At 36.3% G+C, this 57,671-nt stretch carries 61 protein-coding genes and 1 tRNA gene (1 of these 62 cut by a window edge); 34 read left to right on the top strand and 28 right to left on the bottom strand.

From position 1 onward, the window contains the following. The first annotated feature begins 25 nt into the window (after positions 1–25). Complete coding sequence (locus ODE14_RS16510) at positions 26–685, top strand: DUF937 domain-containing protein (RefSeq protein ID WP_263602210.1); 660 nt, start codon at positions 26–28, stop codon at positions 683–685. 47 nt (positions 686–732) lie between these two features. Here the strand turns inward: ODE14_RS16510 and ODE14_RS16505 are convergent, their stop codons facing one another. Both ODE14_RS16505 and ODE14_RS16500 read right to left on the bottom strand, forming a co-directional pair. Continuing rightward, the gene (locus tag ODE14_RS16505; protein ID WP_263602209.1) at positions 733–852 is read right to left on the bottom strand and encodes a 30S ribosomal protein THX; all 120 of its coding nucleotides are present in this window, start codon (positions 850–852) and stop codon (positions 733–735) included. 226 nt (positions 853–1,078) lie between these two features. Beyond that, positions 1,079–2,473, bottom strand: coding sequence for an MATE family efflux transporter (locus ODE14_RS16500; RefSeq protein ID WP_263602208.1), 1,395 nt, complete (start codon positions 2,471–2,473; stop codon positions 1,079–1,081). A 247-nt stretch (positions 2,474–2,720) separates the two neighbouring features. On the opposite strand from ODE14_RS16500, the gene aspS reads away from it, so the two are divergent. Together aspS and ODE14_RS16490 are read left to right on the top strand one after the other, a co-directional pair. Then, positions 2,721–4,475 (top strand): aspartate--tRNA ligase, encoded by a 1,755-nt coding sequence (gene aspS, locus ODE14_RS16495; protein WP_263602207.1) that lies wholly within the window; start codon positions 2,721–2,723, stop codon positions 4,473–4,475. A gap of 69 nt (positions 4,476–4,544) precedes the next feature. Next, positions 4,545–6,134, top strand: a complete 1,590-nt coding sequence (locus tag ODE14_RS16490) for a T9SS type A sorting domain-containing protein (protein ID WP_263602206.1) — start codon at positions 4,545–4,547, stop codon at positions 6,132–6,134. Between the two features lie 85 nt (positions 6,135–6,219). Here ODE14_RS16490 and ODE14_RS18750 read toward each other — a convergent pair whose 3' ends face one another. Continuing rightward, positions 6,220–6,372 (bottom strand): T9SS type A sorting domain-containing protein, encoded by a 153-nt coding sequence (locus ODE14_RS18750; RefSeq protein ID WP_412059356.1) that lies wholly within the window; start codon positions 6,370–6,372, stop codon positions 6,220–6,222. Positions 6,373–6,461: 89 nt separating this feature from the next. Here ODE14_RS18750 and ODE14_RS16485 point away from each other — a divergent pair, with 89 nt between their 5' ends. The 4 genes from ODE14_RS16485 to ODE14_RS16470 all read left to right on the top strand — a co-directional run bounded on the left by ODE14_RS16485 (position 6,462) and on the right by ODE14_RS16470 (position 10,343). After that, the gene (locus ODE14_RS16485; RefSeq protein ID WP_263602205.1) at positions 6,462–7,247 is read left to right on the top strand and encodes a Ku protein; all 786 of its coding nucleotides are present in this window, start codon (positions 6,462–6,464) and stop codon (positions 7,245–7,247) included. Beyond that, on the top strand, positions 7,247–7,849 hold the full coding sequence (locus ODE14_RS16480) for a DNA polymerase ligase N-terminal domain-containing protein (protein WP_263602204.1): 603 nt from the start codon (positions 7,247–7,249) through the stop codon (positions 7,847–7,849). The genes ODE14_RS16485 and ODE14_RS16480 overlap by 1 nt, the downstream gene beginning before the upstream one ends. Positions 7,850–7,926: 77 nt before the next feature. Next, entirely contained in the window at positions 7,927–9,807 is a 1,881-nt protein-coding gene (gene ligD / locus ODE14_RS16475) for a DNA ligase D (RefSeq protein ID WP_263602203.1), read from the top strand. A 26-nt stretch (positions 9,808–9,833) separates the two neighbouring features. Continuing rightward, on the top strand, positions 9,834–10,343 hold the full coding sequence (locus ODE14_RS16470; RefSeq protein WP_263602202.1) for a hypothetical protein: 510 nt from the start codon (positions 9,834–9,836) through the stop codon (positions 10,341–10,343). Here the strand turns inward: ODE14_RS16470 and ODE14_RS16465 are convergent, their stop codons facing one another. The 5 genes from ODE14_RS16465 to ODE14_RS16445 all read right to left on the bottom strand — a co-directional run bounded on the left by ODE14_RS16465 (position 10,344) and on the right by ODE14_RS16445 (position 13,214). Beyond that, positions 10,344–11,075, bottom strand: coding sequence for an SDR family NAD(P)-dependent oxidoreductase (locus ODE14_RS16465; protein WP_263602201.1), 732 nt, complete (start codon positions 11,073–11,075; stop codon positions 10,344–10,346). It lies immediately after the preceding gene. A 16-nt stretch (positions 11,076–11,091) separates the two neighbouring features. Then, complete coding sequence (locus ODE14_RS16460; protein WP_263602200.1) at positions 11,092–11,271, bottom strand: hypothetical protein; 180 nt, start codon at positions 11,269–11,271, stop codon at positions 11,092–11,094. A 141-nt stretch (positions 11,272–11,412) separates the two neighbouring features. Next, positions 11,413–11,784, bottom strand: a complete 372-nt coding sequence (gene yajC, locus ODE14_RS16455) for a preprotein translocase subunit YajC (RefSeq protein WP_248388551.1) — start codon at positions 11,782–11,784, stop codon at positions 11,413–11,415. A 4-nt stretch (positions 11,785–11,788) separates the two neighbouring features. Then, positions 11,789–12,298: a DUF1573 domain-containing protein gene (locus tag ODE14_RS16450; protein ID WP_248388553.1), complete on the bottom strand. Its 510-nt coding sequence runs from the start codon at positions 12,296–12,298 to the stop codon at positions 11,789–11,791. Positions 12,299–12,308: 10 nt separating this feature from the next. Continuing rightward, positions 12,309–13,214 (bottom strand): transcription antitermination protein NusB, encoded by a 906-nt coding sequence (locus ODE14_RS16445; protein ID WP_248388555.1) that lies wholly within the window; start codon positions 13,212–13,214, stop codon positions 12,309–12,311. A 90-nt stretch (positions 13,215–13,304) separates the two neighbouring features. Here ODE14_RS16445 and ODE14_RS16440 point away from each other — a divergent pair, with 90 nt between their 5' ends. The 4 genes from ODE14_RS16440 (at position 13,305) to ODE14_RS16425 (ending at position 18,278) form a co-directional block, all read left to right on the top strand. Continuing rightward, positions 13,305–14,966, top strand: coding sequence for an ABC transporter ATP-binding protein (locus ODE14_RS16440; RefSeq protein ID WP_263602199.1), 1,662 nt, complete (start codon positions 13,305–13,307; stop codon positions 14,964–14,966). A 99-nt stretch (positions 14,967–15,065) separates the two neighbouring features. Continuing rightward, on the top strand, positions 15,066–15,401 hold the full coding sequence (locus ODE14_RS16435) for a DUF3276 family protein (RefSeq protein ID WP_029295477.1): 336 nt from the start codon (positions 15,066–15,068) through the stop codon (positions 15,399–15,401). 316 nt (positions 15,402–15,717) lie between these two features. Next, the gene (locus ODE14_RS16430; RefSeq protein WP_263602198.1) at positions 15,718–17,097 is read left to right on the top strand and encodes a T9SS type A sorting domain-containing protein; all 1,380 of its coding nucleotides are present in this window, start codon (positions 15,718–15,720) and stop codon (positions 17,095–17,097) included. Between the two features lie 74 nt (positions 17,098–17,171). Beyond that, positions 17,172–18,278: a hypothetical protein gene (locus ODE14_RS16425; protein WP_263602197.1), complete on the top strand. Its 1,107-nt coding sequence runs from the start codon at positions 17,172–17,174 to the stop codon at positions 18,276–18,278. A gap of 68 nt (positions 18,279–18,346) precedes the next feature. On the opposite strand, the gene ODE14_RS16420 is transcribed toward ODE14_RS16425, so the two are convergent. The 11 genes from ODE14_RS16420 to ODE14_RS16370 all read right to left on the bottom strand — a co-directional run bounded on the left by ODE14_RS16420 (position 18,347) and on the right by ODE14_RS16370 (position 29,017). After that, positions 18,347–18,422 (bottom strand) — tRNA-His (locus tag ODE14_RS16420). A 35-nt stretch (positions 18,423–18,457) separates the two neighbouring features. Continuing rightward, entirely contained in the window at positions 18,458–19,177 is a 720-nt protein-coding gene (gene bshB1 / locus ODE14_RS16415; protein ID WP_263602196.1) for a bacillithiol biosynthesis deacetylase BshB1, read from the bottom strand. A gap of 76 nt (positions 19,178–19,253) precedes the next feature. Beyond that, positions 19,254–20,903, bottom strand: coding sequence for a tetratricopeptide repeat protein (locus ODE14_RS16410; RefSeq protein WP_263602195.1), 1,650 nt, complete (start codon positions 20,901–20,903; stop codon positions 19,254–19,256). A 93-nt stretch (positions 20,904–20,996) separates the two neighbouring features. Then, positions 20,997–21,869, bottom strand: coding sequence for a PstS family phosphate ABC transporter substrate-binding protein (locus tag ODE14_RS16405; protein WP_263602194.1), 873 nt, complete (start codon positions 21,867–21,869; stop codon positions 20,997–20,999). Then, positions 21,859–22,056, bottom strand: a complete 198-nt coding sequence (locus ODE14_RS16400; RefSeq protein ID WP_263602193.1) for a DUF308 domain-containing protein — start codon at positions 22,054–22,056, stop codon at positions 21,859–21,861. Before ODE14_RS16400 ends, ODE14_RS16405 begins: the two co-directional genes overlap by 11 nt. A 72-nt stretch (positions 22,057–22,128) precedes the next feature. Next, entirely contained in the window at positions 22,129–22,968 is an 840-nt protein-coding gene (locus ODE14_RS16395) for an energy transducer TonB (RefSeq protein WP_248388576.1), read from the bottom strand. Between the two features lie 24 nt (positions 22,969–22,992). Next, positions 22,993–23,565 carry an ExbD/TolR family protein gene (locus tag ODE14_RS16390; protein WP_248388579.1) on the bottom strand — a complete coding sequence of 191 codons (573 nt, stop codon included), beginning with the start codon at positions 23,563–23,565 and terminating at the stop codon, positions 22,993–22,995. 12 nt (positions 23,566–23,577) lie between these two features. Further along, entirely contained in the window at positions 23,578–24,186 is a 609-nt protein-coding gene (locus ODE14_RS16385) for an ExbD/TolR family protein (RefSeq protein WP_066440721.1), read from the bottom strand. Between the two features lie 62 nt (positions 24,187–24,248). After that, a complete protein-coding gene (locus ODE14_RS16380) occupies positions 24,249–25,112 on the bottom strand; it encodes a MotA/TolQ/ExbB proton channel family protein (RefSeq protein WP_263602192.1) in 864 nt (287 codons plus the stop codon). Between the two features lie 240 nt (positions 25,113–25,352). Continuing rightward, positions 25,353–28,361 (bottom strand): leucine--tRNA ligase, encoded by a 3,009-nt coding sequence (locus ODE14_RS16375; protein WP_263602191.1) that lies wholly within the window; start codon positions 28,359–28,361, stop codon positions 25,353–25,355. Between the two features lie 182 nt (positions 28,362–28,543). Then, positions 28,544–29,017: a lipocalin family protein gene (locus ODE14_RS16370; protein WP_263602190.1), complete on the bottom strand. Its 474-nt coding sequence runs from the start codon at positions 29,015–29,017 to the stop codon at positions 28,544–28,546. Between the two features lie 155 nt (positions 29,018–29,172). Between ODE14_RS16370 and ODE14_RS16365 the strand changes: the two genes are divergently transcribed. Genes ODE14_RS16365 through ODE14_RS16355 form a run of 3 tightly spaced genes read left to right on the top strand, consistent with a single transcriptional unit; the run spans position 29,173 to position 31,550 of the window. Next, positions 29,173–30,144: an acyltransferase family protein gene (locus ODE14_RS16365; RefSeq protein WP_263602189.1), complete on the top strand. Its 972-nt coding sequence runs from the start codon at positions 29,173–29,175 to the stop codon at positions 30,142–30,144. 12 nt (positions 30,145–30,156) lie between these two features. After that, complete coding sequence (locus ODE14_RS16360) at positions 30,157–30,915, top strand: glycosyltransferase family 2 protein (protein WP_263602188.1); 759 nt, start codon at positions 30,157–30,159, stop codon at positions 30,913–30,915. Positions 30,916–30,923: 8 nt separating this feature from the next. Further along, complete coding sequence (locus ODE14_RS16355; RefSeq protein ID WP_263602187.1) at positions 30,924–31,550, top strand: deoxyuridine 5'-triphosphate nucleotidohydrolase; 627 nt, start codon at positions 30,924–30,926, stop codon at positions 31,548–31,550. Here the strand turns inward: ODE14_RS16355 and ODE14_RS16350 are convergent. The 5 genes from ODE14_RS16350 to ODE14_RS16330 all read right to left on the bottom strand — a co-directional run bounded on the left by ODE14_RS16350 (position 31,542) and on the right by ODE14_RS16330 (position 35,924). Further along, positions 31,542–32,771 (bottom strand): 3-deoxy-D-manno-octulosonic acid transferase, encoded by a 1,230-nt coding sequence (locus ODE14_RS16350; RefSeq protein ID WP_263602186.1) that lies wholly within the window; start codon positions 32,769–32,771, stop codon positions 31,542–31,544. The two genes, ODE14_RS16355 and ODE14_RS16350, sit on opposite strands and share 9 nt — an antisense overlap. Positions 32,772–32,783: 12 nt before the next feature. Further along, a complete protein-coding gene (locus ODE14_RS16345; RefSeq protein WP_263602185.1) occupies positions 32,784–33,248 on the bottom strand; it encodes a DUF1648 domain-containing protein in 465 nt (154 codons plus the stop codon). Positions 33,249–33,263: 15 nt separating this feature from the next. After that, a complete protein-coding gene (locus ODE14_RS16340) occupies positions 33,264–33,980 on the bottom strand; it encodes a C40 family peptidase (protein WP_263602184.1) in 717 nt (238 codons plus the stop codon). Positions 33,981–34,058: 78 nt separating this feature from the next. Next, positions 34,059–34,706 (bottom strand): O-methyltransferase, encoded by a 648-nt coding sequence (locus ODE14_RS16335; protein WP_263602183.1) that lies wholly within the window; start codon positions 34,704–34,706, stop codon positions 34,059–34,061. 384 nt (positions 34,707–35,090) lie between these two features. Then, on the bottom strand, positions 35,091–35,924 hold the full coding sequence (locus ODE14_RS16330) for an OmpA family protein (protein WP_072883444.1): 834 nt from the start codon (positions 35,922–35,924) through the stop codon (positions 35,091–35,093). 49 nt (positions 35,925–35,973) lie between these two features. Here ODE14_RS16330 and tilS point away from each other — a divergent pair, with 49 nt between their 5' ends. From tilS to ODE14_RS16300, 6 genes are all read left to right on the top strand, one after another. Next, positions 35,974–37,335, top strand: a complete 1,362-nt coding sequence (tilS, locus tag ODE14_RS16325; protein ID WP_263602182.1) for a tRNA lysidine(34) synthetase TilS — start codon at positions 35,974–35,976, stop codon at positions 37,333–37,335. Between the two features lies 1 nt (position 37,336). After that, positions 37,337–39,400: a protein-disulfide reductase DsbD family protein gene (locus tag ODE14_RS16320; protein ID WP_263602181.1), complete on the top strand. Its 2,064-nt coding sequence runs from the start codon at positions 37,337–37,339 to the stop codon at positions 39,398–39,400. Positions 39,401–39,614: 214 nt separating this feature from the next. After that, the gene (locus ODE14_RS16315; RefSeq protein WP_263602180.1) at positions 39,615–40,142 is read left to right on the top strand and encodes an ExbD/TolR family protein; all 528 of its coding nucleotides are present in this window, start codon (positions 39,615–39,617) and stop codon (positions 40,140–40,142) included. A 61-nt stretch (positions 40,143–40,203) separates the two neighbouring features. Then, a complete protein-coding gene (locus ODE14_RS16310) occupies positions 40,204–40,713 on the top strand; it encodes a hypothetical protein (protein WP_263602179.1) in 510 nt (169 codons plus the stop codon). 11 nt (positions 40,714–40,724) lie between these two features. Then, entirely contained in the window at positions 40,725–41,507 is a 783-nt protein-coding gene (locus tag ODE14_RS16305) for an alpha/beta fold hydrolase (protein ID WP_263602178.1), read from the top strand. Between the two features lies 1 nt (position 41,508). Continuing rightward, positions 41,509–42,306 (top strand): patatin-like phospholipase family protein, encoded by a 798-nt coding sequence (locus ODE14_RS16300; protein ID WP_263602177.1) that lies wholly within the window; start codon positions 41,509–41,511, stop codon positions 42,304–42,306. A 145-nt stretch (positions 42,307–42,451) separates the two neighbouring features. Here the strand turns inward: ODE14_RS16300 and ODE14_RS16295 are convergent, their stop codons facing one another. Then, positions 42,452–43,459 carry a DHH family phosphoesterase gene (locus ODE14_RS16295; RefSeq protein ID WP_263602176.1) on the bottom strand — a complete coding sequence of 336 codons (1,008 nt, stop codon included), beginning with the start codon at positions 43,457–43,459 and terminating at the stop codon, positions 42,452–42,454. Between the two features lie 236 nt (positions 43,460–43,695). On the opposite strand from ODE14_RS16295, the gene rpmH reads away from it, so the two are divergent. Both rpmH and ODE14_RS16285 read left to right on the top strand, forming a co-directional pair. Then, entirely contained in the window at positions 43,696–43,854 is a 159-nt protein-coding gene (gene rpmH / locus ODE14_RS16290; RefSeq protein ID WP_007843334.1) for a 50S ribosomal protein L34, read from the top strand. A gap of 153 nt (positions 43,855–44,007) precedes the next feature. Then, on the top strand, positions 44,008–44,718 hold the full coding sequence (locus ODE14_RS16285; RefSeq protein ID WP_089998417.1) for a cell division ATP-binding protein FtsE: 711 nt from the start codon (positions 44,008–44,010) through the stop codon (positions 44,716–44,718). Positions 44,719–44,753: 35 nt separating this feature from the next. Here the strand turns inward: ODE14_RS16285 and ODE14_RS16280 are convergent, their stop codons facing one another. From ODE14_RS16280 to ODE14_RS16270, 3 genes are read right to left on the bottom strand one after another with little or no spacing between them, the layout of a single operon-like run. Beyond that, entirely contained in the window at positions 44,754–45,452 is a 699-nt protein-coding gene (locus ODE14_RS16280; RefSeq protein ID WP_263602175.1) for a tRNA1(Val) (adenine(37)-N6)-methyltransferase, read from the bottom strand. Beyond that, a complete protein-coding gene (locus ODE14_RS16275) occupies positions 45,452–46,906 on the bottom strand; it encodes a sensor histidine kinase (protein WP_263602174.1) in 1,455 nt (484 codons plus the stop codon). Before ODE14_RS16275 ends, ODE14_RS16280 begins: the two co-directional genes overlap by 1 nt. Beyond that, positions 46,878–47,492: a riboflavin synthase gene (locus tag ODE14_RS16270; RefSeq protein ID WP_263602173.1), complete on the bottom strand. Its 615-nt coding sequence runs from the start codon at positions 47,490–47,492 to the stop codon at positions 46,878–46,880. Before ODE14_RS16270 ends, ODE14_RS16275 begins: the two co-directional genes overlap by 29 nt. Before the next feature lie 49 nt (positions 47,493–47,541). Here ODE14_RS16270 and pdxA point away from each other — a divergent pair, with 49 nt between their 5' ends. From pdxA to ODE14_RS16210, 12 genes are all read left to right on the top strand, one after another. Next, positions 47,542–48,633 carry a 4-hydroxythreonine-4-phosphate dehydrogenase PdxA gene (gene pdxA / locus ODE14_RS16265; RefSeq protein WP_248388618.1) on the top strand — a complete coding sequence of 364 codons (1,092 nt, stop codon included), beginning with the start codon at positions 47,542–47,544 and terminating at the stop codon, positions 48,631–48,633. Between the two features lie 84 nt (positions 48,634–48,717). After that, positions 48,718–49,239, top strand: coding sequence for a YceD family protein (locus ODE14_RS16260; protein ID WP_248388619.1), 522 nt, complete (start codon positions 48,718–48,720; stop codon positions 49,237–49,239). 59 nt (positions 49,240–49,298) lie between these two features. After that, positions 49,299–49,502, top strand: coding sequence for a 50S ribosomal protein L32 (rpmF, locus tag ODE14_RS16255; protein WP_007843326.1), 204 nt, complete (start codon positions 49,299–49,301; stop codon positions 49,500–49,502). A 127-nt stretch (positions 49,503–49,629) separates the two neighbouring features. Next, complete coding sequence (gene accB / locus ODE14_RS16250; RefSeq protein WP_248388621.1) at positions 49,630–50,115, top strand: acetyl-CoA carboxylase biotin carboxyl carrier protein; 486 nt, start codon at positions 49,630–49,632, stop codon at positions 50,113–50,115. Positions 50,116–50,219: 104 nt separating this feature from the next. After that, on the top strand, positions 50,220–51,575 hold the full coding sequence (gene accC, locus ODE14_RS16245; protein ID WP_066440746.1) for an acetyl-CoA carboxylase biotin carboxylase subunit: 1,356 nt from the start codon (positions 50,220–50,222) through the stop codon (positions 51,573–51,575). Positions 51,576–51,853: 278 nt separating this feature from the next. Further along, positions 51,854–53,101 carry an ornithine--oxo-acid transaminase gene (gene rocD / locus ODE14_RS16240; protein WP_263602172.1) on the top strand — a complete coding sequence of 416 codons (1,248 nt, stop codon included), beginning with the start codon at positions 51,854–51,856 and terminating at the stop codon, positions 53,099–53,101. 2 nt (positions 53,102–53,103) lie between these two features. Continuing rightward, on the top strand, positions 53,104–53,886 hold the full coding sequence (locus ODE14_RS16235) for a glycosyltransferase family 2 protein (RefSeq protein ID WP_263602171.1): 783 nt from the start codon (positions 53,104–53,106) through the stop codon (positions 53,884–53,886). Further along, positions 53,883–54,650 carry a polysaccharide deacetylase family protein gene (locus ODE14_RS16230; protein WP_263602170.1) on the top strand — a complete coding sequence of 256 codons (768 nt, stop codon included), beginning with the start codon at positions 53,883–53,885 and terminating at the stop codon, positions 54,648–54,650. The genes ODE14_RS16235 and ODE14_RS16230 overlap by 4 nt, the downstream gene beginning before the upstream one ends. Before the next feature lie 19 nt (positions 54,651–54,669). After that, a complete protein-coding gene (locus ODE14_RS16225; protein ID WP_263602169.1) occupies positions 54,670–55,440 on the top strand; it encodes a glycosyltransferase family 2 protein in 771 nt (256 codons plus the stop codon). Further along, positions 55,437–56,426, top strand: coding sequence for a hypothetical protein (locus ODE14_RS16220; protein WP_263602168.1), 990 nt, complete (start codon positions 55,437–55,439; stop codon positions 56,424–56,426). The genes ODE14_RS16225 and ODE14_RS16220 overlap by 4 nt, the downstream gene beginning before the upstream one ends. A gap of 2 nt (positions 56,427–56,428) precedes the next feature. Further along, positions 56,429–57,619 carry a glycosyltransferase gene (locus ODE14_RS16215; protein WP_263602167.1) on the top strand — a complete coding sequence of 397 codons (1,191 nt, stop codon included), beginning with the start codon at positions 56,429–56,431 and terminating at the stop codon, positions 57,617–57,619. A 1-nt stretch (position 57,620) separates the two neighbouring features. Next, a protein-coding gene (locus ODE14_RS16210; RefSeq protein ID WP_263602166.1) for a glycosyltransferase family 2 protein crosses the window boundary here: on the top strand, positions 57,621–57,671 show its beginning. 990 nt of this gene lie beyond the right edge of the window; the window shows 51 of its 1,041 coding nt (coding positions 1–51); it begins with the start codon at positions 57,621–57,623; its stop codon lies off the right edge, out of view.

The following is a 57,671-nucleotide window of genomic DNA, read 5'->3' as shown; positions in this document are numbered from 1 at the left end:
ATAGTAACAATAAAAATCATCAACTATGGGCTTAATTGATTTACTCACCGGAAACACCGGCAATCAGGTAGCAGAAAGAGCTGAAAACAAATTCGGAATAAGCAGGAATCAGGTCCTTGCATTGCTTGCGGTAGCTGCCCCGCTTATTATTTCTTATCTCAGCAAAAAATCGCAGTCTCCCAACGAAGCAGAATCCTTAAATACTGCGCTGGATAAAGATCATGACGGAAGTATTCTTAATGATGTCAGCCAGGCCGAAGCAAGACAATCCGAAGGAAACTCTATCCTTAATCATATTTTTGGAGAAGAAAAGCAGACCGTGGAAAGTCAGTTATCTCAGAAAACAGGAATTTCCATCGATAAAATCGGACCTGTGCTATCAATGCTCGCACCGATCATTATGGGATATATCGGAAAAGAGAAACAACAGAACAATGTGGGAGCCGGCGGTTTAGGAGGCTTGCTCGATGGTATTCTAGGCAATGCTTCGGGACAGGCACAAAATGGGCAGTCTAATCCTTTGAATGATATTATAGGAAATGTGTTAGGCGGACAGTCCAACTCTTCATCAAACCCACTTAATGATATTATCGGCAGTGTTTTAGGAAATAATAACAACCAGAAGAACGATGGCGACAGCGGCGGAATCGGAAGTATTCTGGGAAGTATTTTTGGAGGAAAATAATTTTTACACCTCTTCATAAAAAAGACCGGAAGTAGTTTCCGGTCTTTTTAGCTTTTAGATTTTTCTTCGGCAGCGGCCACAGTTTTTGAAGATTTTCTTGGTCTTCTTTTTCCGTAACTTCCGTTGTTAATCTTTCCTCTTTTTGATTTTTTGTCTCCTTTTCCCATAGTAATATAATTTAGTTGTATTACGAAATTAGAGAATACCATTTTAAAATCAAAAAGATCAGCTGTTAAAATTTTTATAATTCTTTAGCAAAAATGAAAGCCCGATGCGCATAATCATGAGATCTTCATCATCACTTACCTTCTCTCTTCTTACTTCTTACTTCTTACTTCTTACTTCTTACTTCTTACATTTTACTTTTCACTTCTCACCTCCCACCTCTTACTCCTAAACTTTAACCGTTTTCCATTTTCCTTTCTTAAATAACATAAAAGCAACTATTGTAATTAAAGCTTCGGCAACAGGAATTGAGATAAATACTCCTTTTGGTCCCAATGCAAAATATTTTGAAAGAAGATAAGCAAATGGAATCTGAAACAGCCAGAAACCGCAAAGATTCACCCAGGTTGGCGTCCAGGTATCACCAGCTCCGTTAAAAGCGTTAATCATTACCATCCCGATTCCGTAAAAAATAAATCCAACAGCCATAATATGCAATGCATTGGTGGCAATATTTCTAATTTCAGTTTCATTGGTGAAAAATCCGGCTAAAAAATCACCCATAAAAAAGAAAATAACACTAACGACTATCATAAAAATCACATTATATTTAACGGTTTTCATAACAGATTGCTCTGCCCGAAGCATTTCGCCGGCTCCCATGTTTTGTCCGACAAGTGTTGATGCGGCATTACTTAATCCCCAGGCAGGAAGCATAAAAAACATCATCAGACGTAAAGCGGTTTGATATCCCGCAGAAGCATTTTCACCACCGGTTGTCGCCACAAGCTGAGCCAGAAAGATCCAGCTGCACGAAGCAATCACAAACTGAAAGATTCCGGGAGTGGCAATTTTTATGACTGATTTAATAATATTAAGATCAGGCTTAAAATATTTCGACTCAATTCTGATTTGTGAATCTGCAATTAAAAGATGATAAAGCTGATAAAGGACACCAATGCTCCTACCGATCGTTGTAGCAAGAGCTGCTCCCGTTAATCCCATTGCCGGGACCGGTCCGAAACCTTTAATTAAAACCGGGCACAAAATAATATTCGCAATATTGGCTATCCAAAGGGATTTCATGGCAATGGCAGCATTTCCCGCTCCTCTGAAAATTCCGTTGATCAGGAATAACAACATGATAATAACACTGCTTCCCATCATAATTCTTGTAAATTCTTTACCGTAAGATGCAGCTTCAGGCTTTGAACCCATCAGAATTAAAATTTCTTCAGCATAAATCACTCCGAACAAACTTAAAATAAAAGTGACCGCAAAGGAAACCAATAAAACCTGAGCTGCACTTCTGGAAGCCTGCTCCGGATTTTTCTCCCCGATCCTCCTTGCAACCATTGCCGTTGCCGCCATACTCATCCCTATGGCAATAGAATACATCACGGAAAGCACGGATTCTGTCAGTCCGACTGTCTGTATAGCAAAACCACTTTCTTTCAGATGTCCTACAAAATACAGATCTACCAATGCAAATACAGATTCCATGGCCATCTCCAGCATCATCGGAATTGCCAGAAGAAGAACAGCGCTCCTTATCGTCGCTTTTGTATAGTCTACTTCTTTACCGCTTAACGCTTTCTTCAGAAATTTGAAATATTTTGACATTGATTTTGATTTTGTATCCGGCAAAAATAGATATTCAGAAATGATTATTTCTTGGCATATGAAAGGTTTTATAAAAATTATTCTTGCAGTACTATTAATTAATTTCTTTTAAAAACCTTTAAAAATCATATCTTTGCACACGGAAAATTCAAACTTCCGCTGTTGGTGTTTTAAGCTTGATCTTCAAAACTTTAAACACTGAACACAGAACCCTGAACTTTAAATCTTGAACTTTAAACAAATAATTATGTTTCGATCGCACAACAACGGAGAATTATCTCTCAAAAATCTTAATGAAGAAGTTACACTTTCAGGATGGGTACAGACCATTCGTGATAAAGGATTTATGATTTGGATAGATCTTCGTGATCGTTACGGAATTACCCAATTGGTTTTTGATCAGGAGCGTTCTACTGCCGAACTGATGGAAAATGCAAAAAAACTGGGCCGTGAGTTTGTGATTCAGGTTACAGGAAAAGTTATTGAAAGAGTAAGTAAAAACCCAAACATCCCGACAGGAGAAATTGAAATTCTTGTTGAAAAATTAACGGTTCTTAATGAATCCCAGCTTCCGCCTTTCACCATTGAAGATGAAACGGACGGTGGTGAAGAATTACGAATGAAGTACCGTTACCTTGATATCAGAAGAAATCCTGTGAAAGACAAGTTGATCTTCCGTCACAAAATGGCTCAGAAAGTAAGAAACTACCTGTCAGACAACGGTTTTATCGAGGTTGAAACGCCGGTTTTAATTAAATCTACTCCGGAAGGCGCAAGGGATTTCGTGGTTCCGAGCAGAATGAATCCGGGACAGTTTTATGCGTTGCCACAATCTCCGCAAACCTTTAAGCAACTGCTTATGGTTGGCGGAATGGATAAATATTTCCAGATTGTAAAATGTTTCCGTGATGAAGATTTAAGAGCCGACAGACAGCCGGAATTTACACAGATCGATTGTGAAATGGCTTTCGTGGAACAGGAAGACGTAATGAATGTTTTTGAAGGAATGACCAAAACTTTACTGAAAGACATCACCGGTCAGGAATTCGGAGACTTCCCGAGAATGACTTTCGCAGATGCGATGCAGAAATACGGAAACGACAAACCGGATATCCGTTTCGGAATGGAATTCGTGGAACTGAATGAGTTGGTAAAAGGAAAAGAGTTTAAGATATTTGATGATGCCGAACTGGTGGTCGGAATTAATGTAGAAGGCTGTGCAGATTATACCAGAAAGCAGATTGATGAGCTTATTGACTGGGTTAAAAGACCTCAGATCGGTGCTTCAGGAATGGTATGGGTGAAATTCCAGAATGATGGTGTGAAGACTTCTTCGGTAAATAAATTCTACAACGAGGAAGATTTAGCAAAAATCATTGAAAAATTCGGAGCAAAAGAAGGTGATTTAATGTTGATTCTTTCCGGAAACGAAAATAAGGTAAGAACACAGCTTTCCGCTTTAAGAATGGAGCTGGGTAACCGTTTAGGATTAAGAAAAGGAAATGAATTCGCACCACTTTGGGTGGTAGATTTCCCATTATTGGAATTTGATGAAGAAAGCGGACGTTACCACGCAATGCATCACCCTTTCACCTCTCCAAAACCGGAAGATATTCATTTGCTGGAAACGGATCCGGGAAAAGCAAGAGCAAACGCTTACGATATGGTGTTGAACGGGAACGAAATCGGCGGAGGTTCTATCAGAATTTTCGATAAAGATCTTCAGTCTAAGATGTTTGATCTGCTTGGTTTCACCAGAGAAGAAGCGGAAGCTCAGTTTGGTTTCTTAATGAATGCCTTTAGATATGGCGCTCCGCCTCACGGTGGGTTGGCTTTCGGTTTTGACCGTTTGGTAGCCATCCTCGATGGAAACGAAGTAATCAGGGATTATATTGCATTCCCGAAAAATAATTCCGGACGTGATGTGATGATTGACGCACCGGCTGCCATTGCAAACGAACAGCTGGATGAACTGGAACTTAAACTAAATTTAAAAGCATAAAGAGAAGCAGAGAAAAATTTCTCTGCTTTTTTGTTTTAGGCTTATCTTTATAGTCATAAAATTAATATCATGAAAAAAATTTCTATCCTTTTATTATTAATTTGCGTATATCATTTTGCACAAACTATTACCCCCACATCTGGTGTGGTGTATGTAAAAAAAGGCTCAGCAGGTAACGGAAGTTCCTGGAGCAATGCTGTTGGAGAATTAGCAGACGCTCTTAAAGCGGCCAAAACAAACCAAAACATACAAGAGATATGGGTATCAAAAGGAACTTACAAGCCGATGTATAGCCCTGAAGATAATAATTTTGGCACTGCATACGATACACGGAATGGGTTTTTAATGGTAAACAATGTCAAGGTTTACGGCGGCTTTCCTGATAGTGGTACTCCCACAATGAATGATCGTAATTTTTTAACTAATGAAACTATTCTTAGCGGAGATTTGGATAATAATGGGATTACTAATATCAATGATGCCCAGCACATCGTTTTATCCGTTGGAAATGTTGGCACGGCCCTGTTGGATGGTTTTACAATAATACATGGCAAGAGTATTAATACCGCTATCAATATAACTATAAATTCAAATAATATTACATCCGGCACAATCTATTCTAGTGGAGGTGGTATTTTTATTTATAATTCCTCTGTTAGTTTAAACAACCTGATCTTGACAAATAATACGGCCCAATCCGGAGGTGCCATATTTACTCAAAACTCATCTTCGGTAATCAATAATACCAAAATTTCAAATAATACAGTTGCGAGCCTCGGAGGAGGAATACTTGCCGTTTACTCATCAAATATTCTTAAAAACGTTTCCATTAGCAATAATATAGCCGATTCCGGTGGAGGCGGGATATTCAATAACAATTCTTATACTGCAGCAATCAATACTGTCATTCAAAATAACTCGGCGCCTTATGGAGGGGGCGTGTATAATCATTCTTCACAGCCTACTTTTGTTAATGTACTTATTGCAAACAATTCTGCAACGTCAAGTGGAGGAGGTGTATATAATAACTTAGGGGGAAATTATTACAATACAACAATAATCAATAACGGTAATAATGGAATTTATGATTCCGGAACTTCAAAATGGTACAATTCTATTATTTGGGATTTTGTCAATGGAAGCAACTATACTACAGCTACAACGATCGTTAGAGATGTTCCTTCAAAAAGCGTTATTAATATTACCCAATTAGGCATTTCAATAAATGACATTTTTAACAATCCCAGTGCAAATGATTTTACTTTAAAGAGCAACAGTTCGGCAATCAATCTGGGAAACAATGAATATTTTGATACAGCCATCTATGGCAATTCAGATCTGGCAGGACATAATCGTATCGTGAATGCAAGAATTGATCTGGGCGCTTATGAATTTCAACAAACATTAGCCACTCATGAAACTAATGTTATAGAAAAAAAACTGCTATATCCAATTCCATTCAATGAAGTTATTAACATAAATTCTCCAGCTACTATACAACGCTTGGAGCTTTATAATATGGCAGGTCAAATGATCTTAATTAAAAAGGATCAACCCTCTAAAACTACTATTTCAACATCAGAACTTCCAACAGGAATGTATATTTTAAAAATTACTACCAGGTTAGGAACAGAATCAATTAAAATCAATAAGTTTTAGCAATAATTAATGCAATAATACTTATGGCAAAATTGAATTTGAATTACAAAATAAAAAAGCAGAGAAATCTCTGCTTTTTTATTTATTATTCTCTGATAAATTTCTGCTTATAATCCCCAATAACAAGGAAATAAACACTTTTGTTCAAGCTTCTAACATCAATTTTTAAATTGTTTTCTTTTGTACTTATGGGTAACGTTAAAACCAATCTTCCAGTTACATCAAAAACATTTCTTATTATTTAATATCTAAAATCTAAATTACCACATTCAGTAAATATTTTCCTCACGGCACAATCATTGTAGATTTTTGTTAAATCAAATTACAATGAAAGCAATCTGGAACGGCGCCATTGGCTTTGGCTTAGTAAATATTCCTGTTAAAATTTATTCGGCAACAGAAACCACCAAACTGGATCTGGATATGCTTGATAAATCCGATTTTTCAAATATCCGTTTTAAAAGGGTCAATGAAACCACAGGAAAGGAAGTAAAATGGGAAAACATTGTAAAAGGTTATCTCATGGAGGATAAATACATCATTCTTGATGAAGAAGACTATGAAGCGGCAAGTCCTGAAAAATCCAAAATATTATCAATAGACCAGTTTGTAAAAGAATCTGAAGTGGATTCCGTATATTTTGAAAATCCATATTACCTGGAGCCTCAGAAGAATGGTGAAAATGCTTACAGACTTCTTTTAAAAGCATTAGCTAAAACAGAAATGGTAGGAATAGGAACCTTTGTGCTTCGTGAAAGTGAAGCGATTGGAATGATCCGGCCCTATAAAGATGATGTTCTTGTCCTAAACCGTCTCAGATTTGCACAGGAAATCAGGGATTACAGCGATCTGAAAATTCCCGCCAAAAAACCGCCGAAACCGGCAGAGCTCAAAATGGCTGTCAGCATTATAGAACAACTTTCACAGGAATTCGATCCTGAAATGTATAAAGACACGTATTCTGAATCGTTAATGAAAATTATCAAGCAGAAAGCAAAAGGGAAAAATATCAAAGCGAAAAAAGCTGAACCCGCAAAAGAAGGTAAAGTTATTGACCTTATGGCTCAGCTCAAAGCCAGTTTACAAAGTCCAAAATCTAAAAATGCATCATAATGGCCTTAAAAGATTACAATGCAAAAAGAAGGTTTAATGAAACCACTGAACCGGAAGGAAAAACAAAAAAAAGTAAAGACAAACTGATTTTTGTGATCCAGCGACATGCCGCCTCGCGGCTTCATTATGATTTCAGGTTGGAAATGGAGGGTGTGTTGAAAAGCTGGGCCGTTCCGAAAGGTCCTTCTTTGGATCCTAAAGATAAACGGCTCGCAATGATGGTGGAGGATCATCCTTATGATTATAAAGATTTTGAGGGAAACATTCCTGAAGGTAACTACGGTGCAGGACAGGTGGAAATATGGGACAGCGGAACGTATGAACCTCTTGACAATAACTCAAAGCTCTCTGATGAAAAGGAATTGCTGAAAGAACTTCACGCCGGCTCTTTAAAATTTATCCTTCACGGTAAAAAGCTTAAAGGCGAATTTGCTTTGGTTAAAATGAAAAATACCGAAGAAAATTCATGGCTGCTCATCAAACATAAAGATGATTTTGCAGAAAGTGATTACGATGCAGAAGAAAACACCTCAAAGAATTCCCAGGTCACTAAATTCTTAGAGGAAAAAAAAAGCCCAAACGTCAGCAAAAAAAAGCCGTAAAGGAAGAAGTAAAACCCCGGTTTCAGCGGTTCAATTCTTTAGTCGATGAAAAAAAACTTGAGAATTTCATTAAGCCCATGCTTGCAAAACCGCATCCTGAAGCCTTTGACGATGAAGACTGGGTTTTCGAAATAAAATGGGACGGCTACCGTGCTATTGCCGATCTAAGTGATGAACCTCTCTTCTATTCCCGAAACGGGATCTCCTTTTTATCAAAATTTGAAAAAGTTGCCAATGATTTCAGTGTACAGAAACATAAGATGATTCTGGACGGTGAAATTGTAGCGTATGATGAGAGCGGAAGACCGAATTTCCAGCTGCTTCAGCAAATAGGTGACAATCCGGATCTTGCGCTGGTGTATCAGGTTTTTGATATTCTTTGGCTCAACGGTCATTCTACGGAAGAGCTTCCGCTGATTCAGCGTAAAGAACTCCTCAAAGAAGCATTGGTTGAGACGGATGTTATCAAATATTGTGATCATATCCAGGAGAAAGGCATTTCCTTTTTTAACCAGATGAAAAAAATGAAGCTGGAAGGAATGATCGCCAAAAAAGCAGACAGCGTTTACACCGAAAACCACCGTACTTCCGACTGGCTTAAGATAAAATTCACCAACACGGAAGAAGCCATTATCTGCGGATTTACGGAACCCCGTGGATCAAGGGAAGGTTTCGGTGCCCTGATCCTGGGAAAATACATTGACGGCCAACTGATTTATTCAGGACATACTGGGACAGGATTCAACCGCGAATCAATTATGGAACTTCATGAAAGATTAAAGAAAATCATCGTGAAAAATTCCCCTTTTGAAACTAAGCCTAAAACCAATATGCCCGTAACCTGGACCCAGCCGGAGCTGGTATGCGAGATTAAATATTCCGAAATCACAAAAGACGGCATTTTCCGGCATCCGGTTTTCGTGGCACTGCGTGAAGACAAAGAACCTGAAGAAGTAAAAAACACAGCCGGAGAAAAAGATGAAGCAACCCAAAATACAAAAGTTATGAAAGCTACAGCCCCTAAAAAAACACGTCCTTCCGAAAACGAAAAGGAAATAACATTAAACAGGCATAAGGTAAAGCTTACCAATCAGGATAAAGTTTATTTCCCTAAAGATGAGGTAACCAAAGGCGATGTCATAGAATATTACCAGTCGGTTGCAGACTATATTTTACCACACCTTAAAAACCGGCCGCTTTCTCTGAACCGTTTCCCAAACGGTATTGAAGAGCAGGGTTTCTATCAGAAAGATGCCAGTGACAATATTCCGGACTGGGTAAAAACAACGCAGGTTTATTCTGAATCCAACGATAAATACATTGATTATATTTACTGTAACGACAAGGCTACTCTTGCTTATCTGAATAATTTAGGGTGCATTGATATGAACCCCTGGAATTCTTCCCTGCCCGACCTGGATCATCCTGACTTTCTTGTGTTAGATCTGGACCCATCCAAAAAGAATACTTTTGACGATGTTATCGAAACAGCCTTACAGGTGAATGAGGTTTTAAATGCCATTAAAATTAAAGGCTACTGTAAAACTTCAGGAAGCACCGGTATTCATGTCTATATTCCGATGGGCGGAAAGTACGATTTTGACCAGGTAAAAGATTTTGCACATATTCTGATGAAACAGGTTCATGAAAAGCTTCCGGAAATCACAACTTTGGAAAGAAGCCTTCAGAAAAGAGATAACAGTAAAATTTACCTTGATTATCTGCAAAACAGAACCGGACAGACTTTAGCCAGTGCTTACAGTATCAGACCTAAAGAAGGGGCTTCCGTTTCCATGCCGCTGGACTGGAGCGAGGTAAAAAAAGGAATGAAACCTACTGACTTTAATATTCATAATGCTCTAGAAAGAATTAAAGAAAAAGGAGATTTGTTTAAACCGGTTCTGGGTAAGGGAATTGATATGATGAAGGCGCTGGAATTGTTGCAGGATATGGAGTAATTCGGTATTTTTGATAAAATTGTACCGTGAAAAATTACTTTTTAGTTTTACTATTGACCCTTATTTTAAGTTGTTCTAAAAGCTCAAATATTAAATATTCTTTTGATAATATTTTAAGTTATGAAGATACTGTATTAATAAAATCCAAATTTGCTGACTGTGGAGAATGGGGAGGTCATGATGAAATAATTAAAATTTATTCTGAAAACAAACTAACTAAATTGGTTTACACTAAATACAAAGTCAATTGTGGAGTTAGGGATGATAAAGGATCAATTGTACAAAATGAAGAGGTAAGAAAAAAGATTGTTTTATCAACTTCTCAAAAAGTGGGTTTGATGAATTACATTAATAATTTAATGCATTACAATTTCATGGAAAATGAATTTGGTAATAGTGGAAATTCTTTTTCTGTTGAAGACAGTGAAAATCAATTAAAAATTTCTCATTACGGTAGCAGCAGCATTTTAATCGAAAACTATGATGATTTAATGCAGACATTAGGTTTTCCAACTGTGGTTGTTAAAAATGAATAATTATGGCAACTTTGCCACCAGACTTTCCGGAAGCAATTTCAGAATATGATAAATGATTTTCCATTTGAAATCCGGAACAATGGTAAAAGAATGCCCTGCATTCACGATGAATTTCGCAACATAATCTGGCTGCATGATCAGGTTTTTATTTAATGCTAAACCCTGATTGATTTTCGTATCAATATAACCGATCACCAAAGCATTGACAACAATGTTTCTTTGTCTTAGCTCCTGTCTTAAGCCGGCAAGATAGGTGGTAAAAGCGGCTTTGGTACTGCCGTACACAAAATTACTTTTCCGCCCGCGAACTCCCGACAGAGAAGATAATCCGATAATCCTTTCTAAACTTTTATTCCTCTTATCCATTGCAATAATATTCAATATGGAAACAGCGCCCATGTAGTTTACCTGCATCATTTGTCTTGCACTTCCAAAATCATGCAGGGCTTTTTCATTTTCTGCTAAAAAGCCGGCAGCATAAACAACAATATGAGGCTTCGCAGAAAGGTCATCATAAAATTTCTGATGAGAATCAAAATCCACCGCATCGAAGTATAAGACTGTAACCTTCGCATGGAACCCATTTTTTGAGACAAATTCTTCCAGTGACTTTGTATTTCGGGATGCCGCCATTACGGAAAATCCTTTTTGAAGGTATTGTTTAATACTTTCCTTTGCAACATCAGAATTGCCTCCTAAGATAAGAACCGTTTTGTTTGTGTTTTTATTCATAATGCAAAGATAATTTTTAATGCGTATTTTCTAAAACAACTAAGGAAGTTATACTTAATCGCCACAGGATGACTGCATCGTACCATGCAGAGGGTATGCATCGTACGGTGCAGGCTGTCTGCATCGCACCATGCAGGGTATCTGCACCGCCCGTCACAGTCTGCGTGTTATACCCGAAGCAATTCATACAATTCATAGCACAGTTAAAACCACTCGTTGACTCCTATGGTGAAAACCGTATCCTTACTGATTCCCTGGACTGATGATATAAAAAGTTTCGGCGGGGTGAGCTTCGCTCACCCCGCCGAAACGAAGTATCTTTTAAAATCGGAAAGATTTATTTCTTATCCGTTTCAATTTCCTTTTTGTCTTCTGCTTTTTCAGCAGCTTTGGCTTTATCTCCAAAACGGGCCTCCGTAAATTCTCTGGAAACAGCCGCTTTTTCAAACTTTAGCTTTCCCGATAATGTTTCGATTACAAAACCATCATCCTGAACCTGAGCAATCCTTCCGTGAAGTCCTGAAGTAAGAACCACTCTGGTTCCTACCTTAAGGGTTTCCTGGAAATTCTTCTCCTGCTTCTGCTTTCTCATTTGCGGTCTTATCATTAAAAAATAAAAACCTACAAACATCACCCCCATCATAATCAGCATCATGGAAGAGTTACCTCCCTGAGCAGGTGCCTGTAAAAAAATTGATAATAAATTCATGATATTATGGTTGAATATTCGCGGTGAATGTTAATTTGATAGGAGCTTTTTCTACATTGGCGAAAACGTCTGCATATTTGTTTACGTTTCCGTCAAAGTTTGTAGAATCAAAGTGTAGGGTAATTTTCCCTTTTTTACCCGGCATGATCGGTTCTTTAGTAAAGTCAGGAACAGTACATCCACATCCCGGTTTTACTTCTGAAATCACCAGAGGATTGCTTCCTGTATTTGTAATTTCATATACGTGCTGCACTTTATCTCCTTTTTTTACTTTTCCGAAATCGAAGTTGCTTTCAGAAAGAGCAATAGTAGTTAAAGGCTGGTTGGATACAGGCGCCGGAGCTGCCGTTTCAGGAGTTGCTGCAGCAGCACCTGCAGAATCTGCCGGACCATTTCTGTGAATTTCCGGTCTTTCGGTAAGAAGTTTTTCCTGGTTTTCTTTGTTTTCCTTTTTACAAGAAACAAATCCAAAACCTATTACTGATAAAGCGATAATTGATAACGTCTTTTTCATATTGAAATATTTATATTCTATTTAAATCTTTACAGTATTTATCCAAAATTCCGTTAATGAAAATATTGGAGCGATCCGTGGCAAATACTTTGGCAATCTCAATATATTCATTAATGATCACCCTTGAAGGTGTAAAAGGAAAATTATCCAGTTCCGTAAGTGCAGTAGACAGGATTACTTTATCCATTAGTGAAACCCTTTCCAGATCCCAGTTTTCCAGTCTTTCTTCCAGTTTCTTCTCATTGTTTTCCCAGCTGTCCAGCGTATTTCTTAAAAGCTTGATGGAAAAAGTTTTATCTTCATCATCTTTAATCATTTTGATCAAGGTTCTGCTTTCTTCATCTTCCTTTAAAAAACCGATTGTTTTCTGAACCATAGAATTGGCAATATGAATATCATCATACCATGAAAGTTCCTTGTCTCCCAGATAATCATGAAAATCATCGTTTTCAGCAATATATCTTAAAAATAACTTACCGATAAACTTCTGATCCTCTTCAAAAGAATAAGATTCTTCCTTCATAAAATCCTGGTATCTTTTTCCGGCAGTAATTCTCTGGAATGTTTTTACGAGAAGGTCGTCGTGCAAATCCCACTTAAGCTGCTTGTGCTGGCCTGTAAAGAATAACCGTTCCGGGTTTTCCTCCAGCTTAATCAAAACCTTATTGTTGATGAATTTTTGGTTAGGATTAATATCTGCATCGGTTTTAATATATTTATTCTTTCCAATTTCGATCTGGTTTTCTGCCAGTTCTTTCAGTGCAACCAGAAAATTCAATTCATAGATATAGAGATCATAAATCTTCTCTATTCCGGTAAACATGTTTTTCTCTAATACATCAAACTTAACAGGATTCTGGTAATATGAATACACAGTCTGTACTACTTTTTCACGGATTTGTCGTCTTCCTAACATTCAAAGAGCTTTTTATGGGCGCAAAGATACGAAATTTAAAATTTATGGGATTCGTAGTATGATGACATTTTCGTAAATTTGTAAAAGTTTATGAAAGCTTTAAAAACCCTAAACCCCTACTTCTGGAAACACAAAATATTATTATTTTGGGGGGTATTATTTATCATTGCCAGTAATTTCTTCAATATCTATAAAGTTCAGTTCGTGGGAAAATCTGTGGACGAACTTACACGCAACGGAAATCTCGGTTTCAACAGACAGGTGTTGATTTATGTTGCCATTATTGTAGGATGCTCCCTTCTTACAGGTTTCTTTACTTTTATGATGCGGCAGACGATTATTGTTGCTTCCAGAAGGATTGAATATGAACTTAAAAACAAAATCTACAGGCAATATCAGGATTTGTCTTTAACGGATTATAAGCAAACCACCATTGGAGATCTCATGAACAGACTGAGTGAAGATGTTGTTGCAGTAAGGATGTATCTTGGCCCCGGCGTAATGTATGTCGCCAACTTATTGGTGCTTGTTATTATCACCGCAATTTATATGCTGAAGACGGATGTTTCCATGACGCTTTGGACCTTGCTTCCTTTACCGCTTCTTTCGTATGCTATTTATAAGGTAAGTTCCATTATCAATAAAAAATCGAAGATCATGCAGAAAAGCCAGTCGGCCATTTCTACTTTCGTGCAGGACAGCTTTTCGGGAATACGCGTTGTGAAATTTTTCGCCCGTGAAAAATACATTGAAAAAAACTACGGAGTAAAAGTTACGGACTATCAGGATAAAGCGCTGGACCTTGCCAAAACGGAAGCTTACTTCTTCACCATCATCCTTTTTGTAATCGGTCTTCTGAATGTTGCCATTATCTGGATCGGCGGACAGAAATATATTGCCGGAGAGCTTAGCATCGGTAAAATTGCAGATTTCTTTATGTACATCAATACCCTGATATTTCCTTTCTCTATGGTAGGCTGGGTAACTTCTGTAAACCAGAGGGCTGAAGCATCCATGCAGAGGATTAATGAATTTATGGATAAGAAATCGGAAATCGTTAACCGAAACTTTGAAAATTATTCCATTAAAGGAGATATTGAATTCAGAAATGTATCCTATGTTTATCCTAATACAGGAATTACAGCATTAGAAAATCTAAGTTTTACAGTAAAATCCGGTGAGTCACTTGCCATTATGGGCAAAACAGGAAGTGGAAAATCAACCATTGCGTTATTACTCTGCAGGCTTATTGACCCCACAGAAGGAGAAATTTTAGTTGACGGAAAAAACTTAAAAGAGCATAATTTAGATAACTACAGAAACTTCATCGGCTATATCCCCCAGGAGAGTTATCTTTTTTCTGATTCGATTGAAAATAACATCGGTTTTGCCATAGACCATCCAACTCATGAAAAAGTAGTGGAATATGCAAAAATTGCAGACGTTGATAAAAACATCGTAGAGTTTAAAGATCAGTATAAAACTATGGTAGGCGAACGCGGAGTGATGCTTTCGGGAGGTCAGAAACAAAGAATCTGCATTGCCAGAGCACTGATTAAAGACCCCAGCATTATCATTTTTGACGATTCTCTGTCTGCCCTGGATACTGAAACCGAGCAGAACATCCTCGAAAATATTGAAAGAAAAATTCATCACGCAACTTCTATAATCATCACACACAGAGAGTCTAGCGCCCAACGTGCAGATAAAATCCTTAACCTGACTGAAATTAACAATTCCGTAACTGCATAGCGCATTCATTCACAAATGTTAAATAAATCATAAAAAAAATTTTGTGATTAAAAGAAAACTTTTATATTTGTTCTTAACAAGATTAAAAAATATCTAACAATGAGTGAATACAAGGAACGCCATGAAAATGAAATTTTCACTAAGGTGTTAAAAGCAGGGAGAAGAACTTATTTCTTTGATGTGCGCGAGACGAAAGCAGGAGATTATTATCTTACGATTACCGAAAGTAAAAAGAACTTCGGGGAGAATGGAGAAGCTACATTCGAGAAGCATAAAATTTATCTTTATAAAGAAGATTTTAAAAGTTTTCAGGAGATGTTTAATGAGTCCACAGATTTCATCATTAACGAAAAGGGTGAGGATGTAATATCAGAAAAGCATGATAAAGACTTCAAAAGCAGAACATATACTATAGATTCTGACGACGAGGTTTAAAATATTTATAACATTTAAAAACACAAGCATCTGGAAAAAGATGCTTTTTTTATTTTCTTTTCTAATCTTTTGTATTTAAGTTAAATTAATTAGACAGCGACGCTCATTAATATGCAACGCATAATTATTAACGATATTCTTTATTTTAAATTAAAATTATCATATATTTTTTTATTAATTTCACGATAATTAATGTAAAATTGTGATTATTTAATAATTTTACCGTTAAAAAATTAAATAATCCATCTAATTATCATTAATAAATTTGAATTAAAAATAGTTTATATGAAATAATTTTAACCTTAAATATAAAAGAATGAAAAAAAATTTACTCGTTTTTCTTTTGGCATCTGCACTATGTTTTGCCCAAAACTCTTTAATGGTATCTCCCCAAACCGGAACAATGATCACTTCGGGAACCATTTCAAATTTCAAACTAATAAGTGATGGCAGCAGCGCTGCGCTGGTTGCTACACATAATGCTTCAGGTAAAGTTTTTATTGTTGATATTAATGACAGTAATCCCGCAGATAAAGCTGCAAATACAATCGCAACAACTTCTACCAATGTAAAAACAAGAATCTCTGCTGCATTAGGACAAACCGTTACTTCCATTAAAAACATCGAGGTAAATCCTATTACAAATGCCGTCTATGTAATGGCCATGGTAAGCGCAACACCTTACTTCCTGAAATTAACGAATGCCGGAAATACTATTACCGCATTAGATTTCAACACAATGCCATACTGCACTTTAAATTTCACCAATGCAAATTGCACTTTCCAGGATATTGCATGGGGTGGCAACCGATTGTTTGTTTCCAGTAACCATAATACATTAAATGGAGAATTGGGTTATATTTCGGCTCCGTTTACCAACAATACGACAATTAGCAAAAGATCTACCACCATGTTCAAATCTAACTGGGGAAATATGTATATAACAAGTGCTCCATTAGAAAAATTAAATTATGTAAAGATTGGCAATACCGAATATCTTTGCGGATTAACTACCTGTGCTCCGGGATTTTCTGAAACCGTATCTTCTCTGACGAGCAATTCAGGACTGTTCACTGTGAGAGAAGCTTTTAATGTTAACTTTGACGAGCCTGTAAAAACGATCGCCATCAATAACGGAAGCAATGCCTACTTATTAGATTTACATCAAAACTTTCCTAGCGGTAATAATATTTATAGAATTGGAAAAAAATACCTTGATGGTACACCTTTTACAAACAATACTTATAATAATAATGCCGTAGAACTGAGAAACTTTTCCGGAAATCCAAACACTAATCTTACTGAAGAAGAATTTAAAATGTTCCCGGGAAACTTTTCATCAATGGCTTATTATTCTAACTGTGAATTACTTACATTATCATCAGACCACCAAACTCTTGCAAAATTGAGCGTTTGTGATGCAATTTTAAGTACTGCTGAGCAGAATCAAAAAGACATTAATTTTGAGCTATCTCCTAACCCCGCTTCAGACCTGTTACATATTTCTTATAATGAAAATCTTTATAAAAACATGGAGGCGGAAATTTACAGTTACGATGGAAAGCTTATCAAAAAACAAATGATCAATTCTCAAAATAAGAAAATTTCAATCTCAGATCTGCATACAGGAAACTATATCCTGAAAGTCTTTCATAAAGGAGTTTATTTACACTCTAAATCTTTCATAAAGAAATAAAAAGCAATAAATTCTATGTGATATGTGCGGATCTAAAGTCCGCACATTATTCTTTTTTAAATTCATTAGATTATATGAAAAAAATAACTCAGGCAAAAAAAATAAAGAATTTTTATATTCTTCTTTTTCTGTTTTTATGCAATTTCTGTTTTTCCCAAGAAATATCTATTACTTCAAGCAATCCGAACAAGCCGGTATTCAAAGTTTTTCCCATTGAAGAAAATATTAAGCAACCTTCAGCTGTTTTTAAAATTTTCATGATCCAGGATAGTATTGAATCACAAACGCCTTTATTAGGCTCATATTCTTATGTAAAAGATACAATCTTCTTTGAGCCACAATTTGAGCTGGGCGAAGGACTGACGTTTAATGTCAACTTTTCGTATAAGAATAATACCATAAAAAAAACATATAAAACTAAATCTGTTGACAATTCGATAAACCAAAAAACCGATATACAAGAAATATATCCACGTAATAATAAAATTCCAAAAAATATTCTGATGTTTCATGTTGAGTTTTCTGCACCGATGACAGAGGATGAATCTGCTTACAGATACGTTAATTTACTTGACGAAAACAAAAAAGTAATACCGCATGTTTGGTATAATAAAGCCAGATGGATTAGTGATAAAGTTATGATGCTAATGATCCATCCCGGAAGAGTAAAAAAAGATATTTCATATTATGACAATCTTGGTGAAATATTTACAGTAGGCAAAAAATATTACCTGGAAATTACCGATAAAATCAAGCCACTGAACAGCAAATCCAAATTAATATCCTTTACAAAAGAATTCGAAATCAGCAATCCTATTAATACATGTCCAAAATTTATAGAGGATAAATTACAAATTCCTAAAAGAAATACTTCGGATAAACTGAAAATTGTTTTCGACAGACCCATTGACATTTTTTCTGCACAAATCGGAATTTCAGTATATAATTATAAATCTGATAAAATAGTTGAAGGAAAGATTATTGCCGGACCTGACGACACTGAATGGTACTTTATGCCTGATCAACCGTGGACAGAAAAAAAATATACGCTGATTCTTAATAAATACATTTCTGATCCTTCAGGAAATAGTCTTAATAAACCATTTGAAGCCACTGTTGTAAAAAAATCTTACAATAAGCAGATCGCTAAGAAGTTAAACATAAAGTTAAATGAAAAATAATTACCCAATAAATATTAAATGTACAATAAAAAAACATCCTGCTTAATATAAGCAGGATGCTGAATTTTGGGTGAATGATGGGTCTCGAACCCACGACCTTCGGAACCACAATCCGACGCTCTAACCAACTGAGCTACAATCACCGTTTTGTGAGTGCAAATATAGGGAAGATTTTTTAATTACCAAACAATTCCGTCAAAATTTTTCATTGCAATAAGCTTCTCAGACGTAAATCCCTCAGCATAAGTCACTCCCGATAACCGCCCAAGATCCTGAGCACGATATGTTAAGCTTTCATAAAAGTCTTTTGAAGTAATTGGCGTCTCCGGTTCCTTGGAAGCCGGGTCATAAAACTGAGTTTTAAAAGCCATACAAGCTTGAATCTTTTTTTCCAGATGATCTGAAATATCAATTACAAACTCAGGCTCAATATTTTTCCATTGTATGTAGTGAAATATATGTTTTGGCCTCCAGATCTCTTGATTTTCTCCTTCAAGAACAGTTTCGATCTTTCTTAATCCTGCTAAAAAGAATGCATCCGACACTAATTTCGCTCCTTTTGCATGATCCGGGTGTCTGTCATCAATTGCATTTGCTAAAACGATTTCAGGCCTGTATTTGCGAATCATTTTTACAATTCTCATCTGATAGTCTTCAGAGTTTTCCAGAAAGCCGTCTTTCATACCCAGATTTTCTCTTGCAACCACCCCCAGGATCTTTGCTGAATCAGAGGCTTCCGCTTTTCGGGTTTCTTCAGTACCTCTCGTACCAAGCTCCCCGCGGGTAAGATCTACGATAACGCATTTTTTACCTTCGGAGACCATTTTAACGATTGTTCCGCCGCAGCCAAGTTCTACGTCATCAGGATGCGCACCAAAAGCTAATATATCTGTTTTCATATATTCAAAGATATGATTTAAATAAAAACTTCCCAAACATTACGATTGGGAAGTCCTATAATTATTTAAGAATAAATTATTTATTGATTTCTGCATTCAATTTTATAGCATCCTGATACGTAGGATCCAATTGAACAGATTTTGAAACGTAATCTTTAGCTTTCGCAAGATCAGAATCTTTACTCATATAGGCTACAGCAAAGTAAGCATAAGCAAGCGTCTGCTTATTAGCTTCCTGATCTGCAGGCTTCACTGTATTAATGAATTTTTCATAAGCGATTTTTGCTGCGTCATTATTTCCAGCCTGTTGGTAAGAATATCCCAAGCTGTAATAACCAGGTGCCCAATCAGGAAGAAGTGCATTCATTTTCTGCCAAGTTTGAATAGCTCCATTCCAGTTTTTTGCATCCTGATAAGCGGTTGCTAACTTAAACAAAGAATCTGAATCCTGTGCATTTGCTGCAACTTTTTGCTTCAATCCTTCAATAACAGGGTTTGTTGGTCCTGCATCAACATCAGACTGTGAAGCTCCTCCACCTGCAATTTTAACAAGCTCCATATCCCACTTCATTGTTTCGTCTTTCGCTGCTTTTGCAATAGCAATTTTTTGTTGTGCTTCTGTTGTTAAAGCTGTTTTTTTAGCAGCATCCGTTTCGGTTTTAGCTAATCCGGCAGCAATTAATCCCATCAGTCCCTGATCTGCAGGCTGTACTCTTGATTTATCAGCCTGAGAAACAAAATTATCCATATTTTGTTTTGCTTCAGCATATTTCCCGTCTGCATATAATTGATACGCTCTTAATTTAAATTTAATAGGATCATTAATTTTATCGAAAATCTTATCTAAAACCTGTTTTGAGTTTGCATAATCTTCATTTGTAAAATAAAGTTTTGCAATTTCCAGTTGCGTATATGGATCTTCATCCGCATATTTGGTATAATTGATAAGATCTTGTGTTGCTTTTGCATTTTGCTGATATCTGATATCATAGGCTGCTAAAGCTTTATAAGCCGGAGCATATGTAGGATCTGTTGCGATAGCTTTATCGATGCTTGTCTTAGCCTGTTGCCATTGTTGTGCGGCCATCCATAATGTTCCCATTCTCGTATAAACGGAAGCCTTATTTTTAGCTAAAGGAAGCGCTTTATCATAGGCTGTCATCGCATCACCCGGCATTCTTTTTAATCTGTAGGCGTCACCTAAAGTATAATAATAGTGTGCGGGAACATCTTTTTTAGAAGCTCTTTCAATCGCTTTGTTTAGATATTGAATTGCTAAATCCGGAGAGTTATTTTTTTCAAATAAAGTTAATGCTTCTGCAGCTCTGAATAACACTTCTGCATCTTTTTCTTTAGAATCAGAAACAATACTCTGAATTTCTGCGATTGCACTTTTGTCGCCTTTACCGAGTTTAACGGCTGCTAAACCGATTTTGTTTAAATAACTTTTTTTATCAGCAGCAAGACCTTTGTTGAAATTTTCTGTAGCTGCTGTAAAATCAGGTTCTCCCTGTTTTAGATATGTATTTCCAAGGTAAAAATAGTTTTCAGCAGTAGGTGCCGATGTAATCATGCTTGTGAAATTAGCTTTTGCCTGAGCGTATTTATCACTATCCATACTATTGATACCATCCTGTACGGTTTGCGCAAAAGCAAAATTAGTGAAAAATACCACTGCTGCTCCAAAAGCAATCTTCTTTACATTCATATTCATTATATCTCTCATTTTAAATTTCTAATCTAATTCAATTTATATTGTACACAATTTTCAGACCAAAATAAGGATTTATTTTTGGGTAAGAAGTTAATTTAATATATTTTAACGCATCTGTACTTCCCTTCTATACAGATTATAAGGCTGTAAACCTTCCTTCTGTACAATCATCTGCCCAAGCTGTGTACAGGAATACCTTATAAAACCATTGGCAATATTAAAATTACCCTCATTTGTTAAGAAATACAAAATTCTGGTGAAAGGATAATTCATTTTGCGAAGGTTTTCAAAGTCTGTATTGTATTGTTTACCCTGATATTCAACAGGAAGTATTTTGACCATATTTCTAAGCTCCTCCGATTCTTTATCATAGGGACGACTAAAAGTATTGAGGCCAATCACACCAATTTTATCAGGATATTTACTTAGTTCTTCAATAATATTTTTATTCCCCGGAATTACAGAGAATTTTAAATTTTTAGGCTCTTTCCTGATCTTTTGGGCAACGAAATTCAAATTACTGGAATTTGTCCCGTCGAATATAAATTTTTTGTCCTCAGACTGCATCCCCTTTTCAATTTCTTCCATGGAAATGCTTTCTTTCGGAGAATCTTTGGGAACAACAAAAACAACAGCATCTGCTGCAAATTTTGAAGGTAAAAATTTAAGCTCAACCTGTTCTTCGTAGGTTTTAATCTCTTCGGGAGACAAATCTCTTGACATGACTACAATTCTTGCTTTATCATGTAAGAGATCAAGGAAACCAAGATCTTCTTTTTTTGTAACGACCTTTATTTTTGTTTCAGGATAGTTAATCATATACCCTTCTGCCAAAGCTTCCGTAACACTTCTAAATGACTCATCGGTAAGAATCGTCATTTCCCCTTTATTATAAGATGGGGATTTTTCTTCTTTTTTACAACTTATCGCTATTATGCTAATGAAAAGCAGCATTATAAGTTTAATACTATTCTTCATTTCCTGAACTTTTAATTTTTGTAACCGCTCTGTAAATTCTGAAAATACCGTACAGGATAAGCAATATTCCTAATGCATACGCCACACCGGGTTCCAAAACAGTGAAAAAGAATTTGTAAAGAATAACTACAATTCCTAAAACGATATAAAACAATCCCGTAACGAGGGATAACCAATTGAACATCATATAACAAAAATACCAAAAAAAATAAAAAGAGAAGCATGTGCTTCTCTTTTTAATTATTATTTAAAGACAGAATTATTCAAAATTCATCTTAACAGGGAATCTGAAACGAGAACGAACCGGCTGTCCATTCACTTTACCTGGATTCCACTTGATTTTTATACTTTTAACCGTTCTTTCAGCTTCTCTGTTGAAATCTGAATTAGGACCTGTCGCCTTAACCTGGCTTAATGTTCCGTCTCTTTCAACAACAAAAGTAATTTCCGTATTTAAAGTACCTTCACCTTCCAGTGAAGAACTATCAAAATTATTCGTAAACTTAGATCTGAACCCGTTAAGTCCTCCTGCACTAAAATCTGCCGGTTGATCAACGGACTCGTAAACATCATTAGATACCTGAGGCTTAACCTCAGCTGTTGAAGCTTTTGTACCTGTTGATGGCGGTGGCGGCGGTGGCGTGTAAGCCGGAGCTTTTACCCCCTCCTGATTTACCAGACCTGTCGTTGTTTCTAACTGTTTAGAAATTGGCGGCGGTGGAGTTTCAATTTTCGGAGCTTTTACAGGCTCAGGAACCACGTTCTGAATAATTTCAATTTTCTCCTCCTCTTTTGGTGGTGGCGGAGGTGGTGGTGGTTCTTCTTCTTTCGGCTGCTCAATAATTTTATCTTCCTGAAGGATTTCCACTAAATCCGCCTTTACTTCCTGCTTAGGTGGTTCAGTTAATCTTTTAATGGTAAGATAAATAAAAGGAGACAATGCCAATACAAGGAATATTGCTGTTCCAACGATAAAAGATTTTGTCAGAAGCCTAGGATACTGATGTCTTAGATCGTATGCACCATATTCTTTGTTTCTATTTTCAAATACAATCTCATCTAAAGTAAGATTTGGATCGTATACATTTTCATTTGCCATAGATTTACAATTTTATGGTTTAAATTACTTAGTAGCCGGTGCTGCTGCAGCTCCGGAATTCCCAACCTTTTTGTTGTAAATGGCTTCTTCCCAAGGCTTAAGATCGGTAACCCCGTATCGCTCAATCTTAGTAATTGCCATTTCGTCAAGAATATCTACAAAGTTTTTATATACAGCATCGTCAGTAGGCTTGATAATCACGGTAAATTTGGATTTATCTGCCGCATTTGCTTCTGCTTGCTTGATAACCTTTCTGATTCCTTCTCTATCAAAAGTGGTTTCATTAAGGTTCTGGTCTGTTAAGGATGTATTATCCTGCTGATGCCAGAAAACCTTATTGTCCTTCCCTAATAATAAAGAGATCGAATTTGAAAGTTTGATTTCTGTTGGAGGTGGTTTTTTTGTTTCATCCTTCGGTTTTGCCGGAAGACCCAAATCCATTACATTCGGTTTAGAGAATGTGGTTGTGAACATAAAGAAGGTAATCAATAGAAAACCCAAGTCCACCATCGGAGTCATATCGACTCTGGTACTCTGTTTCTTGGAACGTACCTTGCCGCCTTTGGCGCCTTTTTCCTGTACTTGTACTTCTGCCATTTCTAATCGATATTATTCGTTAGGTTTACCTTCTTGTGATGTAATCAACCAAAATTTAAGAAAATCGATATCTCTTAAACCCTCAAATAAGCTTTTAACTTTAGGATATTCTGTAGTAACGTCTCCTTTAATCGCCAATTTATAATCAGGATTAACGGCAAGACTTTCTTTTACCCAGTCTACCAATTGCTTATTTGTACTATCCATAGGAATCCCTGTTGGACTCTTGAAATTTTTCTGCGCGTCATCTGGCAAATCAAGATAGCTTTTCAGTTGGTTCATAGGAACCCCGATAGCCTGTACTTTCTGGAATGCAGCTTTTTCTTTGTTGTCAAAAGTAACACCGTACTTTTTACCCATGTTGTCCAAAAGCTTTAATCTCTCTGTTGCATTTTCTACAGGCTGGAAATAGAATTTTCCGTCCGGTGTAGCGTTGATAGTCATCAAACTTGCATCAGGAAGTAACTTCTCTGATATTGAAGATGGCGGTTTGATCTGCTCCACGTCAGGTTTTTTAAACTGAGTGGTCAAGATAAAGAATGTAAGCAGTAGGAATGCAACGTCACACATTGCCGTCATATCCGTCACTACTCCATGTCTTTTTGGTTTGACTCTCGCCATTATTATTAATAATTTTTAATTAGACTTCTTTTTACTTAGTGTACAATTCTTTGCTTGAATTCTTAGTTGAATTCAGCGAAAGACTGCTGGATACTCATAGCAATCTCATCGATCTTATAAGTTAATCCGTCAATTTTAGAAGTAAAGAAGTTATAAAGGATGATAGCGATTGCTGAAGTACCAATACCTAAAGCTGTGTTAATCAAAGCTTCAGAGATACCTGTTGAAAGTGCAGCAGCATCCGGAGTACCTCCTCCAGAACCTAATGCGAAGAATGCCTTGATCATCCCGATTACCGTACCTAAAAGTGCTACTAACGTTGCAACAGTACCTAAAGTAGAAAGGATCATCATGTTTTTCTCAAGCATTGGCATCTCAAGAGTAGTAGCTTCTTCGATTGCTTTGTTAAGCGCTACCATTTTTTGCTCTTTGTTAAGCGTAGTATCGTGAGATAAAGCTTTGTAAGTAGTAAGACCTTCTTTCACTACGTTTCCAACAGAACCTTGTTGTCTGTCGCACTCTTCTAAAGCTTCATCAATTTTGTTTTGATTCAATAAGCTTCTTACCTGAATTACGAAGTTATCTAAGTTCCCTTTTCCTGCTGCTCTCCCTAGAACTAACGCTCTTTCAATTGAGAATACGATTACGGTTAGCATGAAAGTAATCAAGATTGGTACGATAACTCCTCCTTTGTAGATAATACCTAAGAAAGAATCTGGGTGAATGTCTTTTCCTTCAACATCTGAAAACGCTACAGATCCTGCACCTAATTTGTCAGCATCTTTAAAATTTCCAGGGCTACCCAAAACGAATAAATAAATACAAACTCCTATAGCTAAGATAATAGGAATAATAACAGCTGGGTTTAAACCTCCCGCTTTTCTAGCAACTACTTGCTCATCATTTTTTGAAACATTCATTTCCATATTTAACTAAATTATATTGTTTTAAAATTTTACAAGGTGTAAATTAAAGGCAAAATTAATTAAAATGCAAGAGTCTCAAATAAACATTTCTGTTTTTTTTGATAATAAAAATTTAATACGATTTCGATATTATAATTATTTTCTCTTTTTTTGGCAATAATCTTTAAATTTAATCATTACATTAAAAATTTAAAAAATATAAGCCTTCATTTTTTTTAATTTGCCAATGTTAATTTTTATTTAAATTACAATGTTCACAATTCTTCCCGGCACCACAATAATTTTCTTTGGTGTCTTACCTTCCAGAAACTGCTGAACTTTCTCATCTTTCATTACAGAATCTTCCACTTCTTTAGCTGAAAGCTGTGCAGATAATGCCAGTTTATGTTTTGTTTTCCCGTTAATACTAATCGGATATTCAATTTCGTCTTCTATCAGGTAATCCTCCTTCAATACAGGGAATTTTTCAAACTCAATTGAAGTTGTATGGCCGAGCAGACTCCAAAGTTCCTCACATAGGTGTGGCGCATACGGAGAAATGATAACGGACAAAGGTTCCAAAATATTGCGTTTGTTGCATTTTATTTTTTGCAATTCGTTTACCGCAATCATAAATGAAGAAACAGACGTATTGAAAGAAAAATTTTCAATGTCGTATACCACTTTCTTTATTAAGGTATGCAAAACTTTGTATTCCGCTTTTGTCGGCTCTTCATCTGACACTTCAAAAACTTCGCCATTAAAATATAAATTCCAGAATTTTTTAAGGAAACCGTAAACTCCGCTCAGTCCCTGCGTGTTCCAGGGCTTGGATTGTTCCAATGGTCCTAGGAACATTTCATACAACCTTAAACCGTCTGCACCGTATTCTTCACAGATATCATCCGGGTTTACGACATTATATTTTGACTTGGACATTTTTTCGACTTCGCGTTCAGTGATAAATTTTCCATCCTCTTCAAAAATAAATTCTGCATCTGCAAAATCCGGCCGCCAAGCTTTGAATGCTTCCGTATCCAATTCGTCTGATGTTCCCTTTAATAAAGATACGTCTACGTGGATTTTTTGAAGATTGACTTTAATAACCTCGTTTGTTATATCGAAACTATCATCCAAATTATGTTTTTGCTTTAAATTCTCAACAAATTCCTCAATTTCAACTTTTACTAATGATTCTAAATTATTTTGAAAATCTTTAACAACATTACTAGAAATATAAATGTATTGATTACTTAGTTCAGAATAGTCAGCAACACTCTTTCTTAGACCATCGACTTTATTTTTACCACTTAGTAAAGCTCGTAAACCAATTCTATAAACAAACGCACTCATCCCCAAAATCATTCCCTGATTAATCAGCTTCTGGAAAGGTTCATTATGATTAATATATCCTCTGTCTTTTAAAAACATATTCCAGAATCTTGAATACAACAAATGCCCGGTTGCATGCTCGCTTCCTCCAATATAAAGATCAACCTGCCCCCAATAATCGGCAAGGTCTTTTTTAACAAAAACGTTTTCGTCATGCGGATCCATGTATCGTAAAAAATACCATGAGCTTCCTGCCCAACCCGGCATCGTCGATAGTTCCAGAGGAAAAATTGTTTTTTCATCAATCAGATCCGTATCAACCACTTTTTGATTGACTTCATCCCACGCAAAAGTTTTTGCATTTCCCAATGGCGGATCTCCGTCTTCTGTCGGTAAATATTTTTCAACCTCAGGAAGTTCCAATGGTAATGCTGAAGTTGGCAAAGTGTAAGGCATTCCATCCTTATAATATATAGGAACCGGCTCACCCCAATATCTTTGTCTGGAGAAAATGGCATCACGCTGTCTGTAATTAGTAGTACCGTGCCCGATTCCTCTTTTTTCGATCGCAGAAATAATCAGTGCTTTTGCTTCGTCATATTTTAAACCATTTAAAAAATCCGAGTTTACACATACGGAATCTTTAGAATCGAAAGATTTCTCCTGAATATCTTCATCGGTTTCTACAACCTTTTTAATTTCTAAATTAAATTTCTTTGCAAATCTGTGATCACGCTCATCGTGAGCCGGAACGGCCATTACAGCTCCTGTTCCATATCCCATTAATACGTAATCTGAAATATAAACCGGCATTCTTTCATTGCTGAAAGGGTTGAGAGCATAACTTCCCGTGAAAGCTCCCGAAACATTTTTCACATCCGCCATACGGTCTCTTTCCGTTTTTTTGGAAGTTTCTTCAATATAGCTATCAACCTCAGCTTTCTGTTCCGGTGTGATGATGGCTTCTACCAAAGGATTTTCCGGAGCCAGCACCATAAAAGTTGCCCCGAAAATAGTGTCCGGTCTTGTGGTAAATACTTCAATAATTTCATCAGGATGGCTTTCAATTTCAAATTTCACCTGAGCTCCCTGGGATTTTCCGATCCAGTATTCCTGAGAATCTTTTAATGGCTGTGGCCAGTCAAGGCCTTTCAGACCCTGCAATAATCTCTCAGAGTATGCGGAAATTCTCATGCTCCACTGCATCATTTTCTTTTGAAACACTGGAAAACCTCCTCTTTCGGATTTTCCGTCCTTCACCTCATCGTTTGCCAGTACGGTTCCCAGAGCAGGGCACCAGTTTACGGTAGTTTCCGCTCTGTAGGCTAAACGGTAATTTAAAAGAATATCTTCTTTATCCATTTCGGAAGCAGTATTCCACTCTTCTGCCGTAAAATGAAGTTCTTCGGTTTCATTGGCATTTAGATCCTGTGTTCCTTTGCTTTCAAAATGTTTGATTAAAGTGGAAATCGGCTCCGCTTTGTCCGTATTTTTATTGTACCATGAATGAAACAATTCAATAAAAATCCATTGCGTCCATTTATAATATGAAGGATCTGATGTTCTTACTTCCCTGCTCCAGTCAAAAGAAAAGCCAATTTTTCTAAGCTGCTCTTCATATCTGGTAATATTCTGTTCTGTAGTTATGGCAGGATGTTGCCCGGTCTGGATTGCATACTGCTCAGCAGGAAGCCCGAAGCTGTCGTAGCCTACCGGATGCAGCACATTGAATCCCTGATGTCTTTTATATCTGGCATAAATATCCGATGCAATATATCCGAGAGGATGCCCCACGTGTAGTCCGGCGCCCGATGGATAAGGAAACATATCGAGAACATAAAATTTAGGTTTATCAGTGCTGTCGGAAGTTTTATAGGTTTGATTTTCTTCCCAGTATTTCTGCCACTTTTTTTCTATCTGCTGATGATCGTAAAACACTTTTATAATTAGATGTTAGATGTTAGACTTAGATACATTAGGTTAATTGTTTTAACTCTAAAAATCAAGAATCACAAAAATAATGATTTTAGGAGAAATAGAATTAATTTTGAATTAAATATAAAAAAACAAAATCTCATCCGAAGATGAGATCTTAAGCTTTAATGAAGTAAAAACTTTTATTATTGAGGAATTCTCTTTAAAGTATAGGTCATGGACTGGTATTCAGTAGGATCTGAAGTATCTTCAAATTTAATATTCATGGTCGTTTCATTAAGGGTAACCACACTTCCTTTATCCGGCTCCACGATTCCCTGGTATTTTACCTGAATAGCTTTACTGTCTTTATCATAGGTATAGGTAAAAGTTCTATCGAAAGTAGGCTGACAGGTCCCCGGTGTAGCTCCGTCTCCGTTATCCGTTCTTTTTCCCGTGCCCGCCGCTGCAAAAACCCATCTTGATGTCTTTTGGCAGTCAGAATCAAAAGTAATGGCATCTGAAACAGGATCATCTCCTATAGGGACGCTGGTAACAACCACTTTCATGGGCTGCCATGTTCCCACAATCGGATATTCTATTGTGTTATCGTCGTCGTTATTACATCCTGTCGCTACGAATAAAGATAGACCTGCAAATAGTAATGCTAATTTCTTCATGTATCAAATTTTTCAAGTGCTAAAATTATAATTTTTTTGATTTATTTAATAATATTTTGCAAAAAATAATTGTAAACTTAGTAATTTTTAAAAATATTGAGGCTTAAAGCGATCTATATTGCAGGAAAAAGTTATTTTTGTATAAAACAACACAAATGATAACGAAAAATAATTTCGACTTTATCCGCGTTCTCCTGGCCTTCATTGTCTTTGTGGGGCATCTTGGAACATTAAGCGCTTCCAAAGAGCTGGAAATTCTTCATTACAGTCCCATTGAAATAGCGGTTTTCGGTTTTTTTGTAGTAAGCGGATTTCTTATTGCGAGAAGCTACGAGCGCTCTTCAGGATTAAAAAGTTACCTGAATAAAAGAATCAGGAGAATAGTTCCTGCTTATTTGCTGGTGGTTTTTCTGTGTGCCATTTTATTAAGCCTTGTAAGCACTTATTCTTTCGCTGAATATTTCAGCAATCCCCAGGTTTATAAATATCTTTTCTGGAATTCTTTATTTCTGAATTTTAAAGCACCATGGCTGCCCGGAGTCTTTGGGAATCAGGCGGTAAACGGAGCATTATGGACCCTGAAAGTTGAAATGTCCTATTACTTCTGCGTTCCTTTACTTTTTTTATTGTTCGGAAAGAATAACAAGTACAGAAATCTCAGCCTCGTGATTATGTATTTTCTGTCTCTTATTTATCTTAATTATTTCGAATCATTAGATAAAATGTCTGCCGCGAAACAGCTTCCGGGATCGCTCTCTTATTTCATTCCAGGAATGCTGATCTATTTTAATTTCGACCGGTTCATTCAATATAAAAACACGCTTTTTAGTATTGCCATCTTCACAGTATGGATTGATCTGGTTTTCAGCATTAAATTATTTTCACCAATGATGATCGGCATTATCGTATTGTATATTGCTTACTCTTTTTCATTTTTAAATAATTTCGGCAAGTACGGAGACTTCACTTACGGAATTTACATTTTCCATTTTCCTATCATCCGGGTTTTTACCACACTTGGATTTTTTCAGGATTACAACCCTTATATGATGGCAGTGATCTGCATGTTGCTTGTTGTTGCAGTAGGGATATGTTCATGGCACTTTTTTGAAAAAAAATTTTTATAATTATCTACACAGATGAAAGAACTTGTTTCCATTATCACACCCTCATACAATTCGGAAGAATTCATTGAGGAAACAATACAATGTGTACTTGGCCAGACTTACGAAAACTGGGAATGGTTGATTACTGATGATCTCTCCCGGGACAATACTGTTACAATTGTACAAAAATATTACGATACCCGAATAAAACTTCAGGTTCTGGAGCAAAATGGCGGAGCCGGCAATGCAAGAAATAAAAGCCTTGAGAGAGCCTGCGGAAGGTATATCGCATTCCTTGATTCCGATGATCTTTGGCATCCCGAATATCTTGAAACTATGGTTGATTATATGACAACTTACAACGCAGAACTTGTCTACTGTAATTATTCAAGATGTGACGAACATACCATGCAGCCTGTTCTCAAAGATTTTGAAGCAGATAAAATTGTAACATTTTCAAATTTACTGAAAACCTGCAGGCTAGCCCCGGTTTCTACCATGTATGACACTAAAAGAGTGGGTAAATTTTTCTTCCCGGTAAAAAGTAAACGCGAAGATCATGTCATGTGGCTGAATCTCCTGAAAGAAATTCCGAAAGGCTATCCTTTACAGAAAACACTTGCCAAATACAGAATGCGCCAGAACAGTGTTTCCCGAAAGAAAAAGAATATAATTAAAGATCAATACCTGGTTTACAAAGATTTCATGGGGTTTTCTACGATAAGGTCTTTGTACTATACTGCAAACTGGGCATTGAACGGATTTTTAAAATATTCGAAAATTTTTAATTAAATTTAAAAATGGAATATTCAAAAGAATTCAAGGCTGCTCTCAGTAATTTTTCTCCAGCAGAAAAAGACAAGCTTATCTTCAGATTATTAAAAAAAGATAAACTTCTGTCTAAAAAATTATATTTTGAACTGATTGACCCTGAAACTACTGACAATAAGAGGGATGTCATGGAAGAAATTGTGGAAGAAAAAGTAGTACTCGCGTCCAAATATATCAGCAATCAAAAATACTTTCTGGGCATCATCCGTAAAATAAGCGCCGAAATAACGGAACATGTAAAAATTACTACCGATAAATTCGGAGAAGTAAGCCTCAATCTTTTGCTGATTAATAAAATTCTTGATTACAATGAAGATCTTGGCAGGCAAAGATTTGATAATGTGTATAAACTTTACCTTTATATCATTAATAAAACCGTAAAAGCATTGACTCTTACCAGAAAACTGGATGTGGACTACTGGATGGAAATTGATGAACATCTGGACGAATTGAAAAGTAAAATCATCAAGAACCATTATCTTTCAAAGCTTTTTATGAACAACGGAATAGATTTAAACTGGCTTACGAGCGATAAAATTCCTGAAAATTTCGACCAGATTATTAAAGAAATTAAAAGCCAGGGCTTTTTAAGATAAGATTTTTTGCATAATCAATGTTGTAGACTCCGGTTTTTCAGCAACGAATTTTTTTGCATTTTCAGACATTCTGCCGAGTATTTCTTCATTATTGATGAGAAACATTACAAAATCTGCGGCTAAGCCGGCATTTTCAAAAGATTTTCCGCCATCTGCTGAGATCAGCTCGTCTGCTTCCGGATTTTTCCGGTAATGGTTCCCGAAAATGACAGGCACTCCGAAAGTTGCAGCTTCAAGAATATTATGCAATCCGGCATTATGAAAGCCGCCTCCCACCACGGCAATATCTGCATAAGAATATAATTTCGAAAGCAGGCCAATACTATCAATGATCAAAACCCGTGATTTAAAATCCATCTTATTTTCTTTAATCGTACTGTACAGAATAGCATCCGGAAAAGTCTGTTTCAGATGCTGAACTCTTTTAAGATCATGAGGCGCAATAATCAGTTTTGCATAAGGACTTCCCAGCAACACTTCTTCGGCTACCTTTTCTTCAGCCTGCCAGGAACTGCCAAAAACAACCGCTTTATCCTGCCCGATGAAATCTTTAATAAATTCCACATGATTGTTCCGGCTTTGCAGCTGCTTTACACGGTCAAAACGAGTATCGCCTGTCACGGAAGATTGGGTAAGACCTATATTTCTGGCCAAAGCATAAGACATTTCCGTTTGATGAAAGAACCAGTCAATATTTTTCTGCAACTGTTTTACAAACCATTTTCCATGAGAAGTAAAAAATGACTGTGTATCATAAAAAAGTGCAGAAATTACATAAATTTTTGTACCCTTTTGTCTAAGCTCTTCCAAAAGATTGTACCAGTAATCATATTTTACGGTAAAGAACAAAGTAATATTGAGGTGAGATACAAATTCTTTTACCTTGTTTTTTTCATCAAAAGGGAGATAGCAGATTACGTCCGCAATATTTTTCTTTTTTACAACATTTTCATATCCTGAAGGCGAAAAGAATGTGATAAGGATTTTATGAGCCGGAAATTTTTCTTTCAGCTTTTCCAAAACCGGAAGTCCCTGCTCATATTCTCCCAGACTGGCTGCATGCATCCAGATCACTTGATCGCCTGCAGAAAATCCTGATTGTATTTTTTGTAAAGATTCTTTTCTTCCGAGAACGCCTTTTTTCGCTTTATCATTAAATAATGAAAAGATCTTCATCCCGAAAATCATTAAGCTGATAAATATGTTATAAAAAAAGCCCATTGAATTTAAATATCATTTAAAAATACCCACAAAAATAAACAGAACAACCAAACTTCCGATGATTGAAAACAACAATGTAGAAAATGCTACCCGCGGTTTTGCAGTATCGCTGAATGAATATCTCAGCATATAATCCTGGCTGTTTAAAAAGATCAGCGCCAATAGGAAGAAAAGCCATCGCATAAAAATTCCCATGATGAGAAACTGGGCATTTTCATTTTCTTGAGTAATCGGTACAGGATAATTGGCTGATTCCGGACTTCTGATAAGAAACACAAATAAAAAATAGATAATCGTGAGCACAGCAGGCATCAGGTAAAAATATTTCTTATTTCCAAAACGATCTGCCTTTCCGTCAAGATCAAAATGAATAGGTATAGTCTCTGATAATACTCTATAATTTTTAATACTGAACCACCAAAGAAAAGCAAGCAGTCCAAAGTTTAACATATCAAAAATCAGGAGAATATTTTCCATTTTAATTCTTTAAAGTTACAGTATGCTTTTGATCACTCTCAATTTATGGGTGTGTTTATTCATTTCTTTATTAAAAATCCCGGTAGAATCTAATGTATCAATTCTTACTTTTCCGGAAGCATGAATAATTTTCTGATTATCCAGCATGATTCCCACATGAATAATTTTCCCATCAGGATTTTCAAAAAAAGCAAGATCTCCCGGCTGACTTTCTTCCACAAAGGTTAAAGACTCTCCCACGTCCACCTGTTGCGAGGTATCTCTTGGTAATTTTATATTGTGAACTTTATACACGAGCTGCGTAAATCCCGAACAGTCTACTGCAAAAAAACTTTTGCCACCCCATAAATATGGGACATTAAGAAATTCTTTTGCCGTTAATGCTATACTTTCCCGCATATTATGACTTCTTCTGGATGCCACTACCGGAAATTCTACTTCAGAACCCATAGAAAGCAGCGTTTTTCCGTCATTCATCATAACGGAAGCGAAATCTTCGGTTACAATTGTTACTTTGCGGGCAGCCAGCTCTTCATCGGTTACAGGTTTCAGCTGTTTAGTATCCATCCATCCTTCATAGTTATCATAATGCATTTTTATCCGGGTCCAGTTTTTATTCACTTCAAGGATATCAGCACTTTCGCCAAACAGGATTTCCGTCACAATTTCAGCTTTGTCTGAATTTTCCGCACGTACAGGTGCCACCGTCACAATACAAATTCCTTTATTCATATTTTAATATTAAAGGTTTAGATTGAGGATAATAGTTGAGAAATTCAAAGAAATCTTAACCTTATACTCTGCCTAATTCTATTTTCTGCGTAAAAAGTTTACACCATCGCGCAAAGGTAAAATAAGATTTTCAAAATCATCATCTTTTGCGATCAGATCATTGAGCTCTTTAATAGCCTGTGTAGACCTCTGCTTCGGGTTTTCTTCCAGCACTTTCCCGTACCAGAGTACATTGTCGAACATTATTACTGATCCCGATTTTGTGCGCGGTTTTATCAGTCTGAAATATTCAGCATAATTTTCTTTGTCTGCATCGATAAAAACAAGATCGAAGAATTGGTCAGTCTGTTTTAAAAATTCTTTTGCATCCTGAAGCCTGAAGTCAATTTGGGAGGAATATTCGCTTTCTGCAAAATACTTTTTAGGCAAATAGGCCAGGTCTTCATTCACATCCAGTGTAGTAATCCGGCCGTTTTCGGAAAGTCCTGCTGTAAGACAGAGTGTTGCGTATCCTGTAAAAGTTCCTATTTCAAGGATATTTTCCGGCTGCATCATTTGGGAAATGATTGTCAGCAGTCTTCCCTGCTGATATCCTGAGATCATGTGGGGCTGAGTTGTTTTCTGGTAAGTTTCTCTCCTCAGCTTTTTCAGGATTTCAGGTTCAGACGAAGCATGGGTTTCCAGATACCTGTCCATTTCCGGATTCTTTTCTTCAAAAAAGCTCATTCTACAAATTTTGTTGATTCAAATTTACTTAAATATAAGCAAAAGCACAAAAAAAGCCCGAATATTCAGTATCGCGGGTAAATGCACATAAAAATTACCGTGAAAATACGGATACCCTATTTTTTATAATCGCCATACCTTTGGTTCAGGGTAAAAACACTAACCAAAATGGATGCGGGAATCAAACAAATTAACCAAGAGAAAAAGAGCAATCAACTGCAAAAAAACAGGACTGATTCTCTGAAGAAAACTAAGCCGGAAATATCCACTTCATTTTTACAGCGAATTATTTCATTATTGAAAAAAGAAGAATTAATTTGATTAAAAAAATAAATCCCGAATTGCTTCGGGATTTATTTGTTATTGATTGAATGTCTGTTCTTGTTATTTCTTCGGCGCTATGTCCATTAGTTTCATGAATTCATCAAGCTTCGGCATGATGATAATTTCCGTTCTTCTGTTTTCAGCTCTTCCCGAAACGCTCATGTTGGTTGCCTTAGGATTGTATTCTGATCTACCACCCGCAGTGATTCTTGCAGGATCTACTCCAAACTGAGTCTGTAATACTTTAGCTACAGCAGTACCTCTCAAAGCAGAAAGATCCCAGTTGTCTCTCGGTAAATTCGGAGAGTTTAACGGAGCATTATCCGTGTTCCCTTCGATTAATACAGAATATTTGTCATAATCATTGATTACTTTGGCTACTTTTCCTAACACTTCCTGTGCTGCAGGCAATACATTGTAATCTCCTGTTTTATAAAGCATTTTATCAGAAAGAGAGATCATTACTACTCCTTTTAATACTTTTACCTGAACATCACTGTCAGCTACATTATCCAAAGATCTTTTCAGTTTGTTTGATAATGCTAAATTTAAGCTGTCATTTTTAGCATTGCTTGAGATCAGCTGTTTGATGTAAGAATTTGAAGAATTGATTTCTCCTACCAGCTTGTCGATATTGGCAGAGCTTTTTCCTGTATTGGAAAGACACGCATCCAATGATGATTTCAAAGCATCATGCTGACTTTTTAACAGGTTATTTTCGCTTGTCAAAGCAGAGTTCTGAGACTTCAGATCCTGAATTTCTCTCTGTCTTTCTCCCACGTTCTCAATACATTGTTTGTAATTTGAGCTCAGTGCATCATACTGTTTTTTGCTGATACAAGATGTCATTCCCAACACCATTGCAGATACTGCTAAGATTTTAAAAATTTTCATAAATAATCATTTTTAGACGATCAAAGGTAACAAAATTCATTTTAATAATATGGATTATCTTTGCACAAAGAAATTCTCAGCATACATCTTGAAAACGCCAGACCTTAAAAATCAATTGCAAAATCTTGTCCCAAATCCCGAAACAAGCACCTATCTTCTGGCGGTAAGCGGTGGTGCAGATTCTATGGTTTTAGCACACATTTTTAATGATTTGGGATTACAGTTTCAGGTAGCACATATCAATTATAAACTCCGCGGCGAAGACTCTGATCTTGATCAAAAAGTAGTGCAGGATTTTTGTAAAAAAAAGAATATTAAATTTAATGTATACGAGGTTTCCGAGAAGGATAATAAACCGGTCAACTCCATTCAGCTATGGGCACGGGAACTCAGGTATGATTTCTTTAAAGAAATCCGTGAAAAAGAAAACCTTGATTTTCTAGTGACTGCCCACCATCTTAATGACCAGCTTGAAACGTTCATTATTAATCTTTCTAAAGCAGCAGGAATAAACGGATTGGCAGGAATCCCAGCCAATGATAATAATATTTTACGGCCGCTTTTACCTTTTAGCAAAGAAGAAATTTATGCTTTCGCAAAAGAACACCATATTGAATACCGTGAAGATCTTTCCAATCAGAAAAATGATTACCTGAGAAACAAGATACGCCATGAGATTGTGCCGAAGTTACGGGAAACCAATTCACATTTCCTGGAAAATTTTAAAAAAAGTTCGGTATACCTCAGCCAGACAAAAGATTTTGTCCAGCAACAGATTCAGGAAATCGAAAACCGCATAAGTATTTTTAACAAGCACTACAAAGTCTTATCAAAAGAACAGCTTGCCAGAGAAAGTACTTTTGTAAAATTTGAGATTTTAAAAAAATACGGTTTTAATCAGGAAGGAGAAATTGCAAAAATTTTTACGGCGGAAAACGGAAGTATATTTTTTTCAAAAGATTATCAGTTGCTCGTTAACTATGGAGAATTGGTTTTACAAAAGCTTGATGAAAAGTTTCATTTAAACAGTACTGAAGAAGAAATTGTTTTACTTGAAAAATTTGACTTTTCCGAAAACCAAAAAGCAATTAATCTCGAAAATGTAATGGAAAGCATTGAAGAAATCGATATTGAGTTCAACTGGCACTTCGATGCCGAAAAAATCCGGTTTCCACTGCAATTGAGAAGGCAAAAAACCGGAGACGAATTTTATCCTTCGGGATTTTCAGGGAAAAAGAAAGTTTCTAAGTTTTTTAGGGACGAAAAAATATCTAATTTAGCGAGGCAAAAAATCTGGATTCTGACGGACAGTGAAAATACTGTACTTGGGGTCATCCCCTACAGACAGGACCGGAGATATGCAGGGAGTGAGAAGTCCGGATACATTCTCAGAATTTTTAATACGAAGTAAAATGAAATTTAAAAGCTGGTTTTTATTAGTTCTGCTGTTTTTGGTAACAGGAATTAATGCACAAATCAAAAATCCTGTAAAATTTAAATTTACAATCAACGAATTAGGAGACAACCAATATGAAGCCGTGCTGAACGCCACAATGGAAAGCGGCTGGCATATTTATTCCAAAGACATTCCGGAAGATACGGGAATCCCGACTGAATATAAAGTTTCAGGAAAAAACATTGAATTGATCGGCAAATTTACCGAAGTCGGAAAAAAACATGAAGAATTTTCAGAAGCTTTCGGGGGGAACATTGTCTACTATTCCAATTCTGCGGGCTTTAAACAAAAGTTCAGGCTTAAAGACGGTACAAAACCGGGAGATGTTGTTGCTGAAATCACGTATCAGACCTGTGACGACAGAGTTTGTCTCGCACCGAACACTCTGGAATTCAACAAACAGGTAACACCAAAAGGCTCTGTAGAAGAAACCGAACCTGCAACTGCCGAACCTTCAAAAGATTCTGCAAAAACAGAAACTGCAGTAGTAAATCCGGCGAAAGGTCCTGTTGCCAATACAGAAACATCAAAACTGGATCCTAAACAGTTAAAAATAGAATCAATCAATTTTGAGAAACCGCTTACTGATTGTGGAGTCGCATCTGAAAAAGTGGCCGAAAATTACTGGACATACCTTCTTCTCGGATTTATCGGTGGACTTATTGCATTGCTTACTCCATGTGTCTTCCCGATGATTCCGCTTACGGTTTCATTCTTTACCAAAGGAAGCCTGAATAAGGCCAAAGGAAAAAGAGATGCTTTCATTTATGGATTTTTCATTTTCCTGATTTTTGTCCTGCTCAGTGTTCCTTTTCATATTATCGACGGAATTGCGGGAAATATTTTCAATGAAATATCTACCAGCGTATGGCTGAATATCGCATTTTTTATCATATTCATTTTCTTTGCAGGAAGTTTCTTCGGATATTATGACATCACTTTACCAAGTGCTATTGCCAACAAATCCTCAAAAGCGGAAGAAGCAGGCGGAATTGTAGGAATTTTCTTTATGGCGTTAACTTTAGTGATCGTTTCTTTCTCTTGTACCGGTCCTATTTTAGGAAGCTTATTAGGAAGTGCAGTAACCGGTTCTGCAAACGTACCTATGCTGTTGACATTTGCTCTGGCAGGCTTCGGACTGGCCTGGGCAATTATTTTCGGATTGCTGGCCTTATTTCCGCAGGCATTGCAAAGTCTGCCTAAATCCGGAGGGTGGATGAATACCGTAAAAGTTGTTTTAGGTTTCGTAGAATTGGCTTTAGCATTGAAATTTTTATCAAAAGCTGATTTGGTTTCCAAGACCTTCCTATTAAAAAGAGAACTTTTCATTGTGATCTGGATTCTTGTGGCACTTGGATTAGCTCTCTATTTATTTGGGCTGATAAGATTTCCTCATGATGATAAAAAACCGAAAATCTCCATTACCCGAAAAATCCTTGGGGTTCTTGGACTGGGATTTGTGATTTATCTAGTTCAGGGATTAATTACTTCAGAACGCCCTAAGCTTCAATTATTAAGTGGAATTTTACCCCCGTTAAATGTAAGTTACTTCCATGATGAAAAAGACGGAATTTTAGGAATGCACCCTGAACACGATTTCTTCAACGCCGTAGAATTAGCGAAGAAAGAAGGCAAACCGATTTTAATTGACTTCACAGGCTATGGCTGTGAGAACTGCCGGAAAATGGAAGAATTCGTGTGGAGTGAAAGTTATATTCTACCGATCCTTCAGAACGATGTTGTACTGGCTTCTCTGTATGTAGATGATAAAGAAGAATTGCCGGAAGATCAGAAAACAAAAATTGATCTGGGTGACGGACAGGTAAAAAAAGTAAAGACAATCGGTGACCGATGGAGCCTGTTTCAACAGGTGAATTTTAATAATAATTCGCAGCCGCACTATGTTTTACTCACTCCGGACGGAAAAGTTATCAATACTCCTGTTTCCGGATATATGCCTAAAGAGGATTTTAAAAAGTTCCTGGAATGCGGAGTTAATTATTATAAAAACAATAAATAATCACTACGATTTACATAAGTAAAGCCTTTCCTTCATCCGGAAAGGCTTTTTTATTGCATTGATTTTTAGAGAAATAAAAAAACATCCTATTTGTAGAATATAAAATTATTATTAAAACTATTTTTAAGGTACATAATTTGCATTAAAATTCAAAAATAAGTATAAAATCGACACGCTTATTTGAAAACCGTTTAACATTTAAAAACTATTAACTATGGCTGAAGTAATCGCACAAGAAAAGCAGGGAGGCAGCAAACAAAGAAAAAAAATGATCCGCGTGGATATGACTCCAATGGTAGATTTAGGATTTCTCTTAATTACCTTTTTTATGTTTACCACTAATTTTACAAAACCTAATGTGATGGATCTGGGACTTCCGGCAAAAGATCCGAACCCAGATCTAACACACCCACCTGTAATAAAACCCTTAAATCAAATTACCTTTATTTTAGGGAAAGACAATAGAGTGTTTTATCATCAAAGTTTTAAAGAAGAATTAAATATGAGCAATTTAAAGGAAACCGATTTCAGCGGAATCAATATCACTAAAATCATTTCCAAAGCTTATAATAACGCTCCTGAAAAAGAAAACTTTACCATTATCATTGAACCTACCGATGATGCCAATTACAAAAACTTCGTGGATATTCTGGACAATATCGCGATCTCCAAAAAAGAACGTTACGGCGTTACCGATATTAAACCTTGGGAAAAGAAAGTTTATGACGAATTAACCAAATAAAAAACTAAAGGGCATTTTCAGGATGCTCTTTTTTGTTTATTTTTGGATCTAATTTTATTTAATGAAAAACTTTTTAACCGCTTTTGCTGTAACCGCTTTAATTATTTCCTGCTCTAAAAAAGAAGCAACTTCTGTTTCAGGAGCAACCGACAGTACAAAAATCGTGGATTCCATTAATGCTGCGAGAACGAAGATCAATGACAGCATCAGATCTACCAACCATTTTAAAGATTTCAGCGGACCTCACAAACTTACCCACAATTCCATAAAAGGCTCCGGAACCATTTCATTCGAAAAAATTGATGGCGAAAGAGACCATTATAATATCTCCGGCGAGCTGAAGTCCGGGAAAAATTTTCTTGAAATTAAAGGTTTTATAGCCGTTGTTTCAGATAAACATATGAATTTTACAGGAACGATTTCACAAAGCATTTTCGGAAACGAAAATGGAAAGACCGACCTTAGAAAAGGTACTAAAACTTTTATGTCCAAAGACGGCGGGAAAACATATCGTCTTCAGAATATGGTAAATGGTTCGGGATTTGTTGATTATATTGATATCCATTTTTAATGCCTGAAATTATGCTGAACTTTGAAAGAAAAGGAAACGGAAAAGAAATGTTGGTTTTGCTTCATGGGTTTATGGAGAATATTTCTATATGGAGCGATATGGAGCCTTATCTCTCCGAAAATTTTTCATTATTGAAAATCGATCTTCCGGGACATGGGCAATCCGAAATCATTGCTGAAGTTCAGACTATGGAGCTTATGGCCGAAGAAGTAAAAAAAGTACTGGATGATCAAAACCTGGAAAAAGTTCACTTGCTGGGGCATTCCATGGGTGGCTATATCTCGTTAGGCTTTGCCGAAAAATATCCTGAATATCTAAAAAGTTTAACCTTGTTCTTTTCATCTTATCTTCCGGATGATCCCGAAAAAAAAGAACAGCGTATAAAGAGCTACCGGATCATAGAAGATGCTTTTGCGCACTACGCCAGAGCCGGAGTTCCCAATCTTTTTAACCCAAATGAAAGAGATGTCCTCGAAGGGAAAATAGAAACAGCCCTAAAAGTTGCTCTTTCCACAAACAATCTGGGTGCCTTGGCATCCGTAAAAGGAATGGTGGAAAGAACCGATAAAACACACGTTCTTGAAAATCTCGACTGTAAAATTTTAGTTTTGGCCGGAAAACATGACAATGCGGTAAAAACGGAAGCTATGATTAAAAACCTTCCCGACAGAACGAATATCAAATCGTATGTCCTTGACTGTGGCCACAACGGACATTGGGAAAAACCTGAAATATGTGCAGCAATCATCAATACGGAACTTCTCCATCATTTACCGAAACATTTAGTTTTTTAATATGCTGGATTTCTTATTCAAAAAAAAGAAACCGGTCATCGGACTTACTCTTTCCGGAGGAGGAATGCGCGGCATTGCACACATCGCTGTGCTGAAAGCACTGGAAGAATATAATCTTAAGCCGGATGTTATCTCAGGAACCAGTGCCGGATCTATTGTAGGAGCCTTTTATGCTCTCGGAAAATCACCGGATGAAATGATGGAGATTGTAAAACAGACTACTTTTTTTTCGAGGTCTTATTTAAAGCTTTCCAAGAATGGGATTTTCAGCTCAAAGTTTATCCTTAAATTATTCATGGATCATTTTCCGGAAGATGATTTCAAAATTTTAAAAATTCCGGTGTATGTTGCTGCAACCGAAATGACTCATGGAATTGTAGATTTTTTTTCTGAAGGCGAGCTTTTCGGGCCTCTTCTTGCTTCATCGAGTGTACCATTTATTTTGCCGCCAGTTAAAATCGGTGAAAAAATCTATGTAGACGGCGGTGTTCTGGACAACCTTCCCATTGAACCTATTATTGACAAATGTGATTTCCTGATTGCTTCGCATGTTAATTCCATCAGCTATGACAGTCTTGAAAAAATGAGTCTGATGAAGGAATTCGACAGAATTTTACATTTAGCCATTGCAAAATCAGTTTACTCAAAAGCAAAATCCTGTGATATTTTTCTGGATCCGCCTAAGATGACAAAATTCAGTCTGTTTAACAAGAAATTCCTCGATATTATGTTTAAGGAAGTATATGAATACACCTGTAAAGAGCTTGAGGAAAAAGGATATTCACGGTTTCAGAGTTAAACTGAACGTTTTTTAGTGTGTTAGAGTTCGAGCGTGTCATTGCGAGAAGTGAATGACAAAGCAATCTCTAAAATCTAATGATTATTCAGATTCGAATAATCATTAAACAAAATTTCCTTAGATTAAATTTTAACCTAAATCTCAATTACAAACTTTTCTCAGCCTCAATTTTACTTTTGAACGTTTCAATGGTATCATGAAGAGATTCGTAAGATTTTCCTCCGGCAGCGTTGATATGGCCTCCTCCGTTGAAATATTTTCGGGAAAACTGATTAACATCCATATCATCCTTACTTCTGAAAGAAATCTTTATAAAATCTTCATATAAATCTTCCATGAAGAAAGCCGCCATTTTTACCCCCATGATACTTAGCCCGTAATTAACAAAACCTTCCGTATCGCCTTTCTGGAAGCCATACGTCTTTAATTCTTCCCTTGTTAAATTAAGAACGGCAACTTTTCCGTCTTTTACCACTTCTATTCGTCCTAAAATTAAAGCCAATAAATGAAGACGCGAAACGGTATTGGTATCCCAGGTATTTGATGTAATTAAAGCAGGATCTGCGCCATGCTCAATAAGATTTGCGATGATTCTGTGCGTTGTTGCGCTGGTAGAGCGGAAACGAAAACCTCCAGTATCCGTCATGATTCCCGTATATAGGCATTCAGCAATATCTTTGTTAACCAGATTTTCGTCATCAAGTGCTTCAATAAAATGATAAACCATCTGGCAGGTTGCAGGAATAACCGTATCCGAATAAACAAAATCAAATTTTTCAGGCTGCTGATGATGATCGATAAGAATTTTTTTTGCCCTGGAATTGGTAAGCCAGTCTCCCAGAATCCCAATTCTGGAAGGCGCATTGAAATCAAGACAAAAAATAACATCTGCTTCACTGATAAGATCAGATGCTACCTTCCTTTTATATTCCCCTATCAGAACTTTTTTGGCTTCCGGCATCCACTTCAGGAACTTAGGAAAATCGTTGGGAACAATTACTTCCGCGAAAATCCCTTTAGCTTTAAGGTAATGTTTTAAACCCAGGCTGGAACCAATAGCATCTCCATCAGGATTATAATGGGTAAGAATTACGATTTTATTTTCCGGAGTGAGTAACGTATTGATTTCTAAAAGTTCCGCGGGTGTAAACATGAGATGTTTTTTATTTTTTTTCTTTAAATTTAAGTTTCCAAAGATAGAGCTTTTAAATAAATCATAAGGATTATTTTTTCTTCTACAAATTCGCATATGGCAAGGCTTCAAAATAATTCAATAAAAAATGAATGCAAAATTTTAAAAAAAAGATTGGTAAAGTTTGTAACTTTTAAAAAATTACATATCTTTGCAACCTGAAAATTAATAGATAATTACGATTTAAACATATAGTAATGAGTAAAAGAACATTCCAGCCATCAGAAAGAAAAAGAAGAAACAAACACGGTTTCAGAGAAAGAATGTCTACGCCAAATGGAAGAAGAGTTTTGGCTGCGAGAAGAGCTAAAGGCAGAAAGAGTTTAACTGTAAGTGCATCACGCGCTAAGAGATAATCTTTTTATTATCATATACAAATCATGCTTGAAAAGAAGTTTTTCAGGCATTTTTTGTTGTTAAAATTTCCTAAAATTTAGGTTTTTTACCCTTCTTTTTCCTATTTTTAAAATCTGAAAAAATTTTAGAAAAAGTATTTTTAAAACTGAATTATGCCACATACACATATTGCCGGAGACAACATCATCAGCCTGCAGCACGCCAAGATTGCACAGAAAAATTTCACAGTGCTTTCTGATGTGAATCTGAACATTAAGAAAGGACGTTTCTGCTATCTTATCGGAAAGACAGGCTCAGGAAAAAGTTCACTGCTGAAAACATTGTACGGGCATATTCCTTTAGCTTCAGGGCATGGAGCCGTAGTAGGCTTTGACCTGGCGAAGCTGAGAGCTTCCGATGTTCCGAATCTGAGAAGAAAACTGGGAATTGTTTTCCAGGATTTTCAGCTGCTTTCTGACAGAACGGTCGAAAAAAACCTGAAATTTGTACTGGAAGCAACAGGATGGAGCGACAAAGTAAAAATGGAAGACCGCATCAATGAGGTTTTGGGAAGTGTAAACATGAAGAGTAAAAAACACAAAATGCCTCATGAGCTTTCCGGTGGAGAACAGCAGCGTGTTGCCATTGCGAGAGCCCTTCTTAACCATCCGGATCTTATTCTTGCAGATGAGCCTACAGGAAACCTGGATCCCGAAACATCCAACGAAATCATGACGCTTTTAAAGCAAGTAGCTTTGGAAAACGGAGCTGCCGTGGTAATGGCAACCCATGATTATCACATGATTCAGAATTTCCCCGGAGAAGCGATTAGATGTGAAGATGGGAAAGTTTCCGTACTGGATACAGCGGAATTGTTTGAATAAAGATAATTTAGCGAATAAGTTATTATTTTCACTTTTTAACCTTCTTTAAAAACATGAAACTCTTGGGTGAGCTCAAGATATTGGTCCGAGTATTGTCTCGGACTTTTTTCTATAATAAACTCTGATTCTTCCAGTGATTTTTCCGTTAAAGAAAACTCGAGAATAATCCTTTTCACATTTGAATTTACAATACCTAAAATATTAATTTTACGCACTAAAAACAAATGATTTTCTTCAGCTATAGTCACAAAGTCGCGCCCCGCTTCAGCAGGGATGATGACTGAAAAAATTCCATTTTTTGAAAGAAGCGTTGAAGATTTTGAAATTAGCTGACGAAAGTTTAATTCTACAGTTTGTCTTGCGATTTTATCTTTTTCAGAATCTGATGCTTCAAAATAAGGCGGATTAGAAACAATTAAATCAAACCTTTCATGCGTTTCAAATTCTTTAAAATCTTGATGCACATTTTCCAATCTGGAAGAAAATGGTGAGTTTTCAAAATTAATTTTAGTAAGATCTGCCGCTTGTTTATTAATATCAATCCCAAAGAACTTGGCTTCAGGATTCTTCTGGGCTAGCATTAAGGAAATCAGACCTGTTCCTGTTCCGATTTCGAGAACATTAAGCGCATGGTTACTATTTGCTAAAGCGCCAAGCAAAACACCGTCTGTTCCTACCCGGAAGACCTCTTTTGACTGCTGAATAACAAATTGTTTAAACGTAAATGATTTCACTATAAATTCGTAGGCAAAGTAATGGTGAACGTAGAACCTTTTCCTACCTCGGATTTTACGATAATTTCTCCTTTATAATCTTCAACCATTTTTCTGACCATGGACAAACCTAAGCCCATCCCGCTATTTTTAGAAGTAAAATTCGGTTCAAAAATTCTTTCGTAAATATTTTCGGGAATTCCAATTCCGTTATCCTGAACAGAAATCATGACTCTCCTCTGATGCTGTTCTACATCAACATTGATAATTAATTTTCTCTCATCGCTTTCTGCCTGCTTTGCATTGGTAACAAGATTGGTAATAATTCTGGACAGATAAATCCTGTCCATATTGATCATAATATTACTTTTATTGGAATGCATAAATATGCTGTCATCATTAAAAACCCGGAGAATATCTTCTACTTCATTATTCAGGTTGATGATTTCATTGTTTTTCTCCGGAAGTTTGGCAAATTCGGAAAACGCAGAGGCAACGGTAGCAATAAGATCAATCTGATCAACCATGGTCTTGCTCATTTGTTTTACCTTTTCCCTGATATTCGGATCTTCCGGGTCAAATTTTCTTTCAAAATTCTGAATGGTCAGTTTCATTGGCGTCAGTGGATTTTTCACTTCGTGCGCTACTTGTTTTGCCATTTCCCTCCAGGCTTCTTCAGATGCTTTAAAACGAAGTCTTTCTTTCTGATCCTGAATCTGAAGAATCATCCTGTTATAAGCTCTCGCCAAAGCATTTAGCTCATCGTTTTTATAATATCGGATCGGCCGCATTTCATTTTCAAACAGGGTGATCCTTGTAATCATATCTGAAAATTTGGTGATATTTTTAGCTAAATTGTTAGACATCACCCAGCTGAACCATACACTGAAAAGGATTAAAAAGACATCAACAAGAATAATGTATTTTACGTAGATATTAAGAACATCAAGATAAGCTGATTCATTGTGATACAGAGGAATATACACAATAGCGATCGGTTCAAGATCATTATTTTTCAACAAAAGATAAGATGAAGTAAGCACAGCATCTTTAGAGGCATCATATCCTTTGATATCCACCCTGGTTTTGGTTGAAAGAATCCTGTTAACAATATTGATCGGAATCTTTTTCTGTTCTACCAGGCTCTCTTCTTTATTTGAAAGTAAATAATTTCCCTTTAAGTCGTATAAAATAATGTCGTGCTGATTGATGTCTGCAATCTCGAAGATTTTGTTTTCGAGAAGACTTGGAAGATCTTGTGTCTCCGTATGTTTCATGCTTACGGCATAATCCAGATACCGGATCACCGCTCCCGTTTTTTCCTGCATGTCAATTCTGCTTTTCGTAATTGAATTTTCCCTTAAAACGAAATAAGGGACCAGCGAAGAAGCAACTACACTTAAAAGACACACCAATAAGAATCCGAAAAAGACACGGTTCCTAAGGCTATATCCTTTGTACATACTCATTGACATTCTGTTTATTAATTAACCTAGCAATATACTTACCAATTATGTCGAATTCTAAATTAACTTTATCTCCTTTTCTTAAATACTGCATATTGGTAAATTCCCAGGTATAAGGAATAATAGCAACGGAAAATTGATGATCTTCACTTTTAGCAACGGTAAGACTGATTCCGTTTACCGTAATGGAACCCTGAGGAACCGTTACAAAACCGCCGTTATTATCATACGAAATGGTAATAAAATAACTTCCGTCTTTATTTTCAATATTTACCACTTCTCCGGTTTTATCAACGTGACCCTGTACGATGTGACCGTCCAGACGTCCGTCCATTTTCATACAGCGTTCAAGATTTACTACAGTGCCTCGCTCCCATTTCCCCAGATTTGTTTTTTCTAAGGTTTCGTTGATTGCCGTTACCACATATTGATCTCCTTCGATCTTTACAACCGTAAGACAACAACCGTTATGCGCTAAGCTCTGATCGATTTTCAGTTCACTCGTAAAAGGACAGGTTAATGTAAAATCAATATTGCTTCCGTTTTCTTCTATCTTCTCAATTATCCCTACTGCTTCAATTATTCCTGTAAACATATTATTTTTTGCTAAATTTGTAGTTTATTAATCTTCAAAGATAATCAAAATGAGCCCAAAAAACCATAAAGTACGAGTAGGAATTTCAATAGGAGATTTCAATGGCATCGGTCCGGAAATCATCATGAAGTCCCTAGCAGACAAAACCATTACGGATTTTTTCACCCCTGTGATTTTTGGCTCGGGAAAATTATTCACTTTTCAGAAAAACATTTTCAAGCTGAATCTGAATTTCAACTATATCAATGAAGCATCGCAGGCTCAGGCAGGAAAACTGAATATGGTGAATCTTGTGAAGGAAAACTCTGTGGTAGAACTAGGCACACCAACAGAAGAATCCACCAAAATGGCTATTGACTCGCTTGAGGCAGCAACTGAAGCCTTACTAAAAGGAGAGATTGATGTTCTGGTAACCGCACCGATCAACAAGGATGAAATGGTAAAAATGGGCTTTAAACATGCCGGACATACCGGATATTTTGAAGAGAAATTCAATAAGAAAGGCTTAATGTTCCTGGTAACGGAAGACTTAAAGGTAGCTGTACTGACACACCATATTCCAATTGCACAGGTGGCTGAAAATATTTCCAAGGAAAAAATTAAAAAACAGATCCGGGTTTTAAACCAGACTTTAATTGAAGATTTTAATATTTCAAAACCAAAAATTGCTGTTTTAGGCTTAAATCCACATGCAGGTGACGGCGGTGTGATTGGAAAAGAAGAAATTGAAATCATTGCTCCGGCTATCAAAGAGCTTTCAGACAATGGAGTTCTTGCATTTGGTCCCTTCCCTGCCGACAGCTTTTTTCAACCGGAAAAATATAAAAGTTTTGACGCGGTTTTAGCGATGTATCACGATCAGGGTTTAGCTCCATTTAAAACCTTAGCTTACGAAGAAGGTGTAAATTATACTGCCGGGCTTCCTTTTATCAGAACATCACCTGACCATGGCACAGCCTACGATATTGCAGGAAAAAACATTGCGGATGAGCGTAGTTTTAGCGAAGCCATCTTTACTGCTATTAAAATTTTCAGGAACAGAAGCGAATACAATGATCTGATGAGTAACCGACTGCAGCCGAGAAAAATGGTTGTAGATAACGGAATAGATGAAGATTTACCTGATGAAACCGAAGCGTAAATCTTCAATTGGAATTTTAAGTTAATTTGTTTTAGAATTTATTTGTTATTATAAAAAAATTGCATATTTTTGCACACTCATTTTATGGACAAGTTAAGAAACTATGACGTAAGCTTTTCCGGACTAAAAACCGGCAAGCACGAGTTCAGGTTTGAGATAAATAAAGAGTTCTTTCAATTATTTGATACTGAACAGGAATTTACAAATCCCAGGATTTCAGTAGATGTTCTACTCGACAAACATTCTACGTTTCTGGAGTTTGAGATCAAAGTAAATGGTACGGTAGAGCTTGTTTGCGACATTACAAACGAGAATTTCGATCATCCTATTGAAAATGAGATCAAGGTATTGGTAAAATTCGGGGAAGAATATGATGACAGCGAGGAAGATGTTATTACAATTCCTTCCAGTGATCATGCGTTTAACGTGGCACAATTAATTTATGAAAACGTTGCGCTTTCCATTCCTATGAAAAAAATATCACCGAATGTAAGTGATGAAGATCTCGCAATCCTTGAGAAGTTCAGTCCCAAAGAAAGTGAAGAAGAAGAACATGAAAGCGACCCGAGATGGGACGCATTAAAAAATTTGAAGAATAAAAATTAAATAGTTTAATGATGAGATGATGAATCTCATCGCTCATCAATTAAAAAAGTTATTAGAAAATGGCACATCCAAAGAGAAGACAATCGTCTACAAGAAGAGATAAGAGAAGAACTCACTACAAAGCTGTAGTTCCTCAATTAGCTAAAGATGCAACAACAGGAGAGCTTCATTTATACCACAGAGCTCACTGGCATGAAGGAAAATTATACTACAGAGGTAAAGTAGTATTGGAAAAAGAAGTAGCAACTACTGAAGAAAACTAAGAGTCGCTTTCCTCCGGAAAACACTCGATTTAATACAAAAACCGCCCGATTTTTATAAAATTTGGCGGTTTTTTGTTGTTTTTTACTATTTTTTGGTATCTTTGGCTCAAAATCAAATATCAATTTTATGGACATTAAAGACATACAAAATCTTATTAAGTTTGTGTCTAAAGCAGAAGTTTCTGAAGTAAAATACAAAACCAAAGATTTCGAAATCACTATTAAAACTCCATTAGCGGGTAGCGAAGTTGCTTATGCTCAACCTGCAGTGTATCACACTGCTCCTCAACAGGTAGCTGCTGCACCTGCACCGGCTGCTACTCCTGCAGCTGCACCGGCCGAAAAAGCCGAAGCATCATCTGATGAAAGTAAATATGTGACTATCAAGTCTCCAATGATCGGAACTTTCTACAGAAAACCATCTCCGGATAAAGATGTATTTGTGAACGTTGGCGACGAAGTTTCTATTGGTAAAACGGTTTGTGTAATCGAAGCAATGAAATTATTCAACCAGATTGAATCTGAAGTAAGCGGAAAAATCGTTAAGATTTTGGTAGATGATTCTTCTCCTGTAGAATATGATCAACCTTTATTCTTAGTAGATCCATCATAATTTAGTTAGAAGTTAGAAGTTAGAAGATAGAAGTTAGATAACTAACTTTTAAGTTTCGTACTCATGTCTAATTTTCAAATTATCTAATTTTCAAATTAAAGAAGATGTTCAAAAAAATATTAATAGCCAATCGTGGCGAAATTGCAATGCGTATTTTACGTACTTGTAAAGAAATGGGGATTAAAACGGTAGCGGTTTATTCAACTGCAGACAAAGACAGTCTTCACGTAAGATTTGCAGACGAAGCGGTTTGTATCGGCCCCGCAATGAGCAAAGACTCATACCTTAAAATTCCTAATATTATTGCTGCTGCTGAAATTACCAATGCAGACGCCATTCACCCGGGTTACGGTTTCTTATCCGAAAACGCCAACTTCTCCAGAATCTGCCAGAAAAACGGTATTAAATTTATTGGTGCCACTCCTGAACAGATTGAGAAAATGGGAGATAAAGCAAATGCTAAGGCAACCATGAAAGCTGCCGGTGTACCTTGTGTACCGGGTTCTGACGGCCTGATCGAATCTTATGAACATGCTGTAAAGATTGCTGAAGAAACAGGTTATCCTGTAATGATCAAAGCAACTGCCGGTGGTGGTGGAAAAGGAATGAGAGCAGTATGGAAAGCTGAAGATCTGAAAGACCACTGGGAATCTGCGATTCAGGAAGCTGTAGCAGCATTCGGAAACGGAGGCATGTACATGGAAAAACTGATCGAAGAGCCAAGACATATTGAAATTCAGGTTGCAGGTGATCAGTTTGGTAAAGCCTGTCATCTTTCTGAGAGAGACTGTTCTGTTCAGAGAAGAAACCAAAAACTTACTGAAGAAACACCTTCTCCTTTTATGACAGACGAACTTCGTGAGAAAATGGGTGAAGCTGCTGTAAAGGCTGCGGAATTCATCGGCTATGAAGGAGTGGGAACTATTGAATTCCTTGTGGACAAACACAGAAATTTCTATTTCATGGAAATGAACACAAGAATCCAGGTAGAACACCCGATCACTGAACAGGTTATTGATTATGACCTGATCAGAGAACAGATTCTTCTGGCTGCCGGAACCCCGATTTCAGGAATTAATTATTATCCAAAATTACATTCCATCGAATGCAGAATCAATGCGGAAGATCCTTATGCTGATTTCAGACCTTCTCCGGGGAAAATTACAGGATTAAATATTCCTGGCGGACACGGGGTAAGAGTAGACACGCATGTATATTCGGGATATACCATTCCTTCCAATTATGATTCCATGATCGCGAAACTGATCACTACAGCACAGACCCGTGAGGAAGCTATTGCCAAAATGAGAAGAGCTCTGGAAGAATTTTATATTGAAGGAGTGAAAACAACGATTCCTTTCCACAGACAGCTGATGGATAATGAAGATTATCTTTCAGGAAATTACACTACAAAATTCATGGAAGATTTTGTAATGGATAAAAAATACGACAATCATTAATCTGATTTGTATATAATTTGTAACCGCCTCATGAAGGCGGTTTTTTTTTAGCATTAAAAAACTTTGACAAAATTGACACCACAATCTTTTAAATTAACAAATATTAAAATTCATATTTTTAAAGATAGAATAACTGTAACGGATTATTTGCAGTAGCAATATTTTCTGATTCGGTTTTCTTAGAGGATTAAAAGTTCTTAAAATCCTTTCTTTTTCAGCATGAGATTTCTGTTTAGTCATCTCATTAATAATGTTTACATTTGCGCAAAATCAAATATATGTCAACAGCAGAAATTGTAAAAGATTCCCAATATTTTATCGACCTTGAAGACAAACACGGTGCTCACAACTACCACCCTCTTCCCGTGGTACTGGAAAAAGGAGAAGGTGTTTTTGTCTGGGATGTGGACGGTAAAAAGTATTATGATTTCTTATCCGCTTATTCTGCTGTCAATCAGGGACATTCTCATCCAAAAATTGTAGAAGCTTTAGTAGAACAGGCTAAAAAACTCGCTTTAACATCAAGAGCATTTTATAATTCCAGATTGGGAGAATACGAACAGAAGATTACTGATCTTTTTGGTTTTGATAAAGTATTACCCATGAACTCCGGGGCAGAAGCTGTGGAAACGGCAGTAAAATTAGCCAGAAAATGGAGTTATGAAATAAAAGGCATTGCTGAAAACGCTGCAAAAATTATTGTTTGCGAAAATAATTTCCACGGAAGAACCACTACCATTGTTTCTTTTTCAAATGATCCGGATGCCAATCACAATTATGGCCCTTTTACGCCTGGCTTCATTAAAATTCCATATAATGATCTTTCTGCATTAGAAGAAGTTCTCAGCCGAGAATCAGATACGATTGCGGCATTTCTTGTAGAGCCTATCCAGGGGGAAGCGGGGGTTTATGTTCCGGATAGCGGTTTTCTGAAAGACGCCTCTGAATTGTGTAAAAAATACAATGTTCTCTTTATTGCAGATGAAGTTCAGACGGGAATTGCAAGAACAGGGAAATTAATTGCATGTCATCATGAAGATGTTCAGCCGGACATTCTTATTTTAGGTAAGGCTCTTTCCGGCGGAATGTACCCCGTTTCAGCGGTATTGGCTAATAATGAAATTATGAATGTCATCAAACCCGGCCAGCACGGTTCTACATTTGGCGGAAATCCTATTGCCTGTGCAGTAGCAGTCGCGGCACTGGATGTTGTACAGAAAGAAAAACTCTCCGAGAGAGCGGAAGAGCTTGGTAAATTATTCCGTTCTGAAATTGAAAAACTAATAGAAAAAACAAGTCTCATTACCAAAGTAAGAGGAAAAGGTCTTCTGAATGCTATTTTAATCAACGATACTCCGGAAAGTTCTACAGCCTGGAATATCTGTTTACAATTAAAAGAAAACGGATTACTCGCCAAACCGACCCACGGAAATATCATCAGGCTTGCGCCACCTTTAGTCATTACTGAAGAACAACTTTTAGACTGTGTGAAAATCATTGAAAAAACCATCCTTTCATTTCAGTAGAAATGGCACTTACTCTTGCAGTCATTACTTACAATGAAGAAGATAATATTGTAAGATTGCTTAATGCCGTTAAAGATACAGTTGACGAAATTGTTATCGTAGACAGCTATTCAACGGACAGAACAAAAGAAATTTGTCTTCATGATTATCCGGATATCAAATTTCATGAAAGAAAATTTAACGGATATGGAGAACAGAAAAATTATGCCCTCAGTCTTTGCTCTAAACCATGGGTACTTTTTCTGGATGCAGATGAAGTTCCTGATGAAAAGATGCTCCAATCTATACGAAACATTGTCTCTTCCGGAAATACGGAATATTGTGTTTATAAGGCTAAATTTTTAAATTATATAAGCATTAATCTGATCAGATTCGGAGGCTGGGGAAATGTATGTAAGGAAAGGTTATTCAAAAGAGATTGTGCAAAATATTCTGACGATAAAGTACATGAATTTCTGATTACCGTTAAAAAAGCGGGAATTTTAGAAGGAAAATTAAATCATTACACTTACAAAAGTATTCATCATCACATTTCTAAAATCAATATCTACTCTGATATGATGGCAGAAAAGATGTTTGAACGTGGTAAAAAGTATCAGAACTTTAAAATTATCGTCAGTCCTGTTTACGAATTTATAAAAGTTTATCTATTTAAATTTGGTTTTTTGGACGGCTTTGCAGGTTTCTATGTAGCCAAAACAATGTCATATTATACATTTTTAAAATACATAAAACTGCGCGAGAAAATCAGGCTCATTGAAATCAGAAAAAAATATGGCGAATGATGAAGATTCTGTATTTGATTTTCCCAGTACTTCTTTTTGTTGTATTTTATTTTCGGTTGTATCTTTTTCTTTTTCCTAAAAACCGCCTGATCATTCTGATGTATCATCAGATCGCGGAAGAAAGCACTGAAGATCTGATAGTAAGCCTGAAAAACCTTGAGAAACAATTTGAATATTTAAACAGGAAAAAATATACCTCAAAATTTTTCAGTGAGCTGAACACACCTTCACCAAAAAGCATCATTATTACTTTTGATGACGGTTACAAAAACAATGAAACATATCTTCCTTCTTTGTTAGAAAAATATAAGCTGAAAGCAACCATATTTATTCCTACAGAATTTATTCAGAAAGGGTATAAAAATAATGTGATGATGACTTTTGAAGAGATCCGCCAACTGAACAGGAAGTATTTTGATATAGCTCTTCACAGCCATTCTCATCAAAACTTCAGAAATATTTCTGCCGGTTTCATAGAAAACGATCTTGAAAAAAATATGCAGATTCTCGACGAAGAAAAAATAGAATATTCAAAAGTTCTGGCGTACCCGTACGGAAAATATCCTAAGAAAAATCCCGGAAAACAGGCTCTATTTTCAGTTTTGAAACATCTGAATATTATTTATGCCGTAAGAATCGGTAACAAAATCAATTACTTCCCCACCCAGAAACCTTATGAATTGTGCAGAATAGACATAAAGGGAACAGACACACTGATACATTTCAAATTAAAACTTATCTTTGGAAGATTAAAAATGTTTTAGGAAAGATAAATTAATTGGAATGGCAGAACAGGTTATGATGAATGTAAGCGGTTTAATCATAACGTATAACGAAGAAAAAAACATTCAGGAAGTGCTGGAGTGCTTTGATTTCTGTGATGAAATTATTGTAGTAGATTCTTTCAGCACAGACAAAACGATAGAAATCGCACAGCAATTTTCTAAAGTAAAAGTAATTCAAAATGCGTTTGAGGATTTTACAAAGCAAAGAAATATTGCTTTGGATGCCGCAAAAAATGATTGGGTATTGTTTCTGGACGGAGATGAGAGAATCACCGCGCCTTTAAAAAAAGAAATTTTGAAGGAATTAAAAAAGCCGGTGCAGAAGGATGCCTATTATTTTTACAGAAAATTCTATTTTGCAGGCAAACCCATCCATTATTCAGGAACACAAACCGATAAGAATTTCAGGCTTTTCAGAAAGTCAAAAGCCCGATATATCAGCGGAAAAAAAGTTCATGAAACACTGCACGTTAACGGAACGACAGGAACGATGAAGAATAAACTTCTCCACTTTTCCGTTAGTGATTATGAATCCTATAAATCAAAAATGATTCATTACGGAATTCTGAAAGGACAGGAACTGGCAGCAAAGGGAAGAAAATACAGTCTCGCAGCACAGTATTCAAAAACAGCTTTTAAATTTTTTAAGGCATACATTTTGCGTTTAGGTATTCTTGACGGAAAAGAAGGCTACCAGCTTTCCTATCTACAGTCCTTAAGTGTTTTTGAAACTTATGAATCATTAAAAAAGGAGCAACTGACTGAATGAAAATCTGTGTAATTAGTTTCGATTTCTGGGGATATGACCACTATATAGTTGATGCTTTACGTTCTAAAAATATAGATGCCCATCACATTAAAATTGCCGATGTAACCCATTCTAATTTTAGTGAGAGGGCGAAGAATGCCGTAAGCAAAATTTTTCTCAACAAAAATCTGAAAACGGAAAAAAGACAACGGTTTGTCACCGATTCTCTTCAGCAGCTGGGGCATCAGGATCAGATCCTTGTAATGAATCCGGATACTTTTGATCTGTCTACTCTTCAGGAAATCAGAAAATATACCAGCCGCCTTATTACCTATCTTTATGACAGCCTGGACCGCGTAGTCGTTGATAAGGAAAAATTGGATCTTTTCGATAAAATTTTTTCATTTGATATTGCCGATGTGGAAAAATATGGCTTTGAAAAACTCACCAATTATATATACCTTTCATTTTGTCCCTGTGAAAACCAGCATCCTGAGATGGATCTTTTTTATATAACTTCTTACGATAATAAAAGAGTAGAATTCATTAAACAGCTTACCAAAAGGCTGTTTCAGCTGCAATCTAAATTTCAGATTATTGTTATCGGGAAAAAGGGCTGGAAACATCAGCTGAAAAACGCATTCATTAAAATACCGGAAAATCTGCACATCCTATTCAGCATTAAAAAAATAAGTCATAAAAAACTTCCCGAATATTATAAAAATTCGCGAGCTTTGCTTGATCTTACCCGTGAAAATCAATATGGACTGAGTTTCAGGGTGTTTGAAGCATTGGCTTTAGAAAAGAAAATCATTACGGATAATGAACTGATCAAAAGGTATGATTTTTATAACCCTCAGAATATTCTGGTTTTAAACGAAACATGCAGTAATCTGGAAAAATCTTTTTTTGAGACACCTTACGAAAAAGTTCCGGAAGAAATTTATTACAGCTACACCCTGGAACATTGGACGGATAAAGTGTTCGGGCTCAACAAAAAAACTTAATCATGGGAATTATAAAGAGAATTAAAAAACACTTTAAAAGAAAAGAAAAACTCAAAATTCTAAATACACAGGAGATTATTAACATAACCTCTTTTGACCTCTCAAAAAAAACCATTTTATTTGCATCCAGAGATATTCCTTCCCATGATAAGGATTCCGGATCCAACAGGCTCAAAGAAATTATCCTGATTTATAAAAAGATCGGTTTCAATTGTATTCTTTTCTCACCTCACATTTTTGAAGACGATCCTTATGTGAAATTTTATAAAGAGCATGGTGTGATTGTATTCACGGAAAACAACAAATACAAAACCCTCTATGAATTTCTTAATGACTTTAAAAAAGTAGACTTTATATGGTTCAACGGGCCATTGGCACTGAATCTGTTTTACCGGAAAATAAAAAATATCCTGCCTGCTGCAAAATTCATCTATGATATGGTGGATATTCATTTTTTACGATATAAGAGAGCGATCGAGATTGAACCGAACCGTATTTCATTAAAGAAAAATTACAAGCACTTTTATCGTCTGGAAACGGTTGTTGCGCCGCAGCTGGATTACATGATTGCTATTTCCGATAAAGAAAAAGAGATCATGCGAAAGTATGCTGATGAAAGGAAAATCCTTACCATTTCAAATATACATTATCCTAAAATTGATGTTTCGGAAAGGAATAATTTTGCGTCAAGCAAAGGGATTGTATTCATCGGTTCGATTCACGAACCCAATATTGATTCGGTAAAATTTTTATATGAAAAAATAATGCCTCTGGTCTGGAAAGAAAATCCGGAGCTTGAAGTAAACGTTATCGGAAATGTGGCAGATAAGCTTGATCTGAAGCTATACCCGAAATTCAAATTCTTAGGATTTGTGGAAAGTATTGAGCAGCATTTCATGACATCTAAATTGATGGTAGCACCACTAAGATTCGGGGCAGGTGTTAAGGGCAAAATAGGCCAGGCCTTTGAATATTTTTTACCTGTTGTAACTACTGATATCGGTGCTGAAGGCATGCAGCTGGTCAACAAAAAAAATGTTCTGATAGCCAATGACGAAAAATCATTTGCAGAAGCCATCATCCAACTGAATAATGATGAAACCCTGTGGAATACCCTTAGTGAAAACTCGGTGGACAGCCTTCGTCCTTTTTCAACCGAAGCAGTAAACGAAACCCTGAAAAAAATTATTTAACATGAACCTTTCAGTAAGCATTATTGTTCCTTGTTACAATGCTTCGCATTAC

It is taken from the genome of Chryseobacterium sp. PET-29 (genome assembly GCF_025736815.1).
Classification (GTDB): Bacteria; Bacteroidota; Bacteroidia; order Flavobacteriales; family Weeksellaceae; genus Chryseobacterium; species Chryseobacterium nepalense.
The sequence above is the reverse complement of the archived record's forward strand: the minus strand, read 5'-3'. Positions and strand labels throughout refer to the sequence as shown.

Excerpts from the sequence above, each read along its gene's own strand:
- ODE14_RS16510 (WP_263602210.1), top strand. The coding sequence starts at position 26 with ATGGGCTTAATTGATTTACTCACCGGAAACACCGGCAATCAGGTAGCA.
- ODE14_RS16505 (WP_263602209.1), bottom strand. The coding sequence starts at position 852 with ATGGGAAAAGGAGACAAAAAATCAAAAAGAGGAAAGATTAACAACGGA.
- ODE14_RS16500 (WP_263602208.1), bottom strand. The coding sequence starts at position 2,473 with ATGTCAAAATATTTCAAATTTCTGAAGAAAGCGTTAAGCGGTAAAGAA.
- aspS (WP_263602207.1), top strand. The coding sequence starts at position 2,721 with ATGTTTCGATCGCACAACAACGGAGAATTATCTCTCAAAAATCTTAAT.
- ODE14_RS16490 (WP_263602206.1), top strand. The coding sequence starts at position 4,545 with ATGAAAAAAATTTCTATCCTTTTATTATTAATTTGCGTATATCATTTT.
- ODE14_RS16485 (WP_263602205.1), top strand. The coding sequence starts at position 6,462 with ATGAAAGCAATCTGGAACGGCGCCATTGGCTTTGGCTTAGTAAATATT.
- ODE14_RS16480 (WP_263602204.1), top strand. The coding sequence starts at position 7,247 with ATGGCCTTAAAAGATTACAATGCAAAAAGAAGGTTTAATGAAACCACT.
- ligD (WP_263602203.1), top strand. The coding sequence starts at position 7,927 with ATGCTTGCAAAACCGCATCCTGAAGCCTTTGACGATGAAGACTGGGTT.
- ODE14_RS16465 (WP_263602201.1), bottom strand. The coding sequence starts at position 11,075 with ATGAATAAAAACACAAACAAAACGGTTCTTATCTTAGGAGGCAATTCT.
- ODE14_RS16460 (WP_263602200.1), bottom strand. The coding sequence starts at position 11,271 with ATGAATTGTATGAATTGCTTCGGGTATAACACGCAGACTGTGACGGGC.
- yajC (WP_248388551.1), bottom strand. The coding sequence starts at position 11,784 with ATGAATTTATTATCAATTTTTTTACAGGCACCTGCTCAGGGAGGTAAC.
- ODE14_RS16450 (WP_248388553.1), bottom strand. The coding sequence starts at position 12,298 with ATGAAAAAGACGTTATCAATTATCGCTTTATCAGTAATAGGTTTTGGA.
- ODE14_RS16445 (WP_248388555.1), bottom strand. The coding sequence starts at position 13,214 with ATGTTAGGAAGACGACAAATCCGTGAAAAAGTAGTACAGACTGTGTAT.
- ODE14_RS16440 (WP_263602199.1), top strand. The coding sequence starts at position 13,305 with ATGAAAGCTTTAAAAACCCTAAACCCCTACTTCTGGAAACACAAAATA.
- ODE14_RS16435 (WP_029295477.1), top strand. The coding sequence starts at position 15,066 with ATGAGTGAATACAAGGAACGCCATGAAAATGAAATTTTCACTAAGGTG.
- ODE14_RS16430 (WP_263602198.1), top strand. The coding sequence starts at position 15,718 with ATGAAAAAAAATTTACTCGTTTTTCTTTTGGCATCTGCACTATGTTTT.
- ODE14_RS16425 (WP_263602197.1), top strand. The coding sequence starts at position 17,172 with ATGAAAAAAATAACTCAGGCAAAAAAAATAAAGAATTTTTATATTCTT.
- bshB1 (WP_263602196.1), bottom strand. The coding sequence starts at position 19,177 with ATGAAAACAGATATATTAGCTTTTGGTGCGCATCCTGATGACGTAGAA.
- ODE14_RS16410 (WP_263602195.1), bottom strand. The coding sequence starts at position 20,903 with ATGAGAGATATAATGAATATGAATGTAAAGAAGATTGCTTTTGGAGCA.
- ODE14_RS16405 (WP_263602194.1), bottom strand. The coding sequence starts at position 21,869 with ATGAAGAATAGTATTAAACTTATAATGCTGCTTTTCATTAGCATAATA.
- ODE14_RS16400 (WP_263602193.1), bottom strand. The coding sequence starts at position 22,056 with ATGATGTTCAATTGGTTATCCCTCGTTACGGGATTGTTTTATATCGTT.
- ODE14_RS16395 (WP_248388576.1), bottom strand. The coding sequence starts at position 22,968 with ATGGCAAATGAAAATGTATACGATCCAAATCTTACTTTAGATGAGATT.
- ODE14_RS16390 (WP_248388579.1), bottom strand. The coding sequence starts at position 23,565 with ATGGCAGAAGTACAAGTACAGGAAAAAGGCGCCAAAGGCGGCAAGGTA.
- ODE14_RS16385 (WP_066440721.1), bottom strand. The coding sequence starts at position 24,186 with ATGGCGAGAGTCAAACCAAAAAGACATGGAGTAGTGACGGATATGACG.
- ODE14_RS16380 (WP_263602192.1), bottom strand. The coding sequence starts at position 25,112 with ATGGAAATGAATGTTTCAAAAAATGATGAGCAAGTAGTTGCTAGAAAA.
- ODE14_RS16370 (WP_263602190.1), bottom strand. The coding sequence starts at position 29,017 with ATGAAGAAATTAGCATTACTATTTGCAGGTCTATCTTTATTCGTAGCG.
- ODE14_RS16365 (WP_263602189.1), top strand. The coding sequence starts at position 29,173 with ATGATAACGAAAAATAATTTCGACTTTATCCGCGTTCTCCTGGCCTTC.
- ODE14_RS16360 (WP_263602188.1), top strand. The coding sequence starts at position 30,157 with ATGAAAGAACTTGTTTCCATTATCACACCCTCATACAATTCGGAAGAA.
- ODE14_RS16355 (WP_263602187.1), top strand. The coding sequence starts at position 30,924 with ATGGAATATTCAAAAGAATTCAAGGCTGCTCTCAGTAATTTTTCTCCA.
- ODE14_RS16350 (WP_263602186.1), bottom strand. The coding sequence starts at position 32,771 with ATGGGCTTTTTTTATAACATATTTATCAGCTTAATGATTTTCGGGATG.
- ODE14_RS16345 (WP_263602185.1), bottom strand. The coding sequence starts at position 33,248 with ATGGAAAATATTCTCCTGATTTTTGATATGTTAAACTTTGGACTGCTT.
- ODE14_RS16340 (WP_263602184.1), bottom strand. The coding sequence starts at position 33,980 with ATGAATAAAGGAATTTGTATTGTGACGGTGGCACCTGTACGTGCGGAA.
- ODE14_RS16335 (WP_263602183.1), bottom strand. The coding sequence starts at position 34,706 with ATGAGCTTTTTTGAAGAAAAGAATCCGGAAATGGACAGGTATCTGGAA.
- ODE14_RS16330 (WP_072883444.1), bottom strand. The coding sequence starts at position 35,924 with ATGAAAATTTTTAAAATCTTAGCAGTATCTGCAATGGTGTTGGGAATG.
- tilS (WP_263602182.1), top strand. The coding sequence starts at position 35,974 with ATGGATTATCTTTGCACAAAGAAATTCTCAGCATACATCTTGAAAACG.
- ODE14_RS16320 (WP_263602181.1), top strand. The coding sequence starts at position 37,337 with ATGAAATTTAAAAGCTGGTTTTTATTAGTTCTGCTGTTTTTGGTAACA.
- ODE14_RS16315 (WP_263602180.1), top strand. The coding sequence starts at position 39,615 with ATGGCTGAAGTAATCGCACAAGAAAAGCAGGGAGGCAGCAAACAAAGA.
- ODE14_RS16310 (WP_263602179.1), top strand. The coding sequence starts at position 40,204 with ATGAAAAACTTTTTAACCGCTTTTGCTGTAACCGCTTTAATTATTTCC.
- ODE14_RS16305 (WP_263602178.1), top strand. The coding sequence starts at position 40,725 with ATGCTGAACTTTGAAAGAAAAGGAAACGGAAAAGAAATGTTGGTTTTG.
- ODE14_RS16300 (WP_263602177.1), top strand. The coding sequence starts at position 41,509 with ATGCTGGATTTCTTATTCAAAAAAAAGAAACCGGTCATCGGACTTACT.
- ODE14_RS16295 (WP_263602176.1), bottom strand. The coding sequence starts at position 43,459 with ATGTTTACACCCGCGGAACTTTTAGAAATCAATACGTTACTCACTCCG.
- rpmH (WP_007843334.1), top strand. The coding sequence starts at position 43,696 with ATGAGTAAAAGAACATTCCAGCCATCAGAAAGAAAAAGAAGAAACAAA.
- ODE14_RS16285 (WP_089998417.1), top strand. The coding sequence starts at position 44,008 with ATGCCACATACACATATTGCCGGAGACAACATCATCAGCCTGCAGCAC.
- ODE14_RS16275 (WP_263602174.1), bottom strand. The coding sequence starts at position 46,906 with ATGTCAATGAGTATGTACAAAGGATATAGCCTTAGGAACCGTGTCTTT.
- ODE14_RS16270 (WP_263602173.1), bottom strand. The coding sequence starts at position 47,492 with ATGTTTACAGGAATAATTGAAGCAGTAGGGATAATTGAGAAGATAGAA.
- pdxA (WP_248388618.1), top strand. The coding sequence starts at position 47,542 with ATGAGCCCAAAAAACCATAAAGTACGAGTAGGAATTTCAATAGGAGAT.
- ODE14_RS16260 (WP_248388619.1), top strand. The coding sequence starts at position 48,718 with ATGGACAAGTTAAGAAACTATGACGTAAGCTTTTCCGGACTAAAAACC.
- rpmF (WP_007843326.1), top strand. The coding sequence starts at position 49,299 with ATGGCACATCCAAAGAGAAGACAATCGTCTACAAGAAGAGATAAGAGA.
- accB (WP_248388621.1), top strand. The coding sequence starts at position 49,630 with ATGGACATTAAAGACATACAAAATCTTATTAAGTTTGTGTCTAAAGCA.
- accC (WP_066440746.1), top strand. The coding sequence starts at position 50,220 with ATGTTCAAAAAAATATTAATAGCCAATCGTGGCGAAATTGCAATGCGT.
- rocD (WP_263602172.1), top strand. The coding sequence starts at position 51,854 with ATGTCAACAGCAGAAATTGTAAAAGATTCCCAATATTTTATCGACCTT.
- ODE14_RS16235 (WP_263602171.1), top strand. The coding sequence starts at position 53,104 with ATGGCACTTACTCTTGCAGTCATTACTTACAATGAAGAAGATAATATT.
- ODE14_RS16230 (WP_263602170.1), top strand. The coding sequence starts at position 53,883 with ATGATGAAGATTCTGTATTTGATTTTCCCAGTACTTCTTTTTGTTGTA.
- ODE14_RS16225 (WP_263602169.1), top strand. The coding sequence starts at position 54,670 with ATGGCAGAACAGGTTATGATGAATGTAAGCGGTTTAATCATAACGTAT.
- ODE14_RS16220 (WP_263602168.1), top strand. The coding sequence starts at position 55,437 with ATGAAAATCTGTGTAATTAGTTTCGATTTCTGGGGATATGACCACTAT.
- ODE14_RS16215 (WP_263602167.1), top strand. The coding sequence starts at position 56,429 with ATGGGAATTATAAAGAGAATTAAAAAACACTTTAAAAGAAAAGAAAAA.